This window comes from Nocardiopsis sp. LDBS1602, from assembly GCF_035818715.1.
GTDB lineage: Bacteria > Actinomycetota > Actinomycetes > Streptosporangiales > Streptosporangiaceae > Nocardiopsis > Nocardiopsis alba.
Window position 1 is genome coordinate 1 of sequence record NZ_JAYLVW010000007.1, and the last position, 57,671, is coordinate 57,671.

49 protein-coding genes (1 of these 49 running past the window's edge) are annotated in these 57,671 nt (G+C 69.4%); 36 read left to right on the top strand and 13 right to left on the bottom strand.

From position 1 onward, the window contains the following. Both resB and ccsB read left to right on the top strand, forming a co-directional pair. On the top strand, positions 1-1,438 hold a 1,438-nt coding region (resB, locus tag U9J66_RS19425; RefSeq protein ID WP_326338324.1), incomplete at its 5' end, for a cytochrome c biogenesis protein ResB. Beyond that, positions 1,435-2,427, top strand: coding sequence for a c-type cytochrome biogenesis protein CcsB (gene ccsB / locus U9J66_RS19430; protein WP_326338325.1), 993 nt, complete (start codon positions 1,435-1,437; stop codon positions 2,425-2,427). The genes resB and ccsB, both read left to right, overlap by 4 nt. Before the next feature lie 155 nt (positions 2,428-2,582). Here ccsB and U9J66_RS19435 read toward each other — a convergent pair whose 3' ends face one another. Both U9J66_RS19435 and U9J66_RS19440 read right to left on the bottom strand, forming a co-directional pair. After that, entirely contained in the window at positions 2,583-2,936 is a 354-nt protein-coding gene (locus U9J66_RS19435; protein WP_017535951.1) for a PLD nuclease N-terminal domain-containing protein, read from the bottom strand. A gap of 112 nt (positions 2,937-3,048) precedes the next feature. After that, the gene (locus tag U9J66_RS19440; protein ID WP_017535950.1) at positions 3,049-3,249 is read right to left on the bottom strand and encodes a BldC family transcriptional regulator; all 201 of its coding nucleotides are present in this window, start codon (positions 3,247-3,249) and stop codon (positions 3,049-3,051) included. Between the two features lie 413 nt (positions 3,250-3,662). Here U9J66_RS19440 and U9J66_RS19445 point away from each other — a divergent pair, with 413 nt between their 5' ends. Continuing rightward, a complete protein-coding gene (locus tag U9J66_RS19445) occupies positions 3,663-3,998 on the top strand; it encodes a DUF4229 domain-containing protein (RefSeq protein ID WP_017535949.1) in 336 nt (111 codons plus the stop codon). Between the two features lie 55 nt (positions 3,999-4,053). On the opposite strand, the gene U9J66_RS19450 is transcribed toward U9J66_RS19445, so the two are convergent. Both U9J66_RS19450 and U9J66_RS19455 read right to left on the bottom strand, forming a co-directional pair. Further along, positions 4,054-5,322 (bottom strand): delta-60 repeat domain-containing protein, encoded by a 1,269-nt coding sequence (locus tag U9J66_RS19450; protein ID WP_042282198.1) that lies wholly within the window; start codon positions 5,320-5,322, stop codon positions 4,054-4,056. 68 nt (positions 5,323-5,390) lie between these two features. Beyond that, positions 5,391-6,779 carry a DUF6177 family protein gene (locus tag U9J66_RS19455; RefSeq protein ID WP_161111178.1) on the bottom strand — a complete coding sequence of 463 codons (1,389 nt, stop codon included), beginning with the start codon at positions 6,777-6,779 and terminating at the stop codon, positions 5,391-5,393. A gap of 461 nt (positions 6,780-7,240) precedes the next feature. Here U9J66_RS19455 and U9J66_RS19460 point away from each other — a divergent pair, with 461 nt between their 5' ends. The 21 genes from U9J66_RS19460 (at position 7,241) to U9J66_RS19560 (ending at position 32,468) form a co-directional block, all read left to right on the top strand. Beyond that, positions 7,241-7,582: a DUF6507 family protein gene (locus U9J66_RS19460; protein WP_326338326.1), complete on the top strand. Its 342-nt coding sequence runs from the start codon at positions 7,241-7,243 to the stop codon at positions 7,580-7,582. A gap of 154 nt (positions 7,583-7,736) precedes the next feature. Next, positions 7,737-10,763, top strand: a complete 3,027-nt coding sequence (locus tag U9J66_RS19465; protein WP_326338327.1) for a hypothetical protein — start codon at positions 7,737-7,739, stop codon at positions 10,761-10,763. A gap of 2 nt (positions 10,764-10,765) precedes the next feature. After that, complete coding sequence (locus tag U9J66_RS19470) at positions 10,766-11,638, top strand: immunity 49 family protein (RefSeq protein ID WP_326338329.1); 873 nt, start codon at positions 10,766-10,768, stop codon at positions 11,636-11,638. Positions 11,639-11,680: 42 nt separating this feature from the next. Beyond that, entirely contained in the window at positions 11,681-12,559 is an 879-nt protein-coding gene (locus U9J66_RS19475) for an immunity 49 family protein (RefSeq protein ID WP_042282191.1), read from the top strand. 47 nt (positions 12,560-12,606) lie between these two features. After that, positions 12,607-13,317: a demethylmenaquinone methyltransferase gene (locus tag U9J66_RS19480; protein ID WP_017535939.1), complete on the top strand. Its 711-nt coding sequence runs from the start codon at positions 12,607-12,609 to the stop codon at positions 13,315-13,317. A 419-nt stretch (positions 13,318-13,736) separates the two neighbouring features. Further along, positions 13,737-15,041 carry a geranylgeranyl reductase family protein gene (locus U9J66_RS19485; protein WP_017535938.1) on the top strand — a complete coding sequence of 435 codons (1,305 nt, stop codon included), beginning with the start codon at positions 13,737-13,739 and terminating at the stop codon, positions 15,039-15,041. A gap of 238 nt (positions 15,042-15,279) precedes the next feature. Further along, complete coding sequence (locus U9J66_RS19490) at positions 15,280-15,639, top strand: NADH-quinone oxidoreductase subunit A (protein ID WP_014912518.1); 360 nt, start codon at positions 15,280-15,282, stop codon at positions 15,637-15,639. Between the two features lie 64 nt (positions 15,640-15,703). Next, entirely contained in the window at positions 15,704-16,249 is a 546-nt protein-coding gene (locus tag U9J66_RS19495; RefSeq protein ID WP_014912745.1) for a NuoB/complex I 20 kDa subunit family protein, read from the top strand. A gap of 1 nt (position 16,250) precedes the next feature. Continuing rightward, complete coding sequence (locus tag U9J66_RS19500) at positions 16,251-16,997, top strand: NADH-quinone oxidoreductase subunit C (protein ID WP_326338332.1); 747 nt, start codon at positions 16,251-16,253, stop codon at positions 16,995-16,997. Positions 16,998-17,052: 55 nt separating this feature from the next. After that, complete coding sequence (locus U9J66_RS19505; RefSeq protein WP_014911069.1) at positions 17,053-18,348, top strand: NADH-quinone oxidoreductase subunit D; 1,296 nt, start codon at positions 17,053-17,055, stop codon at positions 18,346-18,348. Continuing rightward, positions 18,345-19,103, top strand: a complete 759-nt coding sequence (nuoE, locus tag U9J66_RS19510; protein WP_014913307.1) for an NADH-quinone oxidoreductase subunit NuoE — start codon at positions 18,345-18,347, stop codon at positions 19,101-19,103. Before U9J66_RS19505 ends, nuoE begins: the two co-directional genes overlap by 4 nt. Beyond that, a complete protein-coding gene (gene nuoF, locus U9J66_RS19515; protein ID WP_017535936.1) occupies positions 19,100-20,428 on the top strand; it encodes an NADH-quinone oxidoreductase subunit NuoF in 1,329 nt (442 codons plus the stop codon). The genes nuoE and nuoF overlap by 4 nt, the downstream gene beginning before the upstream one ends. Beyond that, positions 20,425-22,887, top strand: coding sequence for an NADH-quinone oxidoreductase subunit G (locus U9J66_RS19520; RefSeq protein ID WP_326338333.1), 2,463 nt, complete (start codon positions 20,425-20,427; stop codon positions 22,885-22,887). Before nuoF ends, U9J66_RS19520 begins: the two co-directional genes overlap by 4 nt. Then, positions 22,884-24,257 carry an NADH-quinone oxidoreductase subunit NuoH gene (gene nuoH / locus U9J66_RS19525; protein WP_017535934.1) on the top strand — a complete coding sequence of 458 codons (1,374 nt, stop codon included), beginning with the start codon at positions 22,884-22,886 and terminating at the stop codon, positions 24,255-24,257. The genes U9J66_RS19520 and nuoH overlap by 4 nt, the downstream gene beginning before the upstream one ends. Beyond that, on the top strand, positions 24,250-24,798 hold the full coding sequence (gene nuoI, locus U9J66_RS19530) for an NADH-quinone oxidoreductase subunit NuoI (protein ID WP_014910317.1): 549 nt from the start codon (positions 24,250-24,252) through the stop codon (positions 24,796-24,798). The genes nuoH and nuoI overlap by 8 nt, the downstream gene beginning before the upstream one ends. Continuing rightward, a complete protein-coding gene (locus tag U9J66_RS19535; protein WP_326338335.1) occupies positions 24,795-25,739 on the top strand; it encodes an NADH-quinone oxidoreductase subunit J in 945 nt (314 codons plus the stop codon). The genes nuoI and U9J66_RS19535 overlap by 4 nt, the downstream gene beginning before the upstream one ends. Next, positions 25,727-26,026: an NADH-quinone oxidoreductase subunit NuoK gene (gene nuoK / locus U9J66_RS19540; protein ID WP_014912309.1), complete on the top strand. Its 300-nt coding sequence runs from the start codon at positions 25,727-25,729 to the stop codon at positions 26,024-26,026. Before U9J66_RS19535 ends, nuoK begins: the two co-directional genes overlap by 13 nt. Positions 26,027-26,040: 14 nt before the next feature. Continuing rightward, complete coding sequence (gene nuoL, locus U9J66_RS19545; RefSeq protein WP_014909731.1) at positions 26,041-27,987, top strand: NADH-quinone oxidoreductase subunit L; 1,947 nt, start codon at positions 26,041-26,043, stop codon at positions 27,985-27,987. Position 27,988: 1 nt separating this feature from the next. Continuing rightward, positions 27,989-29,653 (top strand): NADH-quinone oxidoreductase subunit M, encoded by a 1,665-nt coding sequence (locus tag U9J66_RS19550; RefSeq protein WP_017535933.1) that lies wholly within the window; start codon positions 27,989-27,991, stop codon positions 29,651-29,653. Beyond that, positions 29,650-31,314 (top strand): NADH-quinone oxidoreductase subunit NuoN, encoded by a 1,665-nt coding sequence (gene nuoN / locus U9J66_RS19555; protein ID WP_042282187.1) that lies wholly within the window; start codon positions 29,650-29,652, stop codon positions 31,312-31,314. The genes U9J66_RS19550 and nuoN overlap by 4 nt, the downstream gene beginning before the upstream one ends. Before the next feature lie 149 nt (positions 31,315-31,463). Beyond that, entirely contained in the window at positions 31,464-32,468 is a 1,005-nt protein-coding gene (locus U9J66_RS19560; RefSeq protein ID WP_014908875.1) for a polyprenyl synthetase family protein, read from the top strand. On the opposite strand, the gene U9J66_RS19565 is transcribed toward U9J66_RS19560, so the two are convergent. Then, complete coding sequence (locus tag U9J66_RS19565; protein WP_326338336.1) at positions 32,444-32,956, bottom strand: hypothetical protein; 513 nt, start codon at positions 32,954-32,956, stop codon at positions 32,444-32,446. The two genes, U9J66_RS19560 and U9J66_RS19565, sit on opposite strands and share 25 nt — an antisense overlap. 134 nt (positions 32,957-33,090) lie before the next feature. On the opposite strand from U9J66_RS19565, the gene U9J66_RS19570 reads away from it, so the two are divergent. The 3 genes from U9J66_RS19570 to U9J66_RS19580 all read left to right on the top strand — a co-directional run bounded on the left by U9J66_RS19570 (position 33,091) and on the right by U9J66_RS19580 (position 37,540). Next, positions 33,091-34,797, top strand: a complete 1,707-nt coding sequence (locus U9J66_RS19570; RefSeq protein WP_326338337.1) for a serine/threonine-protein kinase — start codon at positions 33,091-33,093, stop codon at positions 34,795-34,797. Beyond that, positions 34,794-36,245: a serine/threonine-protein kinase gene (locus U9J66_RS19575; protein WP_326338338.1), complete on the top strand. Its 1,452-nt coding sequence runs from the start codon at positions 34,794-34,796 to the stop codon at positions 36,243-36,245. Before U9J66_RS19570 ends, U9J66_RS19575 begins: the two co-directional genes overlap by 4 nt. A 98-nt stretch (positions 36,246-36,343) precedes the next feature. Beyond that, on the top strand, positions 36,344-37,540 hold the full coding sequence (locus U9J66_RS19580) for an FAD-dependent monooxygenase (RefSeq protein WP_326338340.1): 1,197 nt from the start codon (positions 36,344-36,346) through the stop codon (positions 37,538-37,540). A 67-nt stretch (positions 37,541-37,607) separates the two neighbouring features. Here U9J66_RS19580 and U9J66_RS19585 read toward each other — a convergent pair whose 3' ends face one another. The 3 genes from U9J66_RS19585 to rarD form a co-directional block, all read right to left on the bottom strand. After that, a complete protein-coding gene (locus U9J66_RS19585; protein WP_014908243.1) occupies positions 37,608-38,828 on the bottom strand; it encodes a hypothetical protein in 1,221 nt (406 codons plus the stop codon). A gap of 201 nt (positions 38,829-39,029) precedes the next feature. Continuing rightward, the gene (locus U9J66_RS19590; protein WP_326338342.1) at positions 39,030-39,863 is read right to left on the bottom strand and encodes a hypothetical protein; all 834 of its coding nucleotides are present in this window, start codon (positions 39,861-39,863) and stop codon (positions 39,030-39,032) included. A gap of 122 nt (positions 39,864-39,985) precedes the next feature. After that, positions 39,986-40,927, bottom strand: coding sequence for an EamA family transporter RarD (gene rarD, locus U9J66_RS19595; protein ID WP_014912749.1), 942 nt, complete (start codon positions 40,925-40,927; stop codon positions 39,986-39,988). A 133-nt stretch (positions 40,928-41,060) separates the two neighbouring features. On the opposite strand from rarD, the gene msrA reads away from it, so the two are divergent. The 5 genes from msrA (at position 41,061) to U9J66_RS19620 (ending at position 48,806) form a co-directional block, all read left to right on the top strand. Then, positions 41,061-41,729, top strand: coding sequence for a peptide-methionine (S)-S-oxide reductase MsrA (gene msrA, locus U9J66_RS19600; RefSeq protein WP_161111191.1), 669 nt, complete (start codon positions 41,061-41,063; stop codon positions 41,727-41,729). A 904-nt stretch (positions 41,730-42,633) separates the two neighbouring features. Then, positions 42,634-43,911 carry a styrene monooxygenase/indole monooxygenase family protein gene (locus tag U9J66_RS19605; RefSeq protein ID WP_326338343.1) on the top strand — a complete coding sequence of 426 codons (1,278 nt, stop codon included), beginning with the start codon at positions 42,634-42,636 and terminating at the stop codon, positions 43,909-43,911. 66 nt (positions 43,912-43,977) lie between these two features. After that, on the top strand, positions 43,978-44,646 hold the full coding sequence (locus U9J66_RS19610) for a class I SAM-dependent methyltransferase (protein WP_020379971.1): 669 nt from the start codon (positions 43,978-43,980) through the stop codon (positions 44,644-44,646). Further along, positions 44,643-47,540 carry a type I polyketide synthase gene (locus U9J66_RS19615; RefSeq protein ID WP_036568491.1) on the top strand — a complete coding sequence of 966 codons (2,898 nt, stop codon included), beginning with the start codon at positions 44,643-44,645 and terminating at the stop codon, positions 47,538-47,540. Before U9J66_RS19610 ends, U9J66_RS19615 begins: the two co-directional genes overlap by 4 nt. A gap of 189 nt (positions 47,541-47,729) precedes the next feature. Continuing rightward, entirely contained in the window at positions 47,730-48,806 is a 1,077-nt protein-coding gene (locus U9J66_RS19620) for an acyltransferase (RefSeq protein WP_161111194.1), read from the top strand. Positions 48,807-48,879: 73 nt separating this feature from the next. On the opposite strand, the gene U9J66_RS19625 is transcribed toward U9J66_RS19620, so the two are convergent. From U9J66_RS19625 to U9J66_RS19635, 3 genes are read right to left on the bottom strand one after another with little or no spacing between them, the layout of a single operon-like run. Next, positions 48,880-50,427: a tripartite tricarboxylate transporter permease gene (locus U9J66_RS19625; protein WP_014910077.1), complete on the bottom strand. Its 1,548-nt coding sequence runs from the start codon at positions 50,425-50,427 to the stop codon at positions 48,880-48,882. After that, on the bottom strand, positions 50,427-51,008 hold the full coding sequence (locus U9J66_RS19630) for a tripartite tricarboxylate transporter TctB family protein (RefSeq protein ID WP_017535922.1): 582 nt from the start codon (positions 51,006-51,008) through the stop codon (positions 50,427-50,429). Before U9J66_RS19630 ends, U9J66_RS19625 begins: the two co-directional genes overlap by 1 nt. Then, complete coding sequence (locus tag U9J66_RS19635) at positions 51,005-51,997, bottom strand: Bug family tripartite tricarboxylate transporter substrate binding protein (protein ID WP_161111195.1); 993 nt, start codon at positions 51,995-51,997, stop codon at positions 51,005-51,007. The genes U9J66_RS19630 and U9J66_RS19635 overlap by 4 nt, the downstream gene beginning before the upstream one ends. Before the next feature lie 226 nt (positions 51,998-52,223). On the opposite strand from U9J66_RS19635, the gene U9J66_RS19640 reads away from it, so the two are divergent. The 3 genes from U9J66_RS19640 to U9J66_RS19650 all read left to right on the top strand — a co-directional run bounded on the left by U9J66_RS19640 (position 52,224) and on the right by U9J66_RS19650 (position 55,006). After that, on the top strand, positions 52,224-53,888 hold the full coding sequence (locus U9J66_RS19640; protein ID WP_017535920.1) for a sensor histidine kinase: 1,665 nt from the start codon (positions 52,224-52,226) through the stop codon (positions 53,886-53,888). Continuing rightward, entirely contained in the window at positions 53,885-54,571 is a 687-nt protein-coding gene (locus U9J66_RS19645) for a response regulator (RefSeq protein WP_014909516.1), read from the top strand. Before U9J66_RS19640 ends, U9J66_RS19645 begins: the two co-directional genes overlap by 4 nt. Before the next feature lie 66 nt (positions 54,572-54,637). Beyond that, complete coding sequence (locus tag U9J66_RS19650) at positions 54,638-55,006, top strand: VOC family protein (RefSeq protein WP_042282175.1); 369 nt, start codon at positions 54,638-54,640, stop codon at positions 55,004-55,006. A gap of 54 nt (positions 55,007-55,060) precedes the next feature. Here U9J66_RS19650 and U9J66_RS19655 read toward each other — a convergent pair whose 3' ends face one another. Together U9J66_RS19655 and sigJ are read right to left on the bottom strand one after the other, a co-directional pair. Then, on the bottom strand, positions 55,061-56,209 hold the full coding sequence (locus U9J66_RS19655) for an FAD-dependent oxidoreductase (RefSeq protein ID WP_014910153.1): 1,149 nt from the start codon (positions 56,207-56,209) through the stop codon (positions 55,061-55,063). A gap of 4 nt (positions 56,210-56,213) precedes the next feature. Continuing rightward, positions 56,214-57,122, bottom strand: coding sequence for an RNA polymerase sigma factor SigJ (gene sigJ, locus U9J66_RS19660; RefSeq protein ID WP_026125257.1), 909 nt, complete (start codon positions 57,120-57,122; stop codon positions 56,214-56,216). 149 nt (positions 57,123-57,271) lie between these two features. Here sigJ and U9J66_RS19665 point away from each other — a divergent pair, with 149 nt between their 5' ends. Continuing rightward, on the top strand, positions 57,272-57,671 hold the 5' portion of the coding sequence (locus U9J66_RS19665; protein WP_017535917.1) for a GNAT family N-acetyltransferase. Its footprint extends 134 nt past the window's final position; the window shows 400 of its 534 coding nt (coding positions 1-400); the start codon lies at positions 57,272-57,274; the stop codon falls past the right edge of the window.

A 57,671-nucleotide genomic window follows, 5' to 3' on the forward strand; every position in this document is an offset into this window, starting at 1 on the left:
GCCGCAGAACGTGGTCAGCGTCGACCAGGTGGCCACCTACTACCAGGAGCACCCCGACCTGGCCCCGTGGCTGGACCGGTTCTACCTGTTCGACGTGTTCTCCTCGCCCTGGTACGGGGCGATCTACCTGCTGTTGTTCGTGTCGTTGGCGGGTTGCGTGATCCCGCGGGCCCTGGTGCACGCCAAGGCGGTCCGGGCTCGGCCGGTGGCCACCCCCAGGAACCTGTCGCGGATGCCCTACGTGGCCCGCTTCTCCACCGACGCCTCGCCGGACACCGCCCTCGAACAGGCCCGCAAGGTGCTCAAGGGCTATCGGGTCGAACGCTACGAGAACTCGGTCTCGGCCGAGACCGGTTACCTGCGCGAGGCCGGCAACGTGCTGTTCCACTTCGCGCTGCTGGGCCTGTTGCTGGCCTTGGCGGCCGGGGCGTTCTTCGGCTACCGGGGCAACATGCTCATCGTGGAGGGCGACGGTTTCGCCAACACGTTGCCCTCCTACGACGCGATCTACCCCGGCCACTGGACCGACACCGACGATCTCGCCCCCTTCACCATCCACCTCGACCGGTTCGACGCCTCGTTCATCGAGGACGGGAACCTGCGCGGCCAGGCGGAGTCCTACGTCGCCGATCTCACCTACACGGAGGAACCCGGCGGAGAGGAGGGCACCCACAAGCTGGAGGTCAACCACCCGCTGACCGTCGACGGGGTGCAGGTCTACCTGCTGGGGCACGGCTACGCGCCGCAGTTCGAGGTGCGCAACGCCGACGGTGACCTGGTCTTCGACCAGGCCGTGCCCTTCCTGCACCGAGAGACCATGAGCTACATCTCCGACGGTGTCATCAAGGTCCCCGACACCGGAGGCGAGGAGCTCGGCTTCGTCGGGGTCTTCCTGCCCACCGCCATGGAGGACTCCGAAGGCGAACTCGTCTCCTCCTTCCCCGGGGCGGAGAACCCGATGGTCACCCTCAACGCCTACCAGGGCGACCTGGGCATGATCGACCCCCAGTCGGTCTACCAACTCCAGACCGAGGGGATGGAGAACATCGGCGAGTCGCCCGTCATGGCGGTCGGCGACACCTGGGAGCTGCCGGACGAGGCCGGGTCGATCACCTTCACCGGCGTCAAGGAGTACGCCACCTTGCAGAGCAACCGGGACGGGGCGCGCGTGCCGGCGCTGCTGGCCGCCTCCCTGGCCGTGGTCGGACTCCTGGTGACGCTGTTCGTGCGTCCCCGACGGGTCTGGGTCCGCGCCACCCCGGGCGAGGACGGCCGCACGCGCGTCGAACTGGCCGGACTCGGCAAGACCGAGGTGGCCGGCGACAACGCCGAGTTCCACGAGATCACCACCAGGCTCGCCGCACGACTCCGGAGCGAGTCCGACGGCGGCCCCGACACCCCATCCACAGAGACGACCACACAAGGGAGTGACCGGTGACGTACACACTCGCCGCACCGGTGAACGAGAGCATGGCGTCGCTGAGCGACACCCTGGTCATCGCGATGATCGTGACCTACGCCGCCGCGCTCTTCCTGTTCGCGATCGAGGCCGCCTACGGCAACCGCACCCGGCTGAAGGCCGGACGGCTCATGCCGGTCGGGGCGGGCACGGTGGAAGGCCGTGACGACGACATCGAGGTCAACGTCCGTACCGAGGAGAAGGAGGCCAAGGCCTCCCAGAACGTCCTCGGCACGATCGCCCTCGGCGTCACCACCCTGGGCTTCCTCATGGGGGTCGCGCAGATCATCGCCCGAGGCGTGGCCGCCGGCCGTTGGCCCTGGGGCAACATGTTCGAGTTCATCGTCGCCCTGTGCCTGGTGGCGGTCGGCTCGCTGCTGTACGCCTCCTGGCGCTACCAGGCCCGCTTCCTCGGCGCCTTCGTGCTGGTGCCGGTGTTGATCCTGCTCGGTATCGGTGTGCGCTGGCTGTACGTCGACCCCGGTCCGCTGATCCCGGCCCTGCACTCCTACTGGGTGCCGATCCACGTCACCGCCACCATCATCGCCGGCGGCGCCTTCATGGTCTCCGGAGCCGCGGGCATCACCTACCTGGTCTCGCACCGGGCCGAGGCCAAGCGGGCCCTGGGGGAGAAGGTGGCCGGTATCGCCGGACGTCTGCCCAGCCCCGAGCTGCTCGACCGCATCTCGCACCGCTTCATCCTCTTCGCCTTCCCGTTGTGGACCTTCGGCATCATCGCCGGATCCATCTGGGCCGACGAGGCCTGGGGCCGCTTCTGGGGCTGGGACCCCAAGGAGGTCTGGTCCTTCATCTCCTGGGTCATCTACGCCGCCTACCTGCACGCCCGTGCCACCGGCGGCTGGCGTGGACCCAAGGCGACCTGGATCAACGTGATCGGCTTCCTCACGGTCATGTTCAACTTCTTCGCCGTGAACTACATGTTCAGCGGCCTGCACTCCTACGCCTGACTCGCGAGGGGAGCGGCAGGACGACGGAGGGGGCGGGTCCGACCGGTGGGTCGGACCCGCCCCCTCCCCATGTCACCGTGGAGACGTCGATGGGGCCGCCCCCGTTCGGGAGCGGCCCCATCGTGTGTCATCGTGCGTCGAATCGGTCGAGACGCCTACTCGTCCGGGTCGATCCTGCGTCCGAGTCGTCGGAGGAACTCGGGGTCGTCGTCGGGGCCGAGCGGATGCGGGCTGTCCGAAGGCTTGGCGAAGTCCGACGGATCGAGATCGTCCACTGACACGGCCTGTGCCGGGGAGGGCGTGTCGCTCTGGACGGCGGCGGGCCGACGCGGCCGTCCCAGGAAGAGCCAGAGGATCGATCCGACGGGCATGAACAACGCGATGACGACCAGCCACAGGACCTTGGGAAGATTCCTGGCCTCCTGGGCAGGGGTGGTCAACGCGTCGAAGAACGCGTAAACCCACAGAACGATCGATACGAGCGTGATCAGGCCACCGAGCCACACCATGCTTCCAGCCTACTCTGGCTGTCGACTTCTCACAGCCGGGGTGTCGTCTCGGGGGTCGCGGGAAGACCACGCGCGATATCGGGCCGAGGGTCTCCGACGTTCGGTCGGTTCTTCAGGGAGTGCTTTCGCTGGGCTCGCCGAGGAGAAGGGCGCGCACCTCGGATTCCCGGAAGCGGCGGTGCCCACCGGGAGTACGAATGCTGCTGATCCGTCCGGAGGCGGCCCAGCGGGTGACGGTCTTGGGATCAACCCGGAAGAGTGAGGCCACTTCCCCGGGGGTCAACAGGCGTTCGCTTGCTCGTTCCACCTTCACATTCCCCCAATCGTGCCCGCCTTGAGTGTGGGGGCGGCGGGCGTTTGATCCCCTAGTGTGCACGAGTTGGTCCGTTTCCTCCCTAGTTTTCGGAGAAATAGCGAGGATCGGGGGATGAGGGAGTGATATGTGATCGGAACGTGATGTTCGGGTTCTCTTGTCGGGATTGGAAACATCCCATGAATATCCGAATCCGATGTGCCTCACGCCCCGGCCCCGCTGAGAGGGGACACACCCCTCCCTGGTGTCGGCTGCCCGACGACCGCCCTTAACCTGGAGGTCGAGAGCTGCCTGATGTGAGGCGCCGCCTCCACGTACGGGGTCGCCCGAACCGACGTCCACGTGGAAGTACGCGCGTGGACGGGCGTGTCGACCAATGTAGTCCAGGTAATCGTCTGTTGTGAGGCTTTTTGATGCGTAGCTGGCTGACCTATACCGCCGCCCGTCTGGCGCTCTTCGCCGCCGCCTTCGGGGTCGTCTACCTGTTCGGCGCGAGGTCCTGGATCGCCCTCATCCTGGCGTGGGTGCTCAGCGGCTTCGCCTCCTACGTGCTGCTCTCCAAGTGGCGCGACCAGATGTCGGCCTCCGTGGTCGACTGGTCGAACAAGCGACAGGACAAGGCCGTGGGCAACCGTCTGGTCGACGGCGCCGCCCGCGAGGACGAGGTCCAGGACGAGATCCTGCGCTCCCAGGAGCAGGGCGACGACGCCGTCGAGAAGAGCGAGCCCGCCGAGGGCACCAAGAAGTGACGAACGGGGTGGTGCCCGCCCCGCGGACCCACCCCGTCACGTTCCTCCCCCTCGTTCAGGGGAGGGGGAACATCCCCAGCCGCGCGTGGTACTCGCCGGCCAGCCGATCGGTGTCGCTGCCCACGTACAGCCCGTCCGAGGTCGCGTGCAGGGCCTCGACCCCGTGGCCTCGGGAACGGCCCGGGTTCCAGTCCAGGGCCCGTCCGGTCGTCGGATTCACCGCGCCGATCCCCTCGCGCTCCACCGAGCCCGGACCCGGGTTGGAGGCGCCCTTCTCGTTGTCCATCCAGCGCTGGTGCCCGCCGATGTAGACGGCGTCCGAGGTGATCTCGATCGAGTACAGCGAGTCGCCGCCGGTCTTGTTGACCCACGTGGGCTCCGCGTTCGGAGCGTCGTCGTTCTCGAACCTGGCCGCGGACTTGCACAGCCCCGGCTTGATCTCGGGCCCTCCGACCGTCACCACGCCGAAGTAGGAGCCGTCGGGCGAGAAGTCCATCTGGCGCAGATAGGTGTACATGGTCGGGTAGTCGCAGGGCTCCTCGTACGCCGAGGTCGACCAGGGGGAGACCCTTCCGGCCTCGGTGTCGATCATGGCGATCTGGTAGCGGTCCTCGCCGTCCACCTTGGTGAAGGTGCCGTTGATGACCAGCCGTCGACCGTCCGGACTCAGGGCCAGCTCTTGGACGCGCAGGCCGCCCCGCCGCTGGTCGGAGATGGTCGGCGTGAAGTCCGGGTCGACCCTCCCGGTGGCGGTGTCGACACGGGCCAGCCCCGCGCGCGATTCCCCGCTCACGGCGGTGAAGTTCCCGCCGAGGTAGAGGTCGGAGCCATCGGAGGCCAGCCGGTACAGGTTCCCGTCGTCCAGCGTGGCGTCGAACCCGCGGACGGTCCGTCCGGTGGCCAGGTCGATCCGCGCCACCCCTCGACGTGTCTCCCCGTTCACCCGCTCGAAGTCGCCGCCGACGATCACGGAGCCGTCGGGGCCCTCGGCCAACGAGGTGACCGTCCCGTCCACGGAGGGCCTGAAGCCGGCGAGCACCTCTCCACTCCCATGACGGAAGGCGAACAGGTGGGTCCGATCGTGGGTGCGACTCTCATCGGACTCGGCGACCCGGGTGAACGTGCCGGCCACCACGACGGTGTCACCGATCCTCAGGATGTCCTTGATGGTGCCGTCCAATACGTGCGGGGTCCACTGGACGGGCCGCTCGTCGACCACGCCCACGTGGGGTGCGGCGGTCGCCGGGGCGGCGGTGGCCATCGCGAGGGGCAGCGCGAGCAGTGAGCTCATGGTGAGGGCGACGAACGATCGGGCCGGTTTCAAGGGACTCTCCTCGTGCGTGCGGGGAAGGGTATGAGGCCGGCTCATTATTGCACGAAGTAGTTGTCCGATTACGTGAGGTGACCAGGCCTTTCGCCTCCGAAACGCCCTCTTCCCGCGGTGAGGTACTCGATCTGGGAGGCCACCAGACTCGTCGCCCGCTCGCGCGGTACGTCGCGGGGGACCGGATACCACACGGCGCCGGAACCCTCGCCCAACCGAGTGCCCTCCAGCGGGCCTCCACGCCCGTGCGATCCTTCGGCCCTCTCCCACCCCACGGCGAAGCCCAAAGGCTCGGCCAGACCGTGCCAGCGCGGCGCGTAGGTGGCGTCCTCACGGCCTCGGGCCAGACGTACGTGCATCATCTCCAGCCCCTCCGCCACAGTGGCCACGGCCGCGGGCAGGGCGTGGTGAGGCACCGACTCCGCGTCCGGGTGGCCCAGGACCAAGGAGACCTGCTCACGCACGATCCCCTCCTCCCAGGTCAGTCTCAGATCACCGGAGAAACGAGAGCCCCCCGGGCTCGTGCCGCGGAAGCGGAACAGGGAAGGGCGCGGTGCCCGGTGTCGTGCGAGCCGTGCCATCCGCTCCCGGTTCCACGGGGCCAGGGCCGGCTCGTACGGGCCCCACGCCACGGGCGCGGAACCGGCCAGTCGTTCCGTCACCCGTTCGACCGACAGCCCCGGATCGAACGCGTCCTTCGGCGCCCGCGTGGTGAAGTCCACCACGAGTTGACGGCCCAGGGGCGACTCGTCCAGAAAGCCTTCGGCGGGAGATACCGGGCCCTCGGCACGCGCCGGAACATGACCATGCTCGGGATGCGGACGCAGGGGCAGGCCGGTGAGGCCGTCGAAGTGATCGCCCTCCTCGGTCCGCACCACCCATCGGGCCAGAGGAAGAGCCATCAGGGTGCGCAGAGCGTAGGTGAGCCGGGAACGCGCCGGGGTCAGCAACTGGAAACCGTGCTCTTGAACGGCGGGGTCGGCGAGGACGTCGGAGATCCAGGAGGAGAACGGAACGACCGGTCGATCCTGGGCCACCACGACGGCCTTTCCGGCCGTGTACTCCACGGCGGGGTGCTCCGTCTCCTCCCACACACCGAAGTCGGCCGGTCCCGAGGTCCACACCGCGCCCCCGGAGCTCAGTGCCAGACGATCGGCGACCCGGTGGGCGGCCTCCCGCCCGGCCTCGTCCGGACGCGCTCGGATTTCGGTCCACCAACACCGTTCGGGGAGCCCCGCGGCGAGGTCAGGATCCAGGAGCCGCTCCACCTCGCCCGGGGCCTCGACCAGTTGGGCCGGCTCCAGGGTGAGCAGGGTCCCGGAGGCATCGCGGAGCCGGAGGAGATGACCCCCGGCCAACGCGCGCACGCGTAGATCCCGTCCGGCGTCCTCCAGAGCACGTGTGAGAGTTCGCAGGTCGGGGTTGTCCGCGTGCAACGCCACCACGTCATAGCTCATTCTTCGCCCTTCACTTTCGTCGCTTCCTCGGATTCCTCAAGACAAGCATGCGAACCGGACAGGGAATTCTCGGATCCTCTCTGTCACCGAGCGTCGGTATAAGTAATGAGAAGCGCGGGCGAGGCCCGATGAGCATGGAAAGCAGGTAGGAGAACCGTGAGGTTCGAGCTGGTTTCATCCCCCGACCGGCCGGAAGAGACAGAGAAGCCCCCTTCTCAAGAGACTGCGCACGGCCGCTCCCTCGTTCCTGGAGATAGGACCAGAGCGGCACTGATGGCCGAACGGGCCGGTGCCCTGGGTGACAGGATCACCTCTCTCTCCCACTCCCTGAGAGTCTCCCTCGGACGCCTGGACGAGAACATCGCTCGTCACGAGAGAGAGCGAACCGAGAACGGTGTCGTGGAGCAGGCTCCCCCACCCGACAACTTCCGGGCCCACCTCTTCTCCGGTGGAGGCGGCCGATGAGCGGTGGCTGGAGCATCGACCCCTCCGGTGTGGGCGCCATCCTCCACAGCGTGATGGACCAGATGGGCGATGGCGGGGGCAGCGCCCTCGACGGCCATCTCACCACCCTCACCGAAGAGATCGCCAACGCGGCCATGGCGTCCATGAGCGGACCCGTCGGCGCCGAACTCTACGGACTCCTCGAACACATCGGCGGCCTGTCCGAGGAGATGGTCGAACGGGCCGGATCCGCCGTCGAAGGATGCGCTCAGGCCGTCGACGCCTACCTCGTCGGGGACGCGGAGATGGCCGCGGAGGCCCAGAGCAACGCCGGGACGTTCGAGGACCCGGACCTCTGACACCAGAGCCACCCACGAGACGGAAAGTCGTATGCCCCCCATCGACACCATCAGGCCATCGCACAACGAGACCGCCGGTCAGTCTCAGTTCGGCGTGGACCCCGACCCGGATCTCCTCGTCTATCCACCCGCGATCCCCCGTCCGACCACCCTGGTGGAGAACCTCCAGGCGGCCATCGACCTGATGAGGTCCTCGGCCGGCTCGGTCTCCGAGGGCGGCCAGGACATCAAGAGCACCTGGGGCGGCCTCCAGGCCCACTACACGGCACCCGAGAGCGAGACCCTCTTCTCCGCGATGAACCGGGTCGCCGAGTGCGGAGACGACATCGAGAGCGACGTCTCCGCGGCCGTCACCGCCTTGGAGACCTTCGCCGAAGCGGCGCAGAGCGCCAAGGAGGAACTGGGCGCGATTCGGGACGAGGCCTGGGAGTTCCGGGAGGAGATGCAGGCCGAGGAGGCCTGGAACGAGAACCCGGCGAACACACTGCGCAACCACATCATCAAGCTCCGGGCCAACAAGGCCTGGGGTGAGTACCAGGACGCCGAACGCGAGTGCGCGAGCTCCCTCTCGTCGATCAACGGTGGCGACAGCGTCTACGTGGCGGCGGGTGAGGACCCTCCGGGCGAGAACGAGATCGTCTACGGCATCGACGCCGCGGACGTTCCCGATCCGAACTTCGACATGACCAGCCTCGGTGACTGGAAGCGGATACACGAGTTCGGCTGGAACTACCTGAGGGACGGGAACAAGCCCGTCGAGGTGGCCTGGGCCGCCGACTCCTACATGGCGACCTGGGACAACTTCGGCGGTGGGATGGTGTGGGGCCTCGGGGTCAACGCGGTCGCCTCCACCGGCCTGTGGCGGGAGGGCAGCGGCTGGGCCGGCAGCGCGAGCGAGGTCAGGGACAACGCCGGGGCACACCTCAAGGACACCATCAAGGGTTACGCGGCCCTCGCCGGCCTCTACGGCTCCTCCGGAAGTCTCATCGGTGAAGGCGACTTCACCATGGACACCTGGAAGAGCAACATGGGTGAATCCTGGAAGGAGGTCGCCCACGACCTGGTGCCGTGGCGGGAGTGGGACGATCGGCCCGCGTACACGGTCACCACCGCGGGCGGGAACCTGGCTCTCGCGGTCGTGGGGCTACCGGCCCGGGCCGGGATGCTGGGGGCGAAGCTCAGTACGGGGTCCCACCTGCCCGACGTCGACGCGGGGTCGAACGGAGCGAACGGGTCGAGCCCGGTCGGGCACGGTTCTCCCGGTGCGGCCGCGCGCCCGGGATTCAACCTGGCGGACACCTTCGACGCTCTTCGAACCGACGTCGATGGAACCGTCGATCGCGTCGGGAGACGCTTGAACGAACTCACCGGGCGTCTCGGTGAGCTCACCTCCAGGTGGTCCGCCCCCACGTCGGGGAGCCCGCACGGGCCCGTATCACCGTCGGCGGACGGAACCGGGACGGCGAGCGTCAATGGGGGATCGACCGGATCCGGGACGGGCGGAGACCTCCGTGACGACCGCGCTCCGGATCGGAACACCCCGACACGGAGAGCCGATGACGACTTCGAGGAGAGGTCGGTCCGGGAGCTCTCCGAGGAGATCGACCGGTACAGCGCGATGAACGCCGACGAACGTGCTCGCCTGCTCGAACGTGAAAGGGCGTTGGTCCTCTCCGGCGGCGGGGGCATGGAGATCCCCGGCCCGGACGGGCTCGGCCGTCGAGGAGGGGGACATGACTTCGGTCCTCGAGCCTTCTCCGATACCGAGAGGGGTGAGACCCGAATCCCTGCCCAGTCCCAAGAGGGACGGAGTGGGGGCGTCACGACCGTCCTGGACCGCGAGGATGCGCGCTCCGAAGGTACGGGGCCCCTCGGCCATGGCGGTACGGGGGCGGAGCCGTACCTCGGTGGAGGCGGCGGAGGGGGAGGTGATCGTCCCGACGGACCCTCCCCGAGTGGTGGGGACGACGGCCCCGGAGGGCCCGGGCCGAAGAACCTGGAGGAGTTCGAGCGGCACCGCTGGGGCGACAAGAACGACCCCAAGGCCGAGGAGGCCTTCTTCCGGGATGTCGAGTACCTGCTCAACAATGACGAGGCCTTCAGAAAGAAGTACTACAACAAAATCCTCTATCGAGTCAAAGAGGATATGAAGATCGGCCTGGAGGGCTGGCAGCTCCCCAAGGTTCACGTGGATCCGGAGAGTGGACATCGAACACCGCTGCGGCAACCGGAGTCTCCCACCTACTTCGGGGATAAGACCAGGGTCAGAATCGGTTCCTCCGACTTCTTCAAGGGGCCGGATGGAAAGCCGCTGACCGGTGACGAGCTCACCAGGCGGCAGAAGCTCAAGGACGACTTCGCCGGTATCGATCACTTCGCCCAGGACCGGAGGGACAAGCTCGACGAGGCGAGAAGACTGGAAAAGATCTACGAGCAGGAGGCGAAGAAGCACGGAAAATACGTGGAGAACGGAAACAACCACCCCGATGTGGAGAGGGCCTACCGGGAAAAGGCCGATGCGCAGCGCGATGCGACGGATGCTGCGGAGCTGTTGGGAGAAAAATCCGCGGACATCGGTGCTCGTTACGAGTTCGATGGGGAACCCTTGCGGGACAAGAACGGCGAGGCCGTCATGCGGGAGGTTCGGGACGCTGAAGGAAACCCTGTCCGTGATGAGCATGGGAACATCCGCAGGGAAGAGGTGCGGAAGCCGAACCTCGATGGCGCGACGTTGCTCGGCCAGGCTTCTGGGGCCCCGGGTAACGGTAACGGTCAATTCGACCTGATCTACGAGACCAAGGATGGCGAGATCGTCATCATCGAGGCGAAGGCCAGTACGGGAGCGAAGCTCGGAACGAGGGTGTACTCGCCAGAAGGGGAGCGTCCCAGGGATACCTATCAAGGGACGGCCGACTATGTTCGTTCGATCCTCGATGCTATGCAGAGGCGCAAGAGCTCCTTGGTCGAGGTAGGAGGAGGTTCCCGGATTCCAGGCGTTGCGAAGGGTGAAGGCGAGGCCAGCGGTTCCATATCTGAGCGGGCTCTTGCTCGATATATTGAAATGAAAATGAGCGAAGGAAAGCTCTCCTATGCGGTTTTCAAGGGGAATCCTTCTGGTCGAGGTGCTGGTGGAGATGTGGCAGACGGCTACGACTATCAGCTTTTTGATGTGAGGAGATAATTATGTACGTTGAAAGGCCTGAGGTCGTCTATGAGGTGGATGAGGAGGACCTCTCTCTGATTTCTTATTATACGAAGTCAGGGGTCGAGTCCCTTGGCGCCGGGGTTGGGGGGATGCACCACCTCATTGGTAGTTTCTCGAAGATGTCATTGGAGCTTTTGGTGGTGGATCCGGGGGTTGTTGAGCGGCGGACGTGGGAGGCGTGGGTGTTGGCGATGCAGTATCAGCGTGCGTTCTTTCGTGTGTCGATGGCGGAGTCGGGGTCCCGTGTGGATTGTATGGTCGATCATCGGGTGTGGAATCTTTCGAGTCGCCCTTTGATATCCGCTTTCAACGCTTCTTCTTGGGCGGGGGCGTTGTTCAGGGCGTGGACGTGTCGTGATTTCGATTATGCGCGGTTCTTGGCGGATGTTCCGGTGGAAGTGTTGCGGAGTGCGGGGGAGAGTCAGGGGACGCGTTTCATGCGGGACGCGTATGCGTGGGTGGAGGTGTTGCAGGCTTTTGTGAAGGGTGATCCGCGGGCGGGGGTGTTGTTGGAGGAGGCTCGTGAGTTGGCTGATCCGGGTCGGGCCTCTTTCGCGGCGGGTTATGCGGGGTTGATGGCGGTTCCGCAGATGGAGGTGCTGGGTCGGCTGATCGCCAGAGATGGGGATGGTTTCAACGAGGCGTTGGTGCGGGCGTTGGAGTCGTATCGGGAGTACACGGCGGCGGATCTGGCCAAGGGTGGGTTGAGTGGGATCGTGCCGTTGGAGTTGTTGGGGATGGCCTGTCTGGTCCGGGACGGTCGGGTCGAGGGTGTCTCGTTGGAGGTCGAGAGCGATTACTTTCCCGAGGGGATCCTCGATGGGCGATGGCTCGACGCCTTCCCCGTCTGACCCGGGTTCCGAACACCCACGATCGAAGCAAGGAGTGAGGTCATGGTCTTCGTCCCTCGGACATCGTCGGTCCCGGTCGTGGTCGACGAGGAGAAGGTGAGGGCGTTGGAGGAGGTGAGGATCCGCTACGCCCGGCTCCTCGAAGAGGCGCCGGCCGAGGCCGCCCGATGGCTCACCGACGTGTACGACCTGGCGCGGAAGGCGTTGGCGGCCGATCCCGAGTGCACGTTGGTGGAGACCTGGGAGACCTGGACGTTCGCCGCGCAGTACCATCACGCCGTCATCGCCGCGGTCACGGTGCCCCGAGGTTCCGAGGTCCGGTGGACCGTGGAGCACGAGGAGCGTGTCCTGGTCTCTCCCGGCCCCCTGGTCGTCGCGGATCGACACGTCTGGCTGAGGACCTTCCTCATGGCGCTGGTCTGCCGGGACGAGAAGAGGGTCCGTCATCTGGCGGGTATCGATGTGGGGAGGATGCCACTGTCGGGTGAGGCCCGCTATCCCGGTTACCTCCTTCCCTGGATCGACGCTCTGCGGGCGCTCATCGAGGAGGACGACCGGATGGTCCCGTGCCTGCGCAAGGCCATGGAACTGTCGGACTCCCGCCGGGTCGCCTCGCCCGAGATCGCGCGCGAGTTGGACCTTCTGGCCTTTCCGGAGCTGGATCTGTTCCGGGCGTTCCTGGGAGGAGACCCGGACGACTTCGAGAGGACCCTGGTCCGCGGCCTGGAGGCGTTCGACGACTTCCACGCACGGGCGGGGGAGGGCGCCGGGCCCGGAACGTTCCCGCTCGGGCTGCTCGCTCTGGCGTCCCTGGCCCTCGACCGCGCGCGGCACGAGTCGGACTATCGGATGGACGTGCGCTCGGACCATCTGCCCCGGGTTCTGCTGGAGGGCTTCTGGTTCGGTGAGTTCCCGGTCTGAGGTGAGGGCGGGACGGGGTGCCGGTCCGGCCCCCTTAGGCTGGTGCCATGACCCGCGCGAAGCTCGATAAGAAGCCTCAGGACGTCGCCGCGATGTTCGATGGCATCGCAGAGAACTACGACCTCGTCAACGACGTCATCTCGCTCGGCCAGGACCGCGTCTGGCGGCGCGCCGTGGTCGACGCGGTCGACGCCCACAGCGGTGAGCTGGTCCTGGACCTGGCCGCGGGGACCGGCACCTCCTCGGAGTCCTTCATCAAGAAGGGCGCCCGCGTCATCGCCTGCGACTTCTCGCTCGGCATGCTCGGCAAGGGCGCCCACCGTCGGGGCGGCGCCTCGCGCGGCGGGGTGACCTTCGTGGCCGGGGACGCCCTCTCCCTGCCCTTCGCGGACGAGACCTTCGACGCGGTGACGATCTCCTTCGGCCTGCGCAACGTCGCCGACGTGGACCAGGCGCTGCGGGAACTGTTCCGGGTGACCAAGGTCGGCGGCCGTCTGGTGATCTGCGAGTTCAGCCACATCCCGGTGGAGTTCGTCGACAGGCTCTACTCGACGTACCTGATGGCGGCCCTGCCGAGGATCGCGGGCGCCTTCTCCGGTCGGAGCGAGGCCTACGACTACCTGTCGGAGTCGATCATGGCCTGGCCGAACCAGGCCGAGCTGTCGACCCACCTCCAGGGCGCGGGCTGGTCGCGGGTCGCGTGGCGGAACCTGACGCTCGGCACGGTGGCTCTCCACCGTGGCTTCCGAGAGAAGTAAAATCCGACATAGTGCGCAATAGTACGCAGTCGGTTTCATTCTTCTCGTAAAGTCTTAAAGTTCTCGGAGCCCCAAGGAATCCTTGTTCCTTGGGGCTTCTTGTGTTGTTCTCGGGGTTGCTGCTGTCGTGAGCTGCGCTTTCGGTGACTCATGGTGACTTCGGGTGTGGCTTCGGAGGTTATGGGCGCTATATCCGATTTACCGAAGAATGCCCCCCGGGGGTCGCCTCTTCGCGTCCAAGGGTCTAGACTTCGGGAAAGTGGTTTGTGAAGTGCTTCACAAGCACACGAGTCGCATGACACAAGGCCCATGTCGGATATGTCGGAAGTCCCAAACCGACCCACAACACCCCCCGTGAGCGGGTCGACCCCGCACTGGCCCGCCACGGTAGGACCGCGCGAGTAGTCGAGGACCCACCCGTGAGCGAGACAGCCACCTCCTCTCCCAGAGGCCGAGAGAGGGTCGAGTACGACGCCGACGTCATCGTCGTCGGCGCCGGACCCTCCGGTTCCACCACCGCCTACTACCTGGCCCAGGCGGGCCTGGACGTTCTCCTGCTGGAGAAGACCTCCTTCCCTCGGGAGAAGGTCTGTGGAGACGGATTGACCCCTCGGGCGGTGAAGCAGCTCACCGCGATGGGCGTCACCTTCGAGGACGAGGGCTGGATCAAGAACCACGGCCTGCGCATCGTCGGAGCCGGGGTCCGCCTCGAACTCCCCTGGCCCGAGCTGGCCGCCTACCCGGGTTACGGTCTCGTGCGCACCCGGTACGACTTCGACCAGATCCTGGTCGAGCGGGCCAAGGGCGCCGGGGCCAAGCTCCTGGAGCGCACCAACGTCACCGGACCCCTCATGGACGAGCGCAGCAACCGCATCGTCGGGGTCCAGGCCAAGAACGCCGACCGCGAACCCGTGACCTTCCGGGCGCCGCTGGTCGTGGCGGCCGACGGCAACTCCTCCCGCCTGTCCGTCGCCATGGGGATCCGCAAGCGCGACGACCGCCCCTTGGGCGTGGCCGTGCGCACCTACTTCGAGAGTCCCCGGCACGACGACGACTACCTGGAGTCCTGGCTGGAGCTGTGGGATCGCAGCGGTGACAAGGACGTCCTCCTGCCCGGCTACGGCTGGGTCTTCGGTGTCGGCGACGGCACCAGCAACGTCGGCCTGGGCATCCTCAACTCCACCTCCTCCTTCCAGGACGTGGACTACCGCAAGCTTCTGCGCAGGTGGACCGACTCGATGCCGGAGGAGTGGGGCTTCACCGAGGAGAACCAGAAGGGCGGCATCCGCGGCGCGGCGCTCCCGATGGGCTTCAACCGGGTTCCGCACTACTCGCGCGGACTGATGCTGGTCGGCGACGCGGGCGGCATGGTCAACCCCTTCAACGGGGAGGGCATCGCCTACGCGATGGAGGCCGGTCAGATCGCGGCCGACGTGATCGTGCAGGCGCACGGCCGGACCACCCAGCAGACCAGGGAGCGCGCGCTGCTGCGCTACCCGGACGTCCTCGCCGACACCTACGGCGGCTACTACACCCTGGGTCGCTACTTCGTGAAGGTCATCGGCCAGCCCGAGTTCATGAAGTACGCGACCAAGTACGGGCTCCGCCGGCGCACCCTCATGAAGTTCGTGCTGAAGATGCTCGCCAATCTCACCGAACCGAGCAAGGGCGACGCCATGGACCGGGTCATCAACGGGTTGAGCCGTATGGCGCCCGCGGCCTGATCGACGCCCGAAAAGAAGAAGAAACCGCCATGAGCCGAAGTGTTCGCTGTCGGCGCTGAAAAGCGACGAATCGGGCAAACGGAACGGCGAGTCGAAAATACCGTGCGGTGGAGATCCCTTCGGCGTCCCGAAAGGGTCTTCGCCGCAACCACAAGGAATTCGGGACAAGCACGTGAAACCGTTCACAAGACTGTCGGTCGCGCAGCCCGACGGGTCGTTCAGCGGAGGAGGGTGAGCCGTGGAGTTGTACACACCGATACTCGTGCTCGGCGGAATCGGCGCCGCCTTCGTCGTCGTGTCGATGGTCGTCGGCGCCGTGGTCGGGCCCAAGCGCTACAACCGCGCCAAGATGCAGGCCTACGAGTGCGGTATCGAGCCCACACCGCAGCCCGCGGGCGGCGGGCGTTTCACCGTCAAGTACTACATGACGGCCATGATGTTCATCGTCTTCGACATCGAGATCATCTTCCTCATCCCGTGGGCGATCCACTTCGACGCCCTCGGATGGTTCGGCCTGATCGCGATCATCCTCTTCCTGGTGAACGTCTCCATCGCCTACGCCTACGAATGGCGCCGAGGAGGCCTCGAATGGGACTGACCCGCACGCCCCGCCCCCAGGCAACACAGACACGGCAGTCCGGCCCGGAGGAGGTCCGAAGCTGATGGGACTCGAAGAGAAACTACCCGCAGGGGTCGCGCTCACCACGGTCGAACAGGTCGTCGGCCTGGCGCGCAAGACCTCCATGTGGCCCGCCACGTTCGGTCTGGCCTGCTGCGCCATCGAGATGATGGCGGTCGGCGGCCCCCACTACGACCTCGCCCGGTTCGGCATGGAGAAGTTCGGGGCCACCCCGCGACAGGCCGACCTGATGGTCGTCGCCGGACGCGTGAGCCAGAAGATGGCCCCCGTCCTGCGCCAGATCTACGACCAGATGCCCGAACCCAAGTGGGTCATCGCGATGGGCGTCTGCGCCTCCAGCGGCGGCATGTTCAACAACTACGCGATCGTCCAGGGCGTGGACCACATCGTCCCTGTCGACATCTACCTGCCGGGCTGTCCGCCCAGGCCGGAGATGTTCCTGGACGCCGTGCTCAAGCTCCACGACAAGGTGCAGAACACCAAGCTCGGTGCCCACCGCGAGCAGGAGATCACCGAGACCGAGGAGCGTATGCTCCGCCGTTCCCTGCCCCTGGTGACCAAGGACTGACATGAGCAACGAGAACGAGCGCGAGCGCGACGAGGCGGCGGCGAACCTGCCGGACCAGCGCGGACGTGAACGCCTGGCCGCGCCGATCAGGCGTACCGGCATGTTCGGCGCCGGGACCACGGGCGACACCTCCGGCTTCGGCGGTCTCCAGGTCAGGGGGAGCGCTCCCGTCCGGAGCCGGCGCCCCTTCACCGACCCCGACGACCCCCGTACGGCCGACTTCGACCGGGTCGCGGACGACCTGGAGGCGGCGCTGAACGCCCTGGAGCGGGCGGACGACGTCGAACGTGTCGAGGTGGACCGGGGGGAGATCACCTTCCACGTGCGCCGCGAGGGGCTCCTGGAGCTGGCCCGCGTCCTGCGCGACGATCCGGCCCTGCGCTACGAACTGTGCACCGGCGTCGTCGGCGTGCACTTCCCCGAGCAGACCGGGCGCGAACTGCACGCGGTGTACCACTTCCGGTCGATCACCCACAACAGCGAGATCCGGGTCGAGACGACCTGTCCCGACGCCGACCCGCACCTGCCGTCGATCGTCTCGGTCTACCCGACCAACGACTGGCACGAGCGCGAGGCCTGGGACTTCTTCGGGATGGTCTTCGACGGCCACCCCGCGCTGACCCGTATCCAGATGCCCGACGACTGGCACGGTCACCCGCAGCGCAAGGACTACCCGCTGGGCGGCATCCCCGTCGAGTACCGGGGCGCCACCGTGCCCCCGCCGGACGAGCGGCGGTCCTACAAGTGACCCGCACGGACACCGCATCAGCCATTCGAAGGGCCATCCAGAAGGGAGGCACGGCATGACCGTCACCGAGGACTACATCGACGCCTCCGGTGGGGACTGGGACGACGTCGTCGAGAAGGCCCAGGGCAGCAGCGCCGAACGTCTCGTCGTCAACATGGGTCCGCAGCACCCGTCCACGCACGGGGTGCTCCGGCTGATCCTCACCCTGGACGGCGAGACCTGCACCGAGGCCCGTGTCGGCATCGGTTACCTGCACACCGGTATCGAGAAGAACATGGAGTACCGGACGTGGACGCAGGGCACCACGTTCGTCACTCGCATGGACTACCTGACGCCGCTCTTCAACGAGACGGCGTACTGCCTGGCGGTCGAGAAGCTGCTCGGGATCACCGACCGGATCCCCGAACGCGCCAGCGTCATCCGCGTCATGCTCATGGAGCTGAACCGGATGGCCTCGCACTTCGTGGCCATGGCGACCTTCGGCATGGAGCTGGGCGCCACCACGGTGATGACCAACGGCTTCCGTGAGCGCGAGATGATCCTGGACATCTTCGAGCTCGTCACGGGCCTGAGGATGAACCACGCCTACGTGCGCCCCGGCGGCGTGGCCCAGGACCTGCCGCCCGGCGCGGTCGGCAAGGTCCGGGAGCTGCTGAAGGAGATGCCCGAGCGCATCAAGATCATGCGCAAGCTCCTGGACGAGAACCCGCTCTACCTGGCCCGTACCAAGGACGTCGCCTACCTCAACCTGCCCGGTTGCATGGCGCTCGGGATCACCGGGCCCCTGGTGCGCGCCTCCGGTCTGGCCTGGGACCTGCGCAAGGCCAAGCCCTACTGCGGCTACGAGAACTACGAGTTCGACGTGCCGGTCTCCGACGGCGGCGACGTGTACGCGCGTTACCGGGTGCGCATCGCCGAGATGGAGGAGAGCCTCAAGATCATCGAGCAGTGCCTGGACCGGCTCGAACCCGGACCGGTGATGATCGAGGACGCCAAGATCGGCTGGCCGGCCAAGTTGGCGCTGGGGCCGGACGGTCTGGGCAACTCGCCCGACCACATCGCGCACATCATGAGCGGCTCCATGGAGGCGCTCATCCACCACTTCAAGTTGGTCACCGAGGGCTTCCGGGTCCCGGCCGGCCAGGCGTACGCGGCCGTGGAGAGCGCCAAGGGCGAGCTCGGCTGCTACGCCGTCAGCGACGGGGGCACCCGTCCCTACCGCGTCCACTTCCGCGACCCGTCGTTCACCCACCTCCAGGCCGTCGCCGCCATGTGCGAGGGCGGGACGGTGGCCGACGTCATCGCGGCCGTGGCCAGTATCGACCCGGTGATGGGAGGCGTGGACCGGTGAGCGAGCACAACGGACCCGAGAACAGGGGTCTCGACGGCGGACCGGACGAGACGGTCGAGGTCTTCACCGACGAGGTGGTGGCCAGACTGGAACAGGACGCCAAGGAGATCATCAGCCGCTACCCGAAGCCGCGCTCGGCGCTGCTCCCGCTCCTGCACCTGGTGCAGGCCGAGGAGGGGCACGTCAGCAAGGCCGGGATGCGGTTCTGCGCCGACCAGTTGGGCATCACGCAGGCCGAGGTCAACGCGGTCGCGACCTTCTACACCATGTACCGCCGCCGTCCGGGCGGCGACTACCAGGTGGGCGTGTGCACCAACACCCTGTGCGCGGTGATGGGCGGAGACGAGATCTTCTCCGCCCTCAAGGAGCACCTGGACCTGGCCAACGGCGAGACCACCGAGGACGGCAAGGTCACGCTGGAGCACGTGGAGTGCAACGCGGCCTGCGACTTCGCCCCCGTGGTGATGGTCAACTGGGAGTTCTTCGACAACCAGACCCCCGCCACCGCCAAGCGTCTGGTCGACGACCTGCGTCTGGGCGCGGACGTCGCGCCCACCCGCGGCCCCGCGAGCCTGTGCACCTGGAAGCAGGCCTCGCGCGTGCTCGCCGGGTTCGACGACGGACGCGCCGGCGAGGGCGTCCAGGCGGCGGCCCCGTCGCTGGCCGGTCTCGAACTGGCCCGGCGCAACGGTTGGACGGCGCCGGACCCGAACGACCTCCCTTCCCCGAGCCAGGGTGAGGAGGGCGCGAAGTGACCACCCTGACCCCGATCCTGTCCGAGAACTGGGATCGTCCCGACTCCTTCACCTACGACGGCTACCGGGCCACCGGCGGCTACGAGGCGCTGCGTAAGGCCCTGACCATGGAGCCCGACTCCATCGTCGACCTGGTCAAGGCGTCCGGCCTTCGCGGCCGCGGCGGCGCGGGCTTCCCGACAGGGATGAAGTGGGGGTTCCTGCCCAAGGACAACCCCAACCCGCGCTACCTCGTGGTCAACGCCGACGAGTCCGAGCCGGGTACCTGCAAGGACATCCCGCTCATGCTCGCCAACCCGCACGTGTTGGTGGAGGGCGTCGCGATCGCCTCCTACGCGATCAAGTCGCAGCAGGCCTTCATCTACGTGCGGGGCGAGGTCGTCCACGTCATCCGCCGTCTGCGCAAGGCGGTGGCCGAGGCCTACGAGGCCGGGCTGCTCGGCAAGAACATCCTGGGCACCGGCTTCGACCTCGACGTGGTCGTGCACGCCGGCGCCGGCGCCTACATCTGCGGTGAGGAGACCGCCCTCCTGGACTCCCTGGAGGGCTACCGGGGCCAGCCCCGCCTCAAGCCGCCGTTCCCCGCCGTGGCCGGACTCTACGCCTCGCCCACCGTGGTGAACAACGTCGAGTCCATCGCCAGCGTCCCGGGCATCGTCGCCAACGGCGCCGAGTGGTTCACCTCCATGGGCACCGAGAAGTCCGCCGGGTTCGGCTTCTTCTCCCTGTCCGGGCACGTCACGAACCCCGGCCAGTACGAGGCGCCGCTCGGCATCACGTTGCGCGAGCTCCTGGACATGGCGGGCGGCATCCGCTCCGGGCACCGGCTCAAGTTCTGGACCCCGGGCGGCTCGTCGACGCCGATCTTCACCGAGGAGCACCTGGACACCCCGCTCGACTTCGAGTCGGTGGGCGCCGCCGGTTCGATGCTCGGCACCCGCGCCCTCCAGATCTTCGACGAGACCACCTGTGTGGTGCGCGCCGTCGGTCGGTGGATCGCCTTCTACGCCCACGAGTCCTGCGGCAAGTGCACCCCCTGTCGCGAGGGCAACTTCTGGATGGTCCAGGTCCTGGACCGTCTGGAGCGGGGCGAGGGTACCGAGGCCGACATCGACAAGCTCCTGGACATCTGCGACAACCTGCTCGGCCGCTCGTTCTGCGCTCTGGGCGACGGTGCCACCAGCCCCGTCATGTCGTCGATCAAGTACTTCCGCCAGGAGTACGTCGACCACTACGAGAAGGGCGGCTGCCCCTTCGACCACTCCAGGTCCACCGTCTGGGCGGACCGGCCGACCATCACGGAAGAAGAGGGAGGGAACCGGTGACCGTCACCTCCAACACCTCCGGCGGGTCCTCGCCCGCCCCGCCTCCGGAGGACCTGATCACCGTCACCATCGACGGCTTCCAGATCCAGGTGCCCAAGGGCACCCTGCTGATCCGCGCCGCCGAACTGCTCGGTATCCAGATCCCCCGGTTCTGCGACCACCCGCTGCTCGACCCGGTCGGCGCCTGCCGCCAGTGCCTGGTCGAGATCCCCGACATGGGCAACGGGCGCGGCATGCCCAAGCCCCAGGCCTCCTGCACGATCACCGTCATGGAGGGCATGGTGGTCAACACCCACCTGACCTCCGAGGTGGCGGAGAAGGCCCAGCGCGGGATCATGGAGTTCCTGCTCATCAACCACCCGCTGGACTGCCCGGTCTGCGACAAGGGCGGCGAGTGCCCCCTCCAGAACCAGGCCATGTCCACCGGTCAGGGCGAGAGCCGGTTCATCGACGTCAAGCGCACCTTCCCCAAGCCCATCGCGCTCTCCAGCCAGGTGCTGCTGGACCGCGAACGCTGCATCCAGTGCGCCCGCTGCACCCGTTTCGCCGCGCAGATCGCGGGCGACCCGCTCATCGAACTGATGGAGCGCGGCGCCCAGGAGCAGGTCGGTATCGCCGAGGGGGAGGCGTTCGACTCCTACTTCTCCGGCAACACCGTCCAGATCTGCCCGGTCGGCGCGCTCACCGGTTCCGCCTACAGGTTCCGGTCGCGCCCCTTCGACCTGGTCTCCACGCCGAGCGTCTGCGAACACTGCGCGGGCGGCTGCGCCCAGCGCACCGACCACCGCCGTGGCAAGGTCACCCGCCGGCTCGCCGGCGACGACCCGCAGGTGAACGAGGAGTGGAACTGCGACAAGGGCCGCTGGGCGTTCACCTACGCCACGCAGGCCGATCGGCTCACCCGGCCGCTGGTCCGTGACGAGGACTCCCGGGCCCTGGAGTTCGCCTCCTGGCCCGAGGCGATCGGCATGGCCGCGCAGGGGCTGGCCGCCGCGCGCGGCAACGTCGGTGTGCTGGTGGGGGGCCGCCTCACCTACGAGGACGCCTACGCCTACGCCAAGTTCGCCCGCGTCGCCCTGAACACCAACGACGTGGACGCCCGCGCCCGCGAGCACTCCGAGGAGGAGGCCGCCTTCCTGGCCGCCCGTGTCGCCGGAACCCCGGTGGACGTGGACTACACGGCTCTGGAGAAGGCGCCGGCGGTCCTGATGGCCGGCTTCGACCCGGAGGACGAGTCTCCGCTGGTGTTCCTGCGTCTGCGCAAGGGCATGCGCAAGCGGGGGCTGAAGGCCTACTCCCTGGCCTCCCACGTCACCCTCGGGCTGACCAAGGTCAAGGGGACGCTGGTCCCGACCGCCCCGGGCGACGAGGGCCGCGTCCTCAACGCCCTGGACGTGGAACACCCCGAGGTCGTCGAGGCCATCGGGCAGGAGGGCGCGGTCATCCTGGTGGGCGAGCGGCTCGCCGCGAGCCCCGGGGCCCTGAGCGCCGCCGTCTCCCTGGCCGAACGCACCGGAGCCCGCCTGGCCTGGATCCCGCGTCGAGCCGGAGAACGCGGGGCCATCGACGCCGGGGCGCTGCCGAACCTGCTGCCCGGCGGACGTCCGGTCGCCGACGCCTCGGCCCGTGCCGAGGTCGCCCGAGCCTGGAACGTCGGCTCCCTGCCCGACCTGCCCGGACGCGACACCGACCGGATCCTCGCGGCCGCCGCCGCGGGCGAACTGGACGCCCTGGTCATCGCCGGCGTCGAACTCGACGACCTGCCCGACCCGGAGGCGGCCCGCGCCGCACTGGCCAAGGTGCCGTTCATCGTCAGCCTGGAGATCCGGGCGAGCGACGTCACCGACCGCGCCGACGTGGTGTTCCCGGTCGCGGCCGTCGCCGAGAAATCCGGCACCTTCGTCGACTGGGAGGGGCGCCACCGTCCCTTCGGCGATGCGCTCAAGGTGCCCGGCGCCCTCTCCGACCTGCGGGTCCTCGCGGCGATCGCCGACGAGATGGACGTCCACCTCGGTCTTCCCGACTCCGCCGGGGCCTACGGAGAACTGCTGGAGCTGGGCGTATGGCTGGGCGAACGCCCCGCCGCCCCCTCGGCCCGACCGGTGGCCCTGCCCGAACCCACCGCCGGCCGTGCCCTGCTGTCCACCTGGAAGCAGCTGCTCGGCACCGGTCGGATGGAGGACGGCGAGCCCTACCTGGCCGGCACCGCCCGCCGACCGCGCGCCTACCTGTCCAAGACCACGGCCGAGGAGGTCGGGGTCCCCGACGGCGGTTCGCTGCGTGTCACCGGCCCCCGCGGCTCGGTGACCGTCCCCGTGATCGTCACCGACATCGCCGACCGCGTCGTCTGGCTTCCGGCCAACGCCCACGGGTGCGACATCCGTCGTGACCTGGGCGCCGGCGCCGGGCAGACGGTCGAGCTGACCTCGCCCACCACCAACGCCGGGAGGCAGCAGTGACCCCCGCCGCTTTCGATCCGCTCACGGCGGACCTGGCCGCGGAGAGCAGCCTGAGCGTCTTCGGGAACGACCCCTGGTGGATCATCACCATCAAGGCGCTGGCGATCTTCGTCTTCCTGATGATCTGCGTGCTGATGATGATCATGGCCGACCGCAAGGTCATGGGTCGGATGCAGCAGCGCCACGGACCCAACCGGATGGGCCCCTTCGGCCTGCTCCAATCCCTGTTCGACGGCATCAAGCTCTCCCTCAAGGAGGACCTGATCCCGCGCGGGGTGGACCGGTTCGTCTACATCGCGGCGCCGATGATCGCCGCGATCCCGGCGTTCCTCGCCTTCTCGGTCATCCCGATCGGTCCCGAGGTGAACATGTTCGGGGTCATCACCCCGTTGCAGCTCACCGACCTGCCGATCGCCGCGCTGCTGGTGCTGGCCACCGCCGCGCTGGGCGTCTACGGGTTCGTGCTCGGCGGCTGGGCCTCCCAGTCGCCCTACGCCCTGCTCGGCGGCCTGCGCGCCTCCGCCCAGGTGATCAGCTACGAGATCGCGATGGGTCTGTCCTTCGTCGCGGTCTTCATCATGGCCGGAACGCTCAGCACCTCCGGCATCGTCGCGGCCCAGGAGAAGCTGTGGTTCGCGGTGCTGCTGCTGCCGTCGTTCCTCATCTACATCGTCACGATGATCGGTGAGACCAACCGGCTCCCGTTCGACCTCGCCGAGGGCGAGGGCGAGATCGTCGGCGGCTTCATGACCGAGTACGGGTCCATGAAGTTCACGATGTTCTTCCTCGCCGAGTACGTCAACATGTGCACCGTCGCCGCGGTGTCCGTGACGCTCTTCCTCGGTGGTTGGCACGCCCCGCCCGGCGTCACCGCGATCCTGCCCGGCGCCAACGAGGGTTGGTGGCCGGCCCTGTGGTGGCTGATCAAGTTCGTCGCCGTGATGTTCCTGTTCATCTGGGCCCGGGGCAGCCTGCCGCGTGTGCGCTACGACCAGCTGATGAAGCTCGGCTGGAAGGTCCTCATCCCGATCCAGCTCGTGTGGATCACCGGTGTGGCCGTCGTGCGCATGCTCATCCTCGACGGCGCCTCCCCGATCATCATCGGCGCGGTCGTCGCCGCCTTCACCGTGGCCACCATCGCCGCCTTCGCCGCCTGGCTCCGCTTCGTGCGGCGCGAGCGCGCCGAGGAGGCCCGACAGCGCGCCGAGAACGCGCGCCGCGCCCACAAGGAACCCTCCTTCGGCGGGTTCCCGGTGCCCCCGCGCACCGCCGCCCACTACGGCAGCAGCGTGCTCGCCGAACCGTCCCGGACGGCCGCGGCCGGCACCGCCGAACGCAACGACAAGAAGGGGGAGGTTACCGGTGCTTGAGTGGCTCAACCCCGTCAAGGGTTTCGGTGTCACCTTCCACACGATGTTCAAGAAGGTGCCCACCGTCGAGTACCCGGAGGTCAAGCGCCCCACGGCGCCGCGCTTCCACGGACGGCACCAGTTGAACCGGTGGGCCGACGGCCTGGAGAAGTGCATCGGGTGCGAACTGTGCGCCTGGGCCTGTCCGGCCGACGCCATCTACGTGGAGGCGGGCGACAACACCGAGGACGACCGGTACTCGCCCGGCGAACGCTACGGGCGCGTCTACCAGATCAACTACCTGCGGTGCATCCTGTGCGGTCTGTGCGTGGAGGCCTGCCCGACGCGGGCCCTCACGATGACCAACGAGTACGAGCTCGCCGATGACAGCCGGCAGAGCCTCATCTGGACCAAGGAGCAGCTCCTGGCCCCCCTCACCGAGGGCATGGAGCAGCCCCCGCACCCGATGCGGCTCGGCGACGACGAGCAGGACTACTACGCCACCGGACGCGGACAGCACGGCACGCAGGATCGGCCGGAGAACGCGGAGGCGGCACGGTGACCCCGTTCGACACCACCTCCACGACACACCTGGCCGCGGCGCCGATCGGCTCGGGCGAGGCCGGCCTGTTCTGGGTCCTGGGCACCATCGTGGTGCTCGGCGCCCTGGGCGTGGTCTTCTCCCGCAAGGCCGTCCACTCGGCCATGTCGATGGCGCTGACCATGGTCGGCCTGGCGATCTTCTACGGCGTCAACGAGGCCCCGTTCCTCATGGTCGTCCAGATCGTGGTCTACACCGGCGCCGTCCTGATGCTGTTCCTGTTCGTGCTGATGCTCGTCGGCGTCAGCTCCTCGGACTCCCTGGTGGAGACCCTGCGCGGACAGAGGATCATGGCGGCCCTCGTCGCGATCTGCTTCATCGGCGCCCTCGCCACCGGGATCACCCGGATCGTCGTGGGCGACCCGGCGGGCATCGCCGGCGCGGCCCCCGTCGGCGGGACCATCCCGTGGCTGGCCGGAGAGCTGATCCTGCGCTACGTGGTGGCCTTCGAGGCCACGGCGGCGCTGCTCATCACCTCGGTGCTCGGCGCCATGGTGCTCGCGCACACCGCCCGTACGGGCAAGCGCCGCACCCAGCGTGAGATCTCCGAGGACCGCATCCGCGGCGACCACCCCACCCCGCTGCCGGGCCCCGGTACCTACGCGCGGCACAACGCGATCGACATGCCCGCGCTGCTGCCCGACGGCTCGATCTCGCAGCTCTCGCTCAACCCGGTCCTGGCCGCCCGCGACCCCGAACACCGGTCGGGTGTGCCGATGGACGTTCAGGCGGGACGAGAGGCCCTGCCCGGCGCGGCGTCGGACTCGGCCCGCTCCAAGGAGGCCGAGGAGAACACAGGGGGCACGTCCGACCCCGCCCCCTCCGGTGAGAACGGATCCGACACCGACACGGACGGCAACAACGGCAACGGGCAGGAGGTCGAGTCCACGTGGACCCGATGAACTACATCGTCCTCGCGGCGCTTCTGTTCACCATCGGCGCGGTCGGCGTCCTCATTCGACGCAACGCGATCATCGTCTTCATGTGCGTGGAGCTCATGCTCAACGCCTGCAACCTGGCGTTCGTCGCGTTCGCCCGGATGCACGGGGACATCGAAGGGCAGGTCGTCGCCTTCTTCGTGATGGTCGTGGCCGCCGCCGAGGTGGTCGTGGGCCTCGCGATCATCATGCAGATCTTCCGAACCCGCAGGTCGGCGTCGCTGGATGACGCCAACCTGCTCAAGCACTAGAAGGCGACGTGGCTGTGACACAACATCACGCGTACCTCGCCGCCGAACCCGTGGTGGCGACCGCGGCCGACAGCGCGGTGCTGTCGAACGCCTGGCTGCTGATCGCCCTGCCTCTGGTGGGCGCGGCGATCCTGCTCCTGGGCGGGCGGCGTACCAACGGTTGGGGGCCGCTGCTGGCCACCGCCCTCCCGGTGGCCTCCTTCGTCTGGGCCGTCCTGGTCCTGTTCGACCTGCTCGGCCGCTCCGGCGCCGAGCGTTCCGTCTCCGTTCCCGTCTACGAGTGGTTCGCGGTCGAGAGCTTCTCGGCGCGGATCGACCTCCTGATCGACCCGCTCTCGATCACCTTCGTCCTGCTGATCACCTTCGTGGGTTCGCTGATCCACGTGTACTCGCTCGGCTACATGGCCGAGGACCCGGAGAAGCGGCGCTTCTTCGCGTACCTCAACCTCTTCGTGGCCGCCATGCTGGTGCTGGTGCTCGCGGACAACTTCGTCCTGCTGTTCCTCGGCTGGGAGGCGGTGGGGCTCGCGTCCTACCTGCTGATCGGCTTCTGGCAGTACAAGCCCTCCGCGGCCACCGCCGCCAAGAAGGCGTTCCTGATCAACCGGGTCGGCGACATCGGCCTGCTCATCGCGATCATGATCATGTTCACCGTGCTCGGCGCGGTGAGCTTCAGCGACGTCTTCGCGGCCGTTCCGGGCGCGAGCGACGGCGTCCTACTGGCCATCGGGCTGCTGCTCCTGCTCGGCGCCTGCGGTAAGTCCGCCCAGCTCCCGCTCCAGGCCTGGCTCCTGGACGCCATGGAGGGCCCGACCCCGGTGTCGGCGCTCATCCACGCCGCCACCATGGTCACCGCCGGTGTGTACCTCATCGTGCGCGCCGGCCCGATCTTCGAGGGCGCCCCCGTCGCGCAGCTCGTGGTCATGACCGTCGGCGCCGCCACGATGCTGGCCGGCGGGATCATCGCCTCGGCCAAGGACGACATCAAGAAGTCCCTGGCCGGCTCCACGATGAGCCAGATCGGCATGATGGTGATGGCCGCCGGGCTCGGCCCGATCGGCTACGCCGCCGCCATCGCCCACCTGGTCACCCACGGCTTCTTCAAGGCCGGGCTGTTCCTCGGGGCCGGATCGGTCATGCACGGCATGAACGACGGCGTGGACATGCGCAGGTACGGCGGTCTGGCATCGAAGATGCCGATCACCTTCGCCACCTTCGGCCTCGGCTATCTGGCCATCATCGGCGTCCCGCTGCTGTCCGGCTGGTGGACCAAGGAGAGCATCATCTCCGCCACCTTCGGGTACGGCGGCACCGTCGGCCTGGTGTTCGGCTCCCTGGTCGTGCTGGGCGCCGCGCTCACCGCCTTCTACATGTCGCGGATGGTCTTCATGACCTTCCTCGGAAAGAAGCGCTGGGACGAGGGCGTGCACCCCCACGAGTCCCCGGTGAGCATGACCGCGCCCATGGTGGCGCTGTCCATCGGTTCGATCGCGCTCGGCGGGTTCCTGGTGGCGGGCGACCGCTTCGCCGCCTTCCTCCAGCCGGTCACCGGCGCCGAACTCCCGCACTTCACGGTCGGGCACGCCTTCACCTCGCCCTACGGGATCGCGGCGCTGGTCGTGCTGGTCCTCGGAGTGGCGCTCGCCTGGGCGATGTACCTGCGCAAGCCCGTACCGAGCACCGCGCCCAAGGGCAACCTCGTCACCGTCGCCGCCTCCAACGAGCTGTACGGCAACGAGATCAACGAAGGCCTGTTCATGCGTCCCGGGCAGGTGCTCACCAAGGTCCTGCTCGTCGTCGAGGACAAGGTCATCGACGGCGCGGTCAACGGGATCGGCACCGGCGTCCGCGACTCCTCCCAGGGGCTCGGCCGGACACAGACCGGGTTCGCCCGCACCTACGCGCTCACCATGCTCATCGGCGCCGTGATCGTCGCCGCGACGCTGGCTGTGAGGTTCTGACATGATCCCCTGGCTCACTCTCGCGATCGCGCTCCCCGCGATCGGCGCGATCGTCATCTGGGCGCTGCCACGCGTCAAGACGTCCGAGACGGCGACCACCGCGGCGCGCGCCGAGGCCTCGGCCTCCGGCGCCGCCGGTTCCGGGGGCACCGCCGTCAAGACCCGACCGGCCACCGGCACGGGGACGGCGGGCGCCGCCTCGGCGGAGACCGCCAAGCGCATCGCCCTGTTCTTCTCGGTGGCCACCCTCGCCCTGGTCGCGGCCATGGCGTGGAACTTCGACACCGCCGGAGCGGGGGGCCTCCAGTTCGAGGAGGTCTACCCGTGGATCCCCTACTTCGGGGTCCACTTCGCGCTGGGTGTGGACGGCATCGCCCTGGTGCTGATCCTCATGTCGGTGATCCTGGTCCCGCTGGTGGTCCTGGCCGCCTGGAACGAGCACTCCGACCGTGAGGACGGCGGCCGCGGCTACTTCGCCCTCATCCTCGCCCTCGAAGCGATGATGATCGGTGTCTTCGCCGCCACCGACGTCTTCCTGTTCTACGTGTTCTTCGAGGCCATGCTGATCCCGGTCTACTTCATGATCGGGCGCTACGGGCGCGGCGCCGACCGCGCCAAGGCCGCGATGAAGTTCCTGCTGTACAGCCTCGCCGGCGGCCTCATCATGCTGGTCGCGGTGATCGGCGTGTACGTCATCGGCGGCACCTTCCTGTGGAGCGAACTGACCGCGCCGGGCAGCCCGCTCGCCGCCGTCGACCCGGCCACCGCCCGCTGGCTCTTCCTCGGGTTCTTCATCGCCTTCGCGATCAAGGCCCCGATGTGGCCGGTGCACACCTGGCTGCCCGGCGCCGCCGGGTCCTCCAGCCCCGGCACGGCGGTCCTGCTGGTCGGCGTCCTGGACAAGGTCGGCACCTACGGGATGCTCCGGTTCTGCCTGGAGCTGTTCCCGGCCGCCGTGTCCTGGTTCGTGTGGCCGGTGGTGGCGCTGAGTCTGGTGAGCATCATCTACGGTGCGATCCTCGCGATCGGCCAGAGCGACATGATGCGGCTGGTCGCCTACACCTCGGTGTCCCACTTCGGGTTCATCACCCTGGGCATCTTCGCCCTGACGCCCCAGGCCCAGGCCGGCGCGGCCCTGTACATGGTCAACCACGGCTTCGCCACCGGCGCGCTCTTCCTCATCGTGGGCTTCCTCATCGCCCGCCGGGGCAGCTCCCGGATCGAGGACTTCGGCGGCGTCCAGAAGGTCGCGCCCAAGCTGGCCGGGGTCTTCCTGATCACCGGTCTGGCCGGACTGGCGCTCCCGGGTCTGGCCCCGTTCGTCAGCGAGTTCCTCGTGTTCGTCGGCGTGTACGCCTTCAACCCGATCCCGGCCGTCATCTCCGTGGTCGGCGTGGTCCTGGCGGCCCTCTACATCCTGTGGATGTACCAGCGCACCATGACCGGCCCCACCAAGGAGAGCCTCTCCGGCACGACGGACCTGTCCGCTCGTGAGACCTGGGCCGTGGCCCCGCTGATCGCGCTCATCATCGCGTTCGGCGTCTACCCGCAGCCCCTGCTCAACGTCATCAACCCCGCCGTCGAACGCACCGTGGAGATCGGGGCGGACACCGCCTCGACCACCGCGAACGCCGAGGGCGACACCGAGGAAGGAGACGAGGAGTGAACGCGCTCTACGTCGCCGACGGGGCGCCCCCGTCGCTCCCCGGCATCACCGAGGCGGCACCGACCCTGGACTGGTGGCTGCTGGCCCCCTACCTGGTGGTGTTCGGCGCCGGTGTGCTGGCGGTGCTGTTCGAGGCCTTCGTGCCCAAGAGGTCCCTGCGGCCGGTCCAGATCACCGTCGCCGCCGCGGCCCTGATCGCCGCGTTCACGTTGATCGTCCTCCAGGTGGAGACGGTCGGCGCCGGCGGAGCGATGATCGCGGGCGGCGTGCTCGCCGTGGACGGCACGGTGCTCTTCCTCCAGGGCACCATCGCCGTCCTGGCCCTGGTGTCCCTGATGCTCATCGCCGAGCGCCGTGACGGTCGCGACGCGTTCTCCGCGCAGGCCGCCACGGTCCCCGGCAGCGAGGAGGAGCGCAGGCACATCCTCGCCGGCTCCCAGCACACCGAGGTCTACCCGCTGGTGCTGTTCGCGGTCCTGGGCATGCTGATGTTCCCGGCCGCCAACGACTTCCTCACCATGTTCATCGCCCTCGAGGTGATGAGCCTGCCGCTGTACCTGCTGTGCGCCCTGGCCCGACGCCGTCGCCTGTTCTCGCAGGAGGCCGCGGTCAAGTACTTCCTGCTGGGCGCGTTCTCCTCGGCGTTCTTCCTGTTCGGGATCGCCATGGTCTACGGCTACGCGGGCTCGGTGAACTTCGCCGCGATCCGCGCCGCCGTGGAGTCGGGCGGGGCCGAGATCTTCGCCCAGGGCGACGGCGAGCCGCTGCTCATCATGGGCATCGGTCTGGTCGCGATCGGTCTGCTGTTCAAGGTCGGCGCCGTGCCCTTCCACAACTGGAAGCCGGACGTCTACCAGGGCGCCCCCACCCCGATCACCGCGCTGATGGCCTCCTGCACCCTGGTGGCCGCCTTCGGCGCGCTGCTGCGGGTGTTCTTCGTGCCCTTCGGCGGCTCCGTCGAGATCTGGGAGCCGATGCTGTGGACGGTCGCCATCCTCACGATGGTGGTCGCCGCCTTCATCGCGGTCACCCAGCGCGACGTCAAGCGACTGCTGGCCTACTCCTCGGTGGTGCACGCCGGTTTCATCCTCACCGCCGTGATCGCCTCCAGCACCGAGGGCCTCGCCGGCGCCATGTTCTACCTGGCCGCCTACGGTTTCACCACGCTGGGCGCGTTCGCCATCGTCACCCTGGTGCGCACCAGGGACGGCGGACAGGAGCTCGGCGACCTGGACGGCTGGGCCGGCCTGGGCCGCCGTTCGCCCGGTCTGGCCCTGGCCCTGTCGCTGTTCCTGCTGGCCTTCGCCGGTATCCCGCTCACCAGCGGCTTCATCGGCAAGTTCGCGGTGTTCGAGGCCGCGGTCGCCGCCGGGGCCACCCCGCTGGTGGTCGTCGGTGTGCTCAGCAGCGCGGTCACCGCCTTCTTCTACGTCCGGATCATCGTTGTGATGTTCTTCCGGGATTCGGAGGGTGAGGGGCCCACGGTGGCTCGCGCGGGCGTTCTCACCGGCGGTGTGATCACCGTGGGTGTCGCCGCCACACTGGCCCTCGGAATCTTCCCGGGGCCGGTCCTGGACAACCTCCTGCCGTCCTCGGAGACCGGCGGAGAGCCCGCCGCGGTGATGATCTACCAGGTCACCGACGGGGGGACGACCGACTGACTTTTCCACGGTCTCCGACCCGGGTGTGGCTTTGGACCTTCATTCCGGGTCGGATACCGTGGCAAGTCGGATCATGTTCATGTGCTGAGCGTGCGGTCCCCTCCTCCGGAGAGGCGTCCGCGCGCCCGTTCAACAGGTGGAGCTTTACGGTGAGCGGTGCTGTCCCGAGCGGGTTTCTCGCTCTCCCGAGAGTCGACCCGACCCTCGCCCGGGAGATCCAGGACGACCTGGAGAAGGTCGAGGAGCTCCTGCGGGAGTCGGTGCGGTCGAGCGATCCGTTGCTGACCGAGGCCGCCTCCCACCTGCTGGAGGCCGGAGGCAAGCGCTTCCGAGCCATGCTGGTCCTGCTCGCCGCCCGCTTCGGCGACCCCAAGGTGCCCGACCTCATCCCGGCGGCGGCCGTGGTCGAACTGACCCACGTGGCCACGCTCTACCACGACGACGTCATGGACGAGGCCGAGCTGCGCCGGGGCAAGCCCAGCGCCAACCAGCGCTGGGGCAACAGCGTCGCCATCCTCACCGGTGACTACGTGTTCGCCAAGGCCTCCATGATGTTGGCCGACCTGGGCACCGAGGCGGTCCGGCTCCAGGCCGAGACCTTCGCCCGCCTGGTCCAGGGCCAGATCCTGGAGACCTCCGGGCCCCGGGAGGGCGTCGACCCGCTCGACCACTACCTCGACGTCATCGACGACAAGACAGCCTCGCTGATCGCCTCCTCCGCGGAGTTCGGCGGCATGTTCGGCAAGGTCGACCCCGAGACGGTGAGCACCCTGACCCGCGCCTGCGACGCGCTGGGCATGGCCTTCCAGCTCGCCGACGACATCCTGGACGTGGCCAGCGAGAGCGCCGAGTCGGGCAAGACGCCCGGTACGGACCTGCGCGAGGGTGTTCTCACTCTGCCGATGTTCTACGCTCTGCGCTCCCAGGACCCGGCCGACGAGCGTCTGAGGTCGCTGCTGGGCCGTCCGCTGGACGACGCCGAGGCCGAGGAGGCGCTGACGCTGCTGCGTCCGCACCCGGCCATGACCGAGGCCGACGAGACCCTTCAGGGATGGGCCGACAAGGCCAGGGCCGAGCTGCGCACCCTCCCCGACATCCCGGCGAGGGACGCCTTCCTGGCCCTGTGCGACTACGTGGTGGAACGCTCCGGCTGAGCCTCACCGCACCGTGCTTCGAAGGGCCCCACCCGAGCGGGTGGGGCCCTTCGCGTGTGTTCGGACCTTGGGCAGGGGGAGCCGCAGTTCGAAGCGCGTCTCGGCGTAGTAGGACGGGCCGTGGACCGCGAGGTGGCTCCAGAGCTCTTCGCCGGCGTCGGGCACGACGGTTCCGGCCAGGGAGAGCACGGCGGCGGCACGTCGGTGCCCGCCCACAGGAGCAGGTCGGGTTCGGGGTCGGGGTGGTCCATCCCGGCCTCCAACGCGGCCAGGAACGGGACGGCCTCTTTCGAGAGCACGTCCAGACGCAGGGAGCGCAGTTGGGGATCGGGGGTGTCGAGGAGGGACAGGCCGGTGGCGATGTCACCGGCGCGAAGGAGGGGGAGGGCCGCGACGAGGTCGGGGTCGTGCCAGGTGGAGCCCCAGGTGACGCCGTACTTCCGTGCGAGGCGTTCTTCCCCGAGGGCGAGGAGCTTGCCGAGAACCATGTACCGCTTCTTGTGCCGGCCGAAGAGGATGAACACGACTTATGGGCTCAAAACGGCAACGGTTCCCGGGGAACCGATCGAGTGAGGACCGCATCCCACCGCACGGAGCCCGACCGTCTACCGAGAGTCCTTCCGTGAGCGCACCCACTCAGCAGAGCCGACGGATTCCCGGCCTGTCCCCCCTACGTCCCGACGACCCCGAACACGTCGGCCCCCACCGACTGATCGGACGGCTCGGCGCCGGTGGCATGGGAGTGGTGTACGGGGCCCTGGACCCGAACGGCGTCCCCGTCGCGGTCAAGACCGTGCACGCCCGACTGGCCGCCGACCGGGGCTTCCGGGCCCGCTTCGCCCGAGAGGTCGACCTCGTCTCCCGGGTCGACGGACTCTGTACCCCGCGCTTCCTCGGCGCCGACGTGGCCGGCGAGATCCCCTGGATGGCCACCGAGTACGTGCCGGGCCCCACCCTGAGACAGCGGGTCCAGGCTCGAGGTCCGCTGACCGGCGAGGTCCTCAGGGCCTTCGCGGTGGGGACCGCCGAGGCGCTGCGGGCCGTCCACGCCCAGGGGATCGTCCACCGCGACCTCAAACCGGCCAACGTGATCCTGGCCCCCGACGGGCCCAAGGTGCTGGACTTCGGAATCGCCCGGGCCTTGGGCGAGACCGTGGTGACCCGCACCGGTGGCCTGTTCGGCACCCCCGGATGGGTCGCGCCCGAACTGTACGCGGGGGCCGACCCCACCCCCGCCGCCGACCTCTTCGCCTGGGGGGCGATGGTCGTCTTCGCCGCGACCGGACGCGACCCCTTCGGCCAGGGGGAGGCCGACACCCTCGCCTACCGGGTGGCCCACGAGGAGCCCGACACCACCGGTGTCCCCGCCGAAGCGCTCCCCGTGGTCACGGCGGCCCTGGCCAAGGACCCGGCCTCGCGCCCCACCGCCGACCGGGCGATGGCCGAACTGGTGGGCGCGGATCCGACGGTCCGGAACACACGGGTGCTGCTCGACGCCTCCTGGAAGGCCGGGCCACGTCCCGACCTGTCCGTCTGGGGCGAAGGGCCGATCCGCCGGAGCCCGACGCCCCGGAAGAGGGGGCGGGGGTTCCTCGTCGCCGTCGCCGCCGTGACGGCCCTGGGCCTGGTGGCCGGTGGGGCGTGGTGGGCCGGCAGCAGATCGAACCCGGACGTCGGGGGAGCGGAGGACCCGGTCGCCGAGGCCGAGGATCCCGCCGAGGTACCGGACCACAGTGGCATCAACGTGCTGTCGGGCTCCTACGAGGAGCTCACCGGTGTGGTGGGCCTCTCCGCCACGGTGGCCGACACGGTCCGGCTCTACAGGATGGAGCCCGGCCCGCCCGGAACGGCCATCACCGAAGAGGGCGAGATCATCGGGGCCATCACGCTGAGCGCCCGCCGCGAGGGCAACGACGTCGTGGTGCGGGGCGAGGGCGTCTACGGAGGCGACGCGGGCGACATGGTCCTGCACAGCCGGGACGTCAGGGCCGACGTCCTCCCGCCCGGCTTCCTCGGCGGGGACATGGACACGGATGAGATCCAGGTGTTCACACCCGAGGAGGACGGGGTCCTGCTCGTGTTGAGTCCCGACCACACCAGGGACGAGTTCGAGGTGACCTTCGAGGGGCTCCCCGATCGGAGCGCGCTCAACATCGGGATCCCGGGGGAGTACCTGAACGGGGTGGAGTCCTACTTCGCGGACAGTACGCGGCAGGAGGTCGTGGGTATCGCCGCCGAGAAGTGCCTGGCGTCCGACGCCCCCGAAGGGGAGACGATCAGCCCGCTCCACCAGGCCGGAGACTGCGACCCCGCCTGGTTCACCGGATGAGCGGGCCGACGAGGGTGGGCCCCTACCGGGTGCTGGAACGGTTGGGCTCCGGTGGAATGGGCACGGTGTACCGGGCCCGGAGCGGCGGTCGCGACGTCGCGGTCAAGACCGTGCACGCCGAGTTCGCCGGATCGAGGGAGTTCCGTGAGCGCTTCCGCCAGGAGGTCCACCTGGTCCGCCGGGTGCGCAGCGCGCACGTACCGCGTTTCGTCGGCGCCGACACCGAGGCGCCGGTCCCGTGGCTGGTCACGGAGCTGGTGCGGGGCGCGTCCCTCGACCGGATCATCGGCTCGGGGCCGCTGACCGGTGGGAGGGCGGCCGTTCTGGCCACCGGGGTCCTGGCGGCGCTGCGGGACCTGCACGCCCAAGGGGTGATGCACCGCGACCTGAAACCGGGGAACGTGCTCCTGGGTCCCGACGGGCCCCGAGTGGTGGACTTCGGGATCGCCCGGGCCCTCGACGGGACCGCGCTGACCAGGACCGGAGGGGTGGTGGGCTCCTCCGGGTGGATCGCCCCGGAACGCCATGTCCACGGCCTCTCCACACCGGCTGCCGACGTGTTCGCCTGGGGCGCCCTCGTGGCGTACGCGACGACGGGACGGCCGCCCTTCGGGCGAGGTGCCCCTCAGGTCGTGACCGCCCGGGTCCTGGGCGCCGAGCCCGATCTGGACGGTGTCCCCGAGTCCCTGCGTCCGTTGGTCGAGGCGGCGCTCGTCAAGGAGGTCGACCGGCGCCCGGACGCGGCGTGGCTGTTGGAACGACTGCTGGAGCACGATCCGGCGGCGCGAAGGTGGCTCGCCGCGCGCCCGAGGCCCCGACGGTGGCGGCGCGGACCGATCGTCGCGGCGGGGGCGATGGCGGTGGTGCTGGCGGCGACCGCGGGGCTCGTGGCGGCCCGGCCGTGGGTGGACACCGGGGCCGAGACGGAACCGGAGGCCCTCACCGAGGGGACCTCCGAGGTCGGGGGGACGACCACGGATCCGTTCGCCGAGGCGGCGCGGGATCGGGGGTCCAACATCGGATACGTGGTGGAGGCCGCGGCCATCGTCGACCTGGGGACCCGGGGGTGGGACGAGGACGTGGACCGCGGTCCCCACGGCAGGTTCGTCCTGGACCCGGGGCCCGCGAGCTCGTCCATGACCGTCGAGGGGATGGAGGTCCGGGACGAGGGGGTCGCCATGACGTTCGCGGCCGCCCGAGGGAACGGTCCGGTCATCGACGGCGCGTGGTTCACGGTGGTCTCTCCGGAGGGGGAGGTCGTGCCCGCGTCGGAGGAGGGCGCCTTCGGGGAGCGGGGACGTCTCGTCTTCGAGGGGGCGCCGGAGCGAGGGCTCCTCGTCCTGACCTCCCCCGACCATGAGGAGGACGTTCGGGGCCACCCGCCGGTCGGGATCTGTTACGACCTCGCGGACGGCATCTTCTCCACGGTCTACGAGGACTGCTCCTGACCGGAACGCGGTGCCTCTCGCCGTGATGGCCTCGCCGTCGGTGATTCGAACGTACGTACAATATGAAAAAAGCGTCGTTCATTTCTCGGGAGGTCGATATGTCCGGACCGCGTGTCCTGATATCGGGGGGAGGGATCGCCGGCCCGGCGCTCGCGCACCTGCTGCGCGCGTACGGCTTCCGACCCACCATCGTGGAGCGTGCTCCGGAGGTTCGCGCCGGAGGCCACGGTATCCAGATCGACGGGGTCGGGATCGACGCCCTGAGACGGATCGGCGTCCTCGACGAGGCCAGGAGGGCGGGCGGCCCCACACCCGACGAGATCCACCTCGACTACGGAGGGCACCGGCTGGTGATGCCCAACGGGGCTCCGCGGCTCTCCGACGAGACAGGGCTGATGATCCGACGCGGAGACCTGGCCGAACTCCTGTACCGGCACGTGCGAGACGACGTGGAGTACCTGTTCGACGACACGGTCACCGGGCTCCGGGAGACGGAGGAAGGCATCCTCGTCGATTTCGAGAACCGGCCCTCACGCGACTTCGACCTCGTCGTCGGAGCCGACGGAGCCCACTCCGGCGTGCGTTCCCTGGTCTTCGGCCCCGAAGAGCGCTTCCTCCACTACAAGGGCACCAATATCGCCCTCTTCGACATCGAGAATCACCTGGGACCCGTACGCCACATGATCGGACGGGCACGAGCCCGACGCGGGACACTCCTCCAGCCCACCCCCGACACCGAGCTGCTGGAGTGCTTCCTCCTCACCCGCGACCCCGAACCCCTGACCGACGTGGAGGGCCACCGGGCACTGCTCCGGAAACGTTTCGAGAGGGACGGCGAGGAGACGAGGCGTCTGCTGGAGGCCATGGAGCACGCCCGCACGACGTACACGACCCCCTCGGCGCAGGTCCGCATGGACTCCTGGAGCCTGGGCCGAACGGTCCTCCTGGGGGACGCGGGCCACGCGCTCGAACCGATGACCACTCAGGGAGGCTCCCTCGCCCTCACGGGCGCGTGCGTCCTCGGCGGAGAGCTCGCCAAGGCACGCGGCGACCACCGGGTCGCCTTTCCCGCCTATGAACGGGCGATGCGCGGTCTGGTCGACGCCAACATCCTCACGTCCCAAGCGAACGGCGAGATCTTCGTCCCGAGTTCCGGGGTGATCGGAACGTACGTACGGTCCTGGCTCCTGGACGGGGCCTCCCGGCTGGGACAGAGGATGAGGCCGTCGGTGGAGCAGAGGAAGGCCTACAACCTCCCCTTGGACGAGCATCTCCCCGCCGGGGCCGGTGCGTGATCCCCTCCGAGGACGAGGGACGGCGCCGCCCCGAAGGGGACGGCGCCGTCGATGAGGCGTATGTGGGCTAGCTGATCACGGGGAGGGCCTCGGAACCGGGCAGGTCCATGAAGGTGGGGTGCTGGGTCATGCCCTCGGGGGTCTCGGGCTCGACGGTGCCGCCCTCGATCGACACCAGGTCGCTGGTGTCGATGTCGTTGAGCAGGTCGGTGCCGCGGCTCAGCCCGGCGACCAGGTCCTCGACGGTGGTGGTGTCCACGCCCTCGGCGACCTGGGGCAGCTCGTTGTCGGCCAGGGGCCCGTTGAGGCTCACCGAGTCGGAGAGGCCGTTCGAGGAGACCCCGTCGACCACCGCGCCGGTCAGGTCGGTCAGGGCCGGGGCCTCGGGGGAGCTCTGGGGCACGACGGCCGGGGCGTCGTCCCAGGCGCGGTTGCCCACCATGCCCAGGACCTCCTCCTCGCCGAGGCTGACGTAGTTGTCCTGAGTCAACTCGGTGGACTCCACGACGTCCTGGATCCGCTTGGGCGTCTCCACACCGAAGCCGGCGGCCAGGTCCCACACGTTGGGCGCGGTCGGGATCGAGCCCTCCGTGTGGCTCATCCGCTCGGTGGCGCCCTCCACCGGAAGCTCCAGGCTGTTGCCGCCGGTCAGATCGGTCACCGAGCCCAGGTCGGTCACCTCGGTGAGCGAGGGGGCCTCGGACAGCTCGGGCAGTCGGGCGGAGTCGGTCGAGGGGAGCCGGAGGTCGCCCGCCTCGGGCAGGGTGAGCACCTCGTCGCGCAGCTCGGCCACGGCCACCACCGTGTGCGGCAGCACCTCGTTCGCGGACTGCTCGAACCGGTCTCCGGCGCCCTTGGCGGTGGACTCCAGGGACGCGCCCGCGTCCTGCGCGGTGGACTCCAGGGCCGCCCCCGCCGTGTGACCGATGGTGTCGTGCGGGTTCCCGTCCATGCCGGTGGCGCTACGGGTCTCGGAGAGCGTGTTCGCCAGAGGGGAGTCCGGCAGGGCGGCGCCCAGGTCGGGGGCGCCGCGGCCGGGGTCGTTGGCGCTGGCCTGGAGCTCCTCCAGGGTGGCCCCGGCGATGGGGGTGACGCCCTCGGGGGCGATCTTGTTCACGGTCGGCGCGACGCCCTTGACGAGCGCCTGCTCGGCGAGCGGGGAGACCACGTCGTTCAGCGGCGCCTGGAGCCCCTCGGCTCCGGCGACACCGGAACCGAGGGCCACGAACCCGGCCGCTCCGGCGGCGAGGAGGATGGTTCGGGCGGAGAGGCGTCGGGTCTTGGTCATGGGGTTCCTTCCCTCGTGAAGCCATGTGTTGACGGGACGGCCGCGCCGTCGTGGGGACGGCGGCCTTGCGGAGCCGGGTGGACCACCGGCTGACGTGAATCACGTGAACGACGGCACGGGACTCAGGTCAGCTCCCAGGAAGAAGAAGGACGTGCTGGGAACGGGTCCGGGGCGCGCGTGAAGGCGCGCTCGGTCCGTTCGCTAGTCGGGCGAGACCGTGGGGTCGTCGGCCGGGTCGGTCGGGCCGGCGTGCGGCGCGCGGGACCCGATGAGCACGGCGGTGGAGTCCGGGCCGGGCAGGGTGGCGGAGGCCAGGTAGCCGGCGACGGCGGCGGCCGGGGCGGGACCTCCGGTGGAGGGTGCCGGGGAACCGGTGGTGCCCTGGGCACGGTGCGGCTCGGCGACCGGTTCGACGTCGGTGTCGTCGTCGACGGTGGCGTTCTCGCCCGGGACCTCGTTCGCTCCGCCGGAGACCGGGGCGGACGTGATCCGCTCCGTGGGAGGCACGGAGTCGAGAGGGGCCTCGGTCTCCTGGATCTCCCGGGAGGGGCGAGGGCCCTCCTCGTCGGCGGCCTCGTCCTTCGGGGCCTCGACCATGTCGGGGCTCGTGGTGGTCGTCTCGCGGACGGACGGCGTGGGGAGCGGACCGAGTTCGGTCGCCTCCTCACGGACGCGGTCGACCTCGGTGAAGACCCCGCGTACCTCGCCGCGGAACTCGGAGACGGAGGGCTCGGGGAGGATCGTGGCGGTGGCCGCGGCCTCGCCGGTGCCCTCTTCCAGCCGTTGGTGGACGGTGCCGAGGGTGTCGGTCACCGGCGCGGCGACCTCCTCGACCCGTTCGAGCGTCCGGCCCTGGCCCAACCCCTGGAGGGGCTCCGAAGCGCTCAGGGCGTCGGCCTGCGCGGGCGCCGCCGACAGCCACAACACGGTCAGGAAGGCGCCGAGCAACAGGGGAAGGCCGATGAAGGAGGGCGGGGCCGCGCACACGGCCGACGCGGCACGGAGCGTGCCGGGGCGGCTGATGCGAGGCTTCACTGAGGCCCTCCGAGACATACGACCGGGGAGGGGCGGGGTAAGGGAACCCGACGCCCACGACCAGACGTTAGCACAGAGTCACTGAGGGTAGTTTCGGTTCGCCGGAACCGAGAACGCCGAGTTCAGCCCTGTCGGGAGACCGGAGGTTCCTCGACGACCTCTGCGACCGATGCCCGGGCGGCCGATCGGCGACGGGCGTTGCGGACCTGGTCGTAGACGAAGACGCACACCGCCAGCCACACGAACCCGAAACCGATCCACCGGCTCAGGGGCATCTCCTCCCCTTGGAGCAGCCAACCGATCAGGAACATCATCGTCGGGGCGATGAACTGGAGCATGCCGATGATGCTCAACGGCACCCGGCGGGCGGCCACCCCGAACAGCAGCAACGGCAGGGCCGTCACGAAACCGCCGCCCACCAACAGGGCCGTGTGCGCGGGGGAGACCGAGAAGGCGGTGCCCGCCCCGGTCGCCTCCAGGTACACCACGTAGCCCAGGGCCGGCAGGAACATGATGAGGGTCTCGACGGTCAGGCTCTGCATCCCGTCCAGGTTCACGTACTTCTTCACCGCGGCGTAGGAGGCGAAGGAGCTCGCCATCAGAAGGGAGAGCCAGGGGGTGGACCCGTAGGCCACCGTCATCACCAGTACGGCGGCCAGGCCCAGGGCGATCGCGATCCACTGGGTGCGGCGCAGGCGCTCGGAGAAGAACACGACACCCATGCCGACGGTCATCAGGGGGTTGATGAAGTAGGCCAACGAGGCCTGGAGGGTCTGGGTGATGGAGACCGCGTAGATGAACCCCCACCAGTTCAGCGAGATGAGGACGGCGGCCGCGGCGACCAACAGCAGCTTGCGCGGATCCCTGAGCAGGGCCGGCAGCCACGACCAGCCCCGACGGGCCAGGAGGAGGAAGACGCACATCGCGAGTAGGGCCCACACCATGCGGTGGGCGAGGATCTCGGCCGGGGCGGAGGCCGAGAGGAAGGGCCAGTAGAGGGCGGCGAAGCCCCAGAGGAGGAAGGCGCCGGCCCCGAGGGCGACGCCGCGATTGGATTCCGGCACAAAGGCAATCGTAGGACGAATCCCCGCATCTGTCGCTGTTTTTATCGTGCGTATGCGAGGGACTTCGGGTGGATCGTCCACAGGGGCGCGCACGGCTCTGGGAACCCCTGGACGAGGCGGATAGCCTGGAGACATGTTCGGTAGAAAGACGACCATGGTCGACCCCGCCCGCGCCCTGCCGGGGCGGGAGACCCCGATCGAGCCTCCCTTCGGTCACACCGTGTTGGGCACCGCCCTGACCCCGCCCTACCCGGACGGGTCCGAGATCGCGGATCTGGGCATGGGCTGTTTCTGGGGAGCCGAGCGCGTGTTCTGGCGGCTGGGGGCCGAGAAGGGCGTCATCACCACCGCCGTGGGCTACGCCGGCGGGTTCACGCCCAACCCCACCTACGAGGAGGTGTGTTCGGGACTGACCGGGCACACCGAGGTCGTGCGCGTGGTCTTCGACCCTGAGCTCATCTCCTACGCGGAGATCCTCAAGATCTTCTGGGAGGGGCACGACCCGACGCAGGGCATGCGGCAGGGCAACGACGTGGGCAGCCAGTACCGGTCCGCGATCTACTACCACTCCGAGGCCCAGCGGGAGACCGCCGAGGCCACCCGCGACGCCTTCCAGCCGGTGTTGACGCGTTCCGGCTACGGGGAGATCACCACGGAGATCGCGCCGCTCCGGGACTTCTACTTCGCCGAGGACTACCACCAGCAGTACCTGTCCGACGCCAAGAACCCCAACGGCTACTGCGGTATCGGCGGGACCGGCGCGAGCTGCCCGATCGGCGTGGCCTCCACGGGCGACGAGTAGACCGCGAAGCCCGACCGACGCGAGCCCCGGTCCCGCCCCACCCGGGGTGTGGGCCCGGGGCTCGCGTCGTGGAGTGGCGGGGGAGCCATGTCGTGTCTCCCGGACCGCCACCGAGGTGGTCGGCCCCCGTTCGACCGGAGGTCGTGAAAGGCGAAGTGGGCCGTGACGAGGAACGTCCTCCGATGATTCCGCCATGGGACCTCCCCGATTCCTCCGTTTCGCCGGCGGCCGGGGATAGGGGCGTTCCGCGATCCTCGTTTATGAAGTAGTCGGACGTCGGAGTAGGTGTTTTCGGCGTCCCGGGGTTCTTGAGGTCGCGTTCACTCCGGATTGGGCGGGCGGCCACGTTCTGGAGATACCGAAGGGCGCGCGGGTCACCTCCGTGGACGACTCGAACCTCTCGGGTGTGCCACCACCAGGGCTTTTCGGTCCATGCCTCTGGGTTCATAAAGAGGATTAGGTGAGGTCCGAAAACCTTCGACCTGTCTAAGCAGGCATTTCTCCAGAAGAAACTCACATTGCGCTATCGACGCCTCACGCGGGAGGTGTCCTCTTTATCACTCTTCGGAGAGATCCCGGCAACCCAATAGGTGTTATAGGTGATTTCAGGGCACAGTAGTCACATGCGCAACTCCTTTCCCTCATGGAGGTCCGCCGCTCCGGCGCGGGCTGCCGCGCCACCCGGCCTCACGGGCCGTCGACCACGCTCTGGTCCCGGTCGAGAACGGAACCGGGCCGCGGTCGGGGTGGCGCACACCCCCCGTCCCGAACGGACGCGGCCCCGCCCGGGCCGGATCGGTCGAACTTCGCACGTGGACGAGATCCACTTCGCGGACACCCGTTCCCGCCCGGCCGCGCACACGACTCTGACCCGGTTGCCGCGTATCACCCTGGAGAAGCCCTCATGAAGAAGATCCTGATCGTCGGAGCCAGCAGCTCGGGGCTGATATTGGCCCACCAGCTGCTGAGGGCCGGTTATGACGTCACCGTCATCAACTCGCCCGCGTCGGGGGAGATCCGTACCGGTCCCCTGCCCCTGTTCCAGTTCACCCTGGGAGAGGCGGTCGCGCGGGAACGGGCCCTGGACCTGACGATGTGGGAGGGCATGGCCCCGCACATCACCGGCGTGGACCTGCTCCTGCACCCGCCGCAGGGGGACCCCGCCGCCGTGCGCGGCCGGTTCGCCGCCCCCGGTGTGTCGGTGGACCACCGGATCAAGATGGCCGACTGGCTGGAGTCCTTCGAGGACCGCGGCGGCAAGGTCGTGATCCACGGGGTGACCGTGACCGACCTGGACTACTTCACCCGTATGTTCCACCTGATCGTGGTCGCCGTCGGCGGCGGCGAACTGGGGCAGTTGTTCGACCACAACTCCGACATCGCCCGCGCCAAGGAGCGGACGGTGGCCCAGGTCCTCATCGACGACGTGCCGCCCGGACCGTACGCCTCGTCCGGTGGCGACCTGGCCCTGGTCGGGTCGGCCCGCGAGGTGCGCGGGATCCTCGCTCCGGTGCTGACCACCCAGGGCGAGTGCCACATCCTCCAGCTGGTCTCCAACCCCGGCGGCCCGATGGACTCATGGCCGGACCGCCCCGGCCCCGACGAGCAGCTGCGTCGGGCCAAGGAGATCGTCGGCCGTTACTTCCCCGACATGTACGAGCGCATCGTGCACGCCCAGCTGATCGGCGAGCGCAGCACCAGCACGCATCGGATCAGCCCGCACGCGCGACGGGCCATCGCCCAGCTCCCCTCCGGCGGGCACGTCCTCGGTCTGGGCGACATGGTGGTGACCACCGACCCCATGGCCGCTCAGGAGTCGAACCTGTCGGTGCACAGCGCCCAGCACTACTACAAGCGCATCCTCGGCCACGGAGACCAGGGGTTCACCCCGGAGTGGATGCAGGAGACCTTCGACGGCTTCTGGTCGGGGCAGGACAGCGCGCACACCGGTATGGGAGCGGCGGCCTCGGGGCTGTCGGAGATGTTGGACGGAATGTGGGAGCCCGACGCGCCCGCCCACGTGGGCGAGGTGTTCGGCGCCGCCACCTTCCACCAGCCGGTCGCCGACCGGATCATCGAGGGTCTGGCCGACCCGCGCTCCTACGCCGAGTGGTTGATGGACCCCGAACAGGCCCGCGCCTACCTGGCCTCGGTCCTGCCTCAGGCGCTCCCCGTCTCCTGAACCCTTCGAACCCACCCGATCCCTTCCCCACCCCTTTCATCCCCTATCCAGTCATTGGAGATCCCCATGTCCCCCTCTGTGGCCTCTACCCCCACCGCGTCCGCCTGGTGGAACCCGACCCTGGTCGACCGCGGCTACCAGGCCCTGGTGGTGCACGGCACCTACCCCTACCTGTGGGGCTGCAACTACCGCTATGTCCTGGACCTGCACCGGGAGGTCGTCCACGAGGGCGACACCGTGCTGGAGATCGGTCCCGCCGACGGCGGGCACCTGCACCGGGTCGACCGCGACAAGCTCGACCTGCACCTGATGGACACCAACCCCGACATGCTGAAGGTGGCCGGCGCGCGTCTGGCCCGCTACGCCCCCACCCTTCACCACAATGACGCGACCAAGCCGTTCCCCATGGAGGAGAACAGCGTCGACGTCGTGGTGCTGTCCATGGTCCTGCACTGCGTGCGGGGGAGCGACCTGAAGGCCAAGTCGTCGGTGTTCGACCACATCGCGGGCGTTCTGCGGCCCGGGGGCACGTTCGCCGGCGCCACCGTCCTGAGCCACGGGGTGCGCCAGACCGCGCTCAGCCGCGCCGGTCTCAAGCTGCTCAACGACCGCGGTGTCTTCGACAACCGGGGCGACTCCCTGGACGACCTGCGCGCCGCCCTGCGCGAGCGGTTCGACGATGTGGAGATCGACATCGTGGGCCGAGTGGCGTTGTGGCGAGGGGTGGCCCGTTGAGGACCCCGGTTCCCTCCACATCGGCGGCCCTGACCGGTATCGGTCTACGCCTGCCGGGTGGTTCCGGCCCTGATCTGCGCGGCCCCGATCGCGCCTGGAACGCACTGTTGGCGGCCGAGAGCGCGATCGGCCGCTACCCCGAAGAGCGATGGCGGGCCATGGCCGAGCGCCTCCACCCGGAGGACCGCTCCGACACCCCGTGGCCGGTCGCCCACCTGACCCTGCCCGAAGCCGGATCCCTGGACGCCACCGTGCTGGGGATGCGCGCCACCGAGGGCGCCCACCTGTCGCCCACCCAGACCCTGGTCACGCAGGTGGTCGCCGAGGCCATCGCCGACGCGGGGCTGGCGCCCTCCACCCTGGCGGGGCCCTCCACCGGTGTCTACCTGGGCAACGCCACCCCGGACGAGGCCCTCACCACCTTCGGGCGGCGATCCCGCCCCGGTCTGGTGGACCTCGCCTCCGGCGGTGCCGGCATGTTGGCCACGCCCGTCTCGCGTTGGCTCGACACCCGCGGCCCCCTGGTCACCTTCGACACCTCCTGCTCGGCGTCCATGGCCGCTCTGGACGCGGCCCACCGCGACCTGGCCCAGGGGAGGGTGGACACCGCGATCGTCATCGGCACCAACACCTGTGCCGACCCCGTGGTGATCCGGGCGTTCGTCGAGGGCGGTGTCCTGGCGGAGGACGGCGCCTGCCTCCCCTACGACGTCGGAGCCCGGGGATACGTACGCGGTGAGGCCGTGGTCGCCGTGGTCCTGCGCCGCTACTCCAGGGCCCGGGCCGACCAGGACCGCGTCTACGCGTTGATCGACCACACCCTGATGGGCGCGGACGGCCGCTCGGCCGGCACCGGTATGCCCTCACGGCCGGCCCAGGCCGAGCTGCTCACCCGGGTCTACGACCAGGCCGGTCTGAGCCCGGAACGGGTCGACTACCTGATCGGTCACGGCACCGCCACCCGGGCCGGCGACCGGGCCGAGTTGGCCGCCCTGAGGCAGGTGTTCGACCGACCCGAGCGGGACCGTCCGCTCCTGGTCGGATCGGTGAAGGGGTTGTGGGGGCACGCGGAGGCGGCCTCCGCCCTGACCGGCGTGGTCGCGGCGGCGCTGAGCCTGCACCACGGGATCGTCCCGCCCACCACCGGACACACCGAGCCCAACCCGGATCTGGGCGAAGGCCTGACGGTCGCCACCGAAGCCGTGGAGATCCCGCCGAAGGTGGTGGGGGTGACCGGGCTCGGCTTCTCCGGGGCCATCGGTCACACCATCATGAGCCGGGTCCCCGCCGCGGCACGTGGACGCCGCGGCGGTCTGACCTCGGCTTCCGTGGGCGGTGCCTTGGCGCTTCCGGTCTCGTCTCCCACCGAGTCCGGTGTGCGCGCCGCGGCGGAGGTCCTCGCTCCGGCCGTCGCCGGTCCCGGCCGTGCTCGCGCGGGCCGGATCGGGGATCATCTCGTCCGACGCCGGGACCACCACCGGGTGCGGGCCGCGGTGCTGTCGGCGCCCAACACCGCCGGCTCGGCCGAGGCCTGGGAGGCTCTGGCGCAGGGTCGATCCCACCCGGATCTCGTCGGCCCCACCGAGGGGCGTTCGCCGTGGCGTCAGGTGTGGGTGTTCGGCGGACAGGGCAGCGCCCATCCTCGTATGGGCCTGAGACTGCGTCGCGAGGATCCGATGTTCGCCGAGCACCTGGAGGCCGTCCTCCGGGAGCTGGAGCTGCCCTGGCGGCCCGGTGACACCGGTGAGCTCGGTCTGGCCTTTCTCCAGCAGGCCACCTTCGCGGTCCAGGTCGCCCTGGCCCACACGCTGCGCGACCGTTACGGCCTGGTCCCGGACGCGGTGGTGGGGCACTCGATGGGAGAGGTGGCCGCCGCCCATGTGGCGGGCATCCTTCCGCTGGATCAGGCCGCGCGCCTGGCACGGGCCCGCTCCACCCTTCTGGAACGGATCGTTCATGAGGGCGGTCTGGTCGCCGCCCAACTGGACGCGCACGAGGCACAGGAGCTCACCGACCGGTACGGGCTGGAGATCGCCTGCCGTAACTCGCCACGGGACGTCGTGCTCTCCGGAGATCGGGACTCCTTGGACGCCCTGGTCGCGGACCTGACCGAACGGGGGGTGCGCAACACCCGTGTCTCCCAGGCGCCTCCCGCCCACAGCCGGCACGTGGAGGGGCTCCAGTCCCTCCTGGCCGCGGAACTGGAGGGTCTGCGGCCCGAGCCGGGGGAGGTGGAGATGGTCTCCACCGTCACCGGTCGTCCCATCGTCGGTACCGACCTGACCGCCGACTACTGGGTCCGCCAACTCCGTGCCCCGGTCGAGTTCGAGCAGGCCACCATCTCCTGCGCATCGGGCGCCACCCTGGCCGTGGAGATCTCGCCCCGGCCCGTCCTGGGGCCGGCCATGGCCCACACCCGGGCCCGTCACCACCTGACCCTGGACATCACCGCGGCCGGGGATCCCGAACACGAACCCCTGGGGCCGGCACGTGTCGCGGCGCACGCCTACACCCACCACATCCCGCTCACCTGGCCCTTCACCGCCGCCTGCGCACCCCTGGAGGTGGAACCGGCGCCGTGGACCCCGAGCGTCTCCGACCGATGGACGGACCGCATCGCCCATCTGGAAGGGGTCGAGCGTCACGCCGTGGTGCTGGACCAGGTCCATCGTGAGGTGGCGGACCTGGCCGCCGTCGAGGTCACCGACCATGATCTGGACACCGACCTGGCGGACCTGGGGGTGAACTCACTCCACCTGCTGAGTCTGCGGGCCACCCTTCTCCAGGCGCTCCCGCAACGTCCCACGGCGCTACCGGATCACCAACCCACGATCCGTTCCATCGCCAAGGCCCTGGAGGAGCTGCTGCCCCCGCCGGCGACGAACACCGCCTGACCCCGCGCCGTCGTCCCGGTCCGGGGCTCCCACTCGAGTGGGAGCCCCGGACCTTCTCGTGTTCTCGGAGAGCGCGGGGAGGGATACGGCGTGTGAGGTCGTGATCGGGTGGCCCGGGGGCGAGGCTCCCACCTGGGAGAACGAGAATCGGGGTTGAGCCCGCTGGTAACGAAGTGGTATCGGTAGTGGGTGCGTGTCGATAAAGCCCTCCCCGTAACCCCGGCGTCCCCCGCGACGATCCCGTCCACCACCTGGATCGGGTTCGCGCGTGTCGCCGCGATGATCGCGGTCGTCCTCGTGCACGCCTACTCCCCGTTGGTGAGCACCATCTACGCCGACCTCGGTGGTCCGACGTGGTGGGCCGCGAACGTCGTGGACGCCGCGTTGCGCTGGTGCGTGCCGGTGTTCGTGATGATCAGCGGCGCCCTTCTCCTCAGGCCCAAGGAGGAGAGCGTCGGGACCTTCTACCGCAAGAGGTGGGCCAAGATCGGCGTTCCGCTGGTCGTGTGGACCCTCGCCTACCTGGTGTGGCAGCGGTGGCGCGACGGGATCGAGGTCTTCGACGCCGTCTCCCAGACCGCCTCGGGCTCCCCCTCCATCCACCTCTACTTCCTCTACGTCATCGCCGGCCTCTACCTCTTCACCCCGTTCCTGCGCACGGTGGTGGCCCACACTCCGCGCGCCGGACTCTGGTGGTTCGCGGGGGCGACCCTGGCCCTGGGCGCGACCGACCAACTGCTGGGCCTGGTCGACGGGGTCGGCGGGGTCACCGCGGCCACCCGGTTCCTGCCCTTCCTCGGCTACTACCTGTTGGGGTGGCTCCTGGTCACCCGGAACGACGACCCTCGTGACACGCGACGCGGAGCCATCGCCTTCGTCCTGGGCACCGCCGCCACCGCCGTCGGGGCCTGGGTCGCGGCCACCCTCGAGGGGGAGTGGGGCAGCGGAGCCGCCTACGTCTACGACTTCCTCTCCCCGATGGTCGTCCTCGCCTCCGTGGGGGCCTTCCTCCTCCTGCGCTCCCTCGGTTCCCGGGTGCGGGCCGGAGGACCGGTCGATCGGGTGGTCGCCTCCGTGTCCGGGCTGAGCTTCGGCGTCTACCTCGTCCACGTCATGGTGCTCTATACGTTGCGCGATCTCGGCGGGGTGCCCGAAGGCCTCATGGCCCTGGTCGCTGCGGCCGGATACGCGTTGGCGACCATGGCGATCAGCATGCTCCTGGTGGCCGTGGTCCAGCGGATCCCGTTGCTGCGCTCCACCGTCTGATCGAGAACGGACGCGCGCACGACGACGGCCCCCGGGAGACGGAACCCGGGGGCCGTTCAGGGAGGGGCGGGGCTCAGGACCGTGCGGCGGGTTCCTGAGCGTCGACCGCCCGAGCGGTACGTCGGCGGAGGGCCCGGGCGATGAGCGGGACCACCGCCACCAGCAGGACCAGGGCGTACAGCGTGATCGAGATGCCGCTGCCCACCAGGATCGTCGGATCCCCGGAGGAGGCGGCCAGCGCCCTCCGGAACTCGGTCTCGGCGATCGGTCCCAGCACCACACCGATCAGGGCGGGGGCCACCGGGACCCCGAAGGTCCGCATGACCAATCCCAGCAGCGCGACCGCCGTCAACATCACCAGGTGGATCACGGAGGTGTTGATCGCGTACACGGCCAGCACCGAGAACAGCGTGATACCCGCGTACAGGTACGGCTTGGGCAGCTTGAGGAGCTTGGCCCACAGCGGGGCGAACGGCAGGTTGATCACCAGGAGCAGCACACTGCCGATCAGCAGCGAGGCCAGGAGGGTCCATACCAGGTCGGCGTTGCGCTCGAACAGGACCGGGCCCGGCTGGAGTCCGTACTGCTGGAAGGCGGCCAGCATGATCGCGGCCGTCGCCGAGGTGGGCAGACCCAGGCCCAGCAGCGGGACCATAGTGCCGGCGGCGCTGGAGTTGTTGGCCGCCTCGGGACCGGCCACACCCTCGATCGCGCCCTCGCCGAACTCGTTCTCCTCGCCCTTGCGGCGGGCGCGGCGCTCGGCGAGCTTGCGCTCCAGACCCAAGGAGAGGAACGTCGGGATCTCCGCCCCGCTGCCCGGGATCGGGCCGAAGGCGCCACCCAGGGCGGTACCGCGCAGCCACGGTTTCCAGGAACGACGCAGGTCACGTCGGCCCAGCCACGGGCGGCCGGTACGGATCGCAGCGAAGTCCGGAGCGGACCGGCCCCGCGCGGCGATGTACAGCACCTCTCCGAGGGCCAACAGACCCACGGTCACGATCACGATGTCGATGCCGTCGAGCAGGCTGGAGGAGCCGAAGTCGAAACGGGCCGCGCCGCTCTGTCCGTCGATCCCCACCATGCCGATGGCCAGACCGATCAGCAACGACGCCAGACCGCGCAGCACCGAACCGGACACCACCGCGGCCACCGCCACGAAGGAGAAGACGGTCAGCGCGAAGTACTCGCCGGGTCCGAAGTTGAGCGCGAACGCGACCATCACCGGGGCGAACAGGGCCACGATCAGCGTGCCCAGGATGCTCGCCACGAACGAACCGATCACCGCGGTGCCCAAGGCCTGGGCCGCGCGACCCTTGAGCGCCATCTTGTGGCCCTCGTAGGTGGTGGCGATCGAGGAGGCCTGCCCCGGGGTGTTGAGCAGGATCGAGGTGGTGGCGCCACCGAACATGCCGCCGTAGTACACGCCGGCGAACAGGATGAACGCGCCGGTGGGGTCGAGGCGGAAGGTGACCGGCAACAGCAGGGCGACCGCCATCGCCGAACCCATGCCGGGCAGGACGCCCACGGCGGTGCCGAGCAGGACGCCGAGGAAGGCCCACATCAGGTTCTGCGGGCTCATCGCGGCGGAGAGCCCGTCCACCAGGTTGAGCAGGGTGTCCATCAGAGCAGCACCTCCAGGAAGCCGCCGGGCAGGTTGAGTCCGAGCCCGAACGAGAAGCCGACCTGGACGGCGGCCGAGATCGACAGCGCCACGATCGCGTCACGCAGATGGGCGCGGGCGCCGAAGGCGTAGGCCACGATCCAGAACAACAGAGCGCCGGCGAGCAGCCAGCCCAGGATCTCCAGCAGGGCGATGTGCGCCACCAGCCCGGCCAGCACGATCAGCACGGGACGACCCTCGAACCAGGCCAGAGGGGAGACACCGCTCTCGGAGCCCCGCCCTCGAAGGTTGACCACGGTCATGCACACGGCGGTGATCAGGAGCAGTACGCCCACGACGCCGGGGAAGGCGCCGGGACCCGGCCGGGTCGCGTTGGGCGGGGCCTCGATGGTGAGGGCGCCCCACACGGCCACCAGGCCGAGGATCGCCACCAGGGCGGGGACGACCCACGCTCCGGGGCCGCTCCAGGCGGTCTCCTCCGGGGAGGGGGCCTGCGTACTCTCGTCCGGCCCGTTCGTCTCCGTCTCCGTCACCGGTTCGGGGACCTCGGATCCGGTCCGTTCGGTCACGTCGTCCCTCACAGACCCAACTCCTCTACGGTCTCCTGCGTCAGGGCGACCTCCTCCTCCAGGAACTCCGAGAACCCCTCACGGTCCTGGAAGGTGTCGGTCCATCGGTTGCGCTCCAGGGTGTCCTCCCAGGAGGGGGTCGCGAGCAGCTCGCGCACCAGCTCCTCCAGGGCCGCGGCCTCCTCGTCGCTCAACCCGGGAGGGGCGATGACCCCGCGCCAGTTCGACATCTCCACGTCGTAGCCCTGCTCCAGGATGGTGGGGAGGTCCACCCCCTCCAGACGGTCGGGGGAGGAGATCGCCAGCGCGCGCAGCGGGCCGTCCTCCTCCATCTGGTCGCTGAAGTCGCCCAGGGTGCCGAAGCCGACCTCGGAGGTGCCCGACAGCAGTGAGGTCAGGACCTCGCCGCCGCCCGAGTAGGGCAGGTAGTTGATCTCACCGGGGGCCACGTCCATGGACTGGGCCACCCGGGCGGCGAAGATCTGGTCGACACCGCCCATCGAACCGCCCGACACCGGCAGGGTCTCCGAGCGTTCGGTCCAGTCCTCGGCGAGATCGTCGAGGTCCTCGTAGGGCGAGTCCTTCGGTACGGCCACGACCAGATACTCCGAGGCGAGCTGGGCGATGGGGGTGGAGTCCTCCATCGAGTAGGGGGAGCCGGTGGTCTCCACGGCGCCCACCATGCCCAGGCCGGTCATGGTCAGGACGTTGGCCTGACCGTCGCGACCGGCGGTCTGAGCCAGGCCGATGGTGCCGCCCGCGCCCTCGGCGTTGCGGACCTCGACGTTGAAGCGCAGCTCCTCTTCACGCAGGCCGTTCTGCATCTCGCGGGCGAGCGTGTCCCAGCCTCCGCCGGGGGCCGCGGGCGCGATGAGCAGAAGCTTCTCCTGAGAACCGTCGCCGGAGGCGGCGCTCTGCCGCACGTCGTACAGTGCCGTCCCGACCAGTAGGACGGCACAGAGCCCTCCCACCACACGGAACAACACGCCACGATCACGCATCGTCCTCTCCTCTCGATCGTCTCGATCGTCTGTGCACGTCCCCGGCGCAGACGAACACGCAGACGCAGGGGAGATCCGCACCACAGTGTGACGGCGGACACCCGCATGTGAGGGCTTTGTTAAAACTGGAGTCATATTGGTCGTATTGTTCGTGAAACCCGATCGCACGACGTCGACCTGTGCGTTCACCGGCCCGGGAGCCCCGTACCCGGCCACTGGAGTACCCATGACCTCACCGCCCGCACGAGGCCGCCTCACCCTCACCGGATCCCTGTTCATCGGCTACGTCTGCCTGTTGACGGTGGCGCTCACCGGGGTCGGCGTCCTGTGGACGCTCCACGTCGATCGCGAGACCGACCGCCAGTACGCCGAGCGCGTCCTCACCGTCGCCCGCTCGGTCGCCGTCATGCCCGAGGTGGTGGCCGGGCTTCAGGAGCCCGACCCCGCCGCCACCCTCGACCCGCTCGCCGACCGTCTGGTCGCGGCCACGGACACCGACTTCCTCGTCATCGCCTCGCCCGAGGGCACCCGGTACACCCACCCGAACAAGGAGCTCATAGGGCGTACGGTGTCCACCCCGCCCGGCCCCGCCGCCGAGGGGACGGAGTGGAGCGGGGTCCAGGACGGTACCCAGGGCCGTACGGTCCGGGCGAAGATCCCCGTGTTCTCCGAAGGCGGATCGGTCAACGGAGGCGACGCGAAGGGCGAGGTCGTCGGCTACGTGTCCCTGGGCATCCTCACCTCCAGCGCCGGCGGCGACACCCGTGCGGCCGTCCCCGCGATCCTCGCCGCCGTGGCCCTCGTCCTGGCCGTGGGGGTGGGCGGCTCCTGGATGCTGTCCCGGCGGGTCCGGGCCAAGACCCACGGTCTGGAACCGGCCGACATCACCACCCTGCTCGAAAGCCGCGAGGCCCTGCTGTACGCCGTGCGTGAAGGCGTCCTCGCGGTCGACGCCCACGACCGGGTCGTCCTGGTCAACCGTCCCGCCCGCGAGCTGCTCGGTCTGAGCGGGGAGATCGAGGGGCTCCGGCTGGAGGACCTCGGCCTGTCCGAGCGGGCCCGCGACATCGTCACCGGGGCCGACCGGGGCGGCGACCTGATCCTCCTCGCCGGCGACCGGGTCCTCGTCGCCAACCGGATGCCGGTAAGGATCCGGGGACGCGAGGCCGGAGCCGTGGTGACCCTCCGCGACCGGACCGAGGTCGATCGGCTCACCGGAGAGCTCGACGGAGCCCGCACCGTCACCCGGGGGCTGCGGGCCCAGGCCCACGAGTTCGCCAATCGAGTGCACACCGTCGCCGGGCTGCTCGAACTGGGAGCCCATGAGGAGGCCCGCGCCTACCTCGCGGAACTCACCGCCACCCACACGCGCACCTCCAGCGGCGTGGCCGAGCACATCCACGACCCGGCCCTGGCCGCCCTCACCCTCGCCAAGTCCGCGCAGGCCTCCGAACGCGGCGTCGACCTGCGTCTCTCCCCGCTGACCCGGGTTCCGGGGCCCCTGTACGCCGAGCCGCGGGCCGACGCCCTCCTCGTTCTGGGCAACCTGGTGGACAATGCCCTGGACGCGGTCGGCCGAGAGGGGTGGGTCGAGCTCCTGGTGCGACTGCACCGGGACGTGGACACCGACCTGCCGCACGACCTGCTGGAGATCCGGGTGACCGACTCCGGGCACGGGGTGGCCGACGACGTCGCGAAGGAGATCTTCCGATACGGGTTCACCACCAAGGCATCACGGGACGGAGGCACTCGGGGCCTCGGCCTGGCCTTGGTGAAACAGGTGTGCGAGAGCAGAGGGGGAAGCATCGAGATGGAGGAACCGGACGAGGAGGAGGGGGCGGTCTTCACCGCCTGCCTGCCCGTCGCCGTGCCGGTGGGGGTCGGGGAATGATCCGCGTCCTGATCGTCGACGACGACGTGCGCGTGGCCCGGAACCATCAGGAGCTGGTGGAGTCGGTCCCCGAGTTCACCGTGGTCGGCACGGCGCACACGGCGGCCGCAGCCCTGGCCCAGGTGCGCGGTCATCGACCGGACCTGATCCTGCTCGACCTGCACCTGCCGGACGCCTCGGGCATCTCCGTGATGCGCACCCTGCGCGCGACCTCCGACCCGGACACCCCGCAGCCCGACTTCCTCATGATCACCGCCGTACGCGACATCGCCCAGGTGCGTTCGGCGCTGCACGGCGGGGCCGTCCACTACCTGCTCAAGCCCTTTCCGCTCACGGCCCTGCGCGACCAGCTCGAACGCTACGCGGTGGCCCGCCGTCAGATGGAGGGCGGGCCGGGGGAGGCCACCCAGCAGGAGGTGGATCGACTGTTCGGGCTGCTGCGCCCACCGGCGGCCCGCTCCCTCCCCAAGGGGCTCACCGCCGCCACCGTCGACCTGGTCTCGGGGGTGCTGCGCGCGTCGAGGGACGAGCTGTCCGCCGCCGAGGTCGCGGACCGTTCCGGGGTCTCCCGGGTGACCGCCCGCCGCTACCTGGAACACCTGTGCGCCGACGGTCGGGCCGAACTGCGCATGCGCTACGGCTCCGCCGGGCGCCCCGAACACCTCTACCGGTGGGTCGCCTGAGCGCGTTCGTCTCCCCACGGCGCGGGCCTTCACGAGAACGTCGGTGGCGCGTGTCACACTCGGGGCATGCTCGATCACCTTGGCATCCAGGTCGCCGACCCCGAGGCCGCGGCCTCCTTCTACGACGCCGTCCTCGGGGCCCTGGGCCACCGGCGCATGCTCCAGTACGGGCCGGTGATCGGCTACGGAAGCGAGGAGCCCGCCTTCTGGATCTCTCCCGCCGAGATCGAGGGGCCCGCTCGGGAGTCGCACATCGCCTTCACCGCGGCCGATCGCGCGGCGGTCGACGCCTTCTTCGCGGCGGCGGTCGAGAGCGGGGCCGAGGTCCTGCACGAGCCGAGGGTGTGGCCCGAATACCACGAGCACTACTACGGCGCGTTCGTCCGAGACCCCGACGGGAACAACGTGGAGGCCGTCAGCCACGTCCCCGCCTGAGCGGGACGACGACACGGAGGCGACGGCGCGTGTCCGTCGCCCCCGCGACCGAACTCAGCCCAGAGGCGCCGGAGCGCGGCTCGTGGCCAGGTGCGCCGCCCGGACGGCGCTGGTGAACGACACCTCGCCCAACAGGCCGGGCGCGGCCACCTCGTCCCCGGCCAGGTAGACGTCCCCGCCCCGGTCGATGGCGGGCCGGTCCCGCCAGGACGAACCCGGCAGATCCAAGGCGCCGGTCCGGCCCCGCGCCATCTGGTCGCGGCGCCAGGTCAGCCGCTCGCGCCAGTCGCCCAACGCGGTGTCCAGGAGGCGTTCCAGCCGTTCCGTCGCCTCGGCCCGGGACTCGCCCGCGCGGACGGGGATCTGCGCCTGGACCAGTTCCTCGCCCTCGGGGGCCAGGACCCGGTCATGGGCCGAGTACCGCTCCAGGAACCCGCCCTCGTCCAGGTCCGACACCAGGAAGGGGTCGTCGGCCGAACGCAACCCCAGGTCGGTCATGAGCGAGTGCCCGCTCTCCCAGGCCAGGGACGGATCGTCGAGCAGGGAACGGGCCGCGGCCAGCGAGGTGGCGACCACCACGGGCCCCTCCGGCAGGGAATCGACCCGATGCCCGGTCTCGATCCGCACACCCATGGCGAGCGCGTGGTCCGCCATCCGTTCGACGAGACGGACCCAACCGCCGACCGGATAGCGGACCGCGGGCACCTGGGGACGGGTGAGCCGACGGAACCTCTCCCAGACGAACGAGGCCGACAGCCGTCCCGGATCGGCCTCGAACAGGGCCACGCCCATCATCGAGGCGACCAGCCGGGTGCTCTCCTCGCCCAGACGTTCGGCCCCCCACGAGGCGAAGTCCCGCTCCACCGGAGCCGACAGCCCGCGTCGGGCCAGCGCCTTCAGCAGTGCGCGGGGCGGACGTCCGGTCAGCCGTTCCCGGTAGCGGAAACGCGAGGAGCGAAGAGATCCCAGAGAGGGCCTGACCAGTGGCGGGACCAGGTCCCGCTCGGCCAGCCAGCGGTACGGGGCCCCGTCGGTGTACAGGGCGTGCGGGCCGTCGTTGGCCACATAGGGAGGTTCGGTGGAACGGGCCCGGCCTCCCAGGGTCCGGTGCGACTCCAACACGGTGACGTTCGCGCCGTTCTCGGCGCCGGCGATGGCCGCGGTCAATCCTGCGAGGCCACCGCCCACAACGGTGATGTCCATACCCCTAGGACGGATCGGGGGCCCGTAGACGTGACATCTTCTCCGGGTTGACCAACAGGTACACGTGCCGGACCCTCCCCTCGAAGACGTCCAGGACCAACAGGAGCACCGGGGCGTCGCCGACCGAGACGACGGCGGCGGGGCCGCCGTTGACCTCGGTGACCCCGAAGACCAGATCGTCGATGGAGGAGAGGCCCAGGGACCGGAGGAAGCGGGACGCGTTGCGCTCCTCGGACACGGCCGCGAGGAAACGCCCCACCTTGTGCGCGCTGTGCAGGACCCGCAGGGGCGCCCGCGCCTTGCCGCCGCTGTCGCTCACCAGGGTCGCGTCGTCGGCGAGCAGTTCCTTGAGCCCGTCCAGGTCGCCCTCCAGGCAGGCCCGGAGGAAGCGTTCGGTGATCCGACGCCGTTCGGCCCGGTCGGCCTCGAAACGGGGGCGACGTTCGCGGACGTGGTCGCGGGCCCGTTTGGCCAGTTGTCGGGTGGCGCCCTCGCTCCGGTCGATGACCCGCGCGATCTGGGCGTAGGGGAGTTGGAAGGCCTCGTGCAGGACGAAGACGGCGCGTTCGAGGGGGCTGAGGGTCTCCAGGACCACCATCAGCGCGAACTCCACCGAATCGGCGAGTTCGGCTCGTTCGGCGCCGTCGGGCAGGTCGCTGACGGGTTCGGGCAGCCATTCGCCCACATAGGACTCGCGCCGGGAGCCGGCCCTGCGCAGCCGGTCGATGGCCAGCCGGGACACCACGGTGACCAGGTAGGCGCGGGGGTCGTCGACCTCGTCCCGAGATTCGCCGGACCAGCGCATCCAGGCCTCCTGGACCACGTCCTCGGCGTCGTCGGCACTGCCCAGGACCCGGTAGGCGACCCCGTTCAACAGGGAGCGGTGCTCCTCGAAGACCTCTGTCGTCGTCATGATCAGGAAGACGTACCACTCGGGCGCGTTCGTGACACGCCCTGACACACCTCCCGTCCTCTTCCGGCCGGTGTACGCCACGGGCTTGCCTCCACCGGGGCGGGGTTCTAGGTTGGCGCGACCGGGAGGGTCGAGGAGAGAGGTCGCCGTTGTATCGACTGCGTGAGTGGAACCGAGGGGACGCCGATCGGCTGCTGGAGGCCTTCGCCTGGAGGGAGCTGGCCTGGCAGGAGACCGAGGTCCCCCGGACCCCGGACGAGGCGATGGAGTGGATCGATCGTCGGGCCGTGCTGACGAAGGAGGAGATCCACGGTTTCGCGGTGGTGGACGGGCTCGACAAGGTGCTGGGACATGTGCAGATCTCGGTGACCAGTCGAAGACACGAGTTGGGGTGGTTGTCCTTCTGGACCCACCCCGCCGAACAGGGGCGCGGTGTGGCCACGGCCGGAGCCCGGCTGGCCTCGCGGTTCGCCTTCGACGAGCTGGGACTGTTCCGGGTGGAGGCGGGGCATCGGATCGACAACCCGGGGTCATGCGTGGCGTTGGGGC

What these genes read in the sequence shown, in the direction of transcription:
- U9J66_RS19435 (WP_017535951.1), bottom strand. Translation starts at nt 2,936, where the DNA reads ATGGTGTGGCTCGGTGGCCTGATCACGCTCGTATCGATCGTTCTGTGG.
- U9J66_RS19445 (WP_017535949.1), top strand. Translation starts at nt 3,663, where the DNA reads ATGCGTAGCTGGCTGACCTATACCGCCGCCCGTCTGGCGCTCTTCGCC.
- U9J66_RS19455 (WP_161111178.1), bottom strand. Translation starts at nt 6,779, where the DNA reads ATGAGCTATGACGTGGTGGCGTTGCACGCGGACAACCCCGACCTGCGA.
- U9J66_RS19460 (WP_326338326.1), top strand. Translation starts at nt 7,241, where the DNA reads ATGAGCGGTGGCTGGAGCATCGACCCCTCCGGTGTGGGCGCCATCCTC.
- U9J66_RS19470 (WP_326338329.1), top strand. Translation starts at nt 10,766, where the DNA reads ATGTACGTTGAAAGGCCTGAGGTCGTCTATGAGGTGGATGAGGAGGAC.
- U9J66_RS19475 (WP_042282191.1), top strand. Translation starts at nt 11,681, where the DNA reads ATGGTCTTCGTCCCTCGGACATCGTCGGTCCCGGTCGTGGTCGACGAG.
- U9J66_RS19480 (WP_017535939.1), top strand. Translation starts at nt 12,607, where the DNA reads ATGACCCGCGCGAAGCTCGATAAGAAGCCTCAGGACGTCGCCGCGATG.
- U9J66_RS19495 (WP_014912745.1), top strand. Translation starts at nt 15,704, where the DNA reads ATGGGACTCGAAGAGAAACTACCCGCAGGGGTCGCGCTCACCACGGTC.
- U9J66_RS19500 (WP_326338332.1), top strand. Translation starts at nt 16,251, where the DNA reads ATGAGCAACGAGAACGAGCGCGAGCGCGACGAGGCGGCGGCGAACCTG.
- U9J66_RS19505 (WP_014911069.1), top strand. Translation starts at nt 17,053, where the DNA reads ATGACCGTCACCGAGGACTACATCGACGCCTCCGGTGGGGACTGGGAC.
- U9J66_RS19550 (WP_017535933.1), top strand. Translation starts at nt 27,989, where the DNA reads ATGATCCCCTGGCTCACTCTCGCGATCGCGCTCCCCGCGATCGGCGCG.
- U9J66_RS19565 (WP_326338336.1), bottom strand. Translation starts at nt 32,956, where the DNA reads ATGGTTCTCGGCAAGCTCCTCGCCCTCGGGGAAGAACGCCTCGCACGG.
- U9J66_RS19575 (WP_326338338.1), top strand. Translation starts at nt 34,794, where the DNA reads ATGAGCGGGCCGACGAGGGTGGGCCCCTACCGGGTGCTGGAACGGTTG.
- U9J66_RS19580 (WP_326338340.1), top strand. Translation starts at nt 36,344, where the DNA reads ATGTCCGGACCGCGTGTCCTGATATCGGGGGGAGGGATCGCCGGCCCG.
- U9J66_RS19585 (WP_014908243.1), bottom strand. Translation starts at nt 38,828, where the DNA reads ATGACCAAGACCCGACGCCTCTCCGCCCGAACCATCCTCCTCGCCGCC.
- msrA (WP_161111191.1), top strand. Translation starts at nt 41,061, where the DNA reads ATGTTCGGTAGAAAGACGACCATGGTCGACCCCGCCCGCGCCCTGCCG.
- U9J66_RS19605 (WP_326338343.1), top strand. Translation starts at nt 42,634, where the DNA reads ATGAAGAAGATCCTGATCGTCGGAGCCAGCAGCTCGGGGCTGATATTG.
- U9J66_RS19610 (WP_020379971.1), top strand. Translation starts at nt 43,978, where the DNA reads ATGTCCCCCTCTGTGGCCTCTACCCCCACCGCGTCCGCCTGGTGGAAC.
- U9J66_RS19625 (WP_014910077.1), bottom strand. Translation starts at nt 50,427, where the DNA reads ATGGACACCCTGCTCAACCTGGTGGACGGGCTCTCCGCCGCGATGAGC.
- U9J66_RS19635 (WP_161111195.1), bottom strand. Translation starts at nt 51,997, where the DNA reads ATGCGTGATCGTGGCGTGTTGTTCCGTGTGGTGGGAGGGCTCTGTGCC.
- U9J66_RS19640 (WP_017535920.1), top strand. Translation starts at nt 52,224, where the DNA reads ATGACCTCACCGCCCGCACGAGGCCGCCTCACCCTCACCGGATCCCTG.
- U9J66_RS19645 (WP_014909516.1), top strand. Translation starts at nt 53,885, where the DNA reads ATGATCCGCGTCCTGATCGTCGACGACGACGTGCGCGTGGCCCGGAAC.
- U9J66_RS19650 (WP_042282175.1), top strand. Translation starts at nt 54,638, where the DNA reads ATGCTCGATCACCTTGGCATCCAGGTCGCCGACCCCGAGGCCGCGGCC.
- U9J66_RS19655 (WP_014910153.1), bottom strand. Translation starts at nt 56,209, where the DNA reads ATGGACATCACCGTTGTGGGCGGTGGCCTCGCAGGATTGACCGCGGCC.
- sigJ (WP_026125257.1), bottom strand. Translation starts at nt 57,122, where the DNA reads ATGACGACGACAGAGGTCTTCGAGGAGCACCGCTCCCTGTTGAACGGG.